This is a genomic window from Actinoplanes sp. NPDC089786 (genome assembly GCF_040684855.1).
In the GTDB taxonomy this organism is placed as follows: domain Bacteria; phylum Actinomycetota; class Actinomycetes; order Mycobacteriales; family Micromonosporaceae; genus Actinoplanes.
Map to the genome: position 1 here is coordinate 609590 of NZ_JBFBGU010000001.1, position 55749 is coordinate 665338.

Genomic DNA, 55749 nt, shown 5'->3' on the forward strand with positions numbered 1-55749 from the left:
CCTGTGGTGCCGGCTCGGCCTGTGGTGCCGGCTCGGCCTGTGGTGCCGGCTCGGCCTGTGGTGCCGGCTCGGCCTGTGGTGCCGGCTCGGCCTGTGGTGCCGGCTCGGCCTGTGGTGCCGGCTCGGCCTGTGGCGCCGGCTCGGCCTGTGGCGCCGGCGTGTCCTGCGACGCCCGCTCGGCTTGTGGCACCGACTCAACCTGTGGCGCGGTTTCAAGATCGTTTTGACTCGGCGCGGCCCCCGCCGCCACCCCCACCCCGTGCACTGGGTGGGTGGCAACGTAGCGGGCGGATGCGACGTTTTCCGGTGGTTGTCCACAGGGCGGCTCGGGTGTGGATAAGTCGGTGCTGCTCAGCGCCGCGAGCAGGGCCGTCAGCAACTCGCCCCGTCCGGCCCCGACGTCGACCACGTCAAACACCGCCGGATGCCCGAGCGCCGAGTCAACACGGTGCAGCAGCCGCGCCACCGCCCCCGCGAACAGCGGCGACGCATGCACGCTGGTCCGGAAATGACCACCCGGCCCGGGCGATTCCCGCACGAAGAAACCATCCGGCCCATAGAGGGCGGCTTCCATCGCCACGCGCCACCCGACCCCGTTCACCCCGTCACGGTAGGCCACCCGCCTCGCGCCTGGTGGAGTTGGCCACATCGGTTGTTTCCGGGCGGTGGAACGGGCGCATACTGGCAGCCGACCGGTACCCCTGTGATGAGGACTGGATCTATAGATGAAGACTGAACCGCTGGTCATCGGCGTGGTCGGCGCCGGGCGTGTCGGTGCCGTGCTGGGCGCGGCGTTGCGTGCGGCCGGGCACCAGGTGGCTGCCACCGCCGCCGTTTCCACCGCCTCCCGCGAGCGGGCCGAGCGCCTGCTTCCGGGCGTGCCGGTCCGGCCCGCTGACGAGGTCGCCCGAGCCGCTCGAGATCTCCTTCTGCTCGCCGTCCCGGATGATGCCCTCCGCGGCGTGGTGGCCGGCCTGGCCGAGACCGGCGCGCTGTCCGAGACCCGCATGGTCGCCCACACCTCCGGCGCTCACGGCGTGGCCGTCCTCGGTGATGTGACGGGCCTGGCCCTGCACCCGGCGATGACCTTCACCGGCGAGCCGGCCGACCTCGACCGCCTGCCGGGCATCGCCTGGGGCGTCACGGCCGACGACCGCGGCTTCGCGACCCGGCTGGTGGCCGATCTGGGCGGTGTCCCCGAGTGGATCGCCGAGGCGCAGCGGCCCCGTTATCACGCGGCGCTGGCCCACGGCGCCAACCACCTGGTGACGCTGGTCAACGAGGCCGCCGCGATCCTGCGGGCGGCCGGCGTGGAGCACCCCGAGGCGGTGCTGCGCCCGCTGCTCACCGCGGCCCTCGACAACGCCCTGCGGCTGGGCGACGCGGCGCTGACCGGCCCGGTGTCCCGTGGTGACGCGGGTACCGTCCGCCGCCACCTCGAGAACCTCCCGGCCGAGTCCTTGCCGACGTATCTCGCCCTGGCCCGCCGCACGGCCGACCGGGCCATCGCCTCCGGCCGCCTCCGCCCTCAGGACGCGGCCCATCTGCTGGACGTGCTGTCCCACGTGACGACGGAGGCGGCCCGATGACCGAGCTGGTGGAGACCAAGGCGGGGCTGGACAAGGCCCGCAAGGCGATGCCGGGCACGGTGGCCGTGGTGATGACCATGGGCGCCCTGCACGACGGCCACCGCGAGCTGATGCGCGCGGCCCGGAAGAACGCCGACCGGCTGATCGTGACGATCTTCGTGAACCCGCTGCAGTTCGGGCCGGACGAGGATTTCGGGCGCTATCCCCGTACCCTCGAAAAAGATCTTGAGGTTTGCGCCGCCGAAGGGGCCGACGTGGTGTTCGCGCCCAGCGTCGACGAGATGTACCCGGGCGGGCGGCCGGCGGTGCGGGTCGAGGCGGGCGCGCTGGGCGAGGTCTTCGAGGGCGCCAGCCGGCCCGGCCACTTCACCGGCGTGCTGACCGTGGTGTGCAAGCTGCTCCAGCTGACCCGCGCCGACCTGACGTTCTTCGGCGAGAAAGACTTCCAGCAGCTCGCGCTGGTCCGGCGGATGGTGCGTGACCTGGACATCCCGGTCGAGGTGCGCGGGGTGCCGACGGTGCGCGAGCCGGACGGCCTGGCCCGCTCCAGCCGCAACCGCTACCTGTCCGGGGCCGAGCGCGAGGCCGCCCTCACACTGTCCCGGGCGCTGCGGGCGGGCGCGGCTCAAGCCACGGCCGAGGGTGCGCTGTCGGCCGCTCGCAAGATCATCGACGGGGGTACGGGCGTCCGGCTCGACTACCTGGCCCTGACCGACCCGCTGCTCGGGCCCGCGCCGGCGACCGGACCCGCCCGCCTGCTCGTGGCCGCCCGGGTCGGCACCACCCGCCTCATCGACAACCTCTCGCTCGACCTGGAAGGCTCCTGATGCAGCGCACCATGCTCAAGTCCAAGATCCACCGCGCCACGGTCACCCAGGCCGACCTGCACTACGTCGGCTCGGTCACGGTCGACGAGGACCTGCTCGACGCGGCCGACATCCTGCCCGGCGAGAAGGTCGCGATCGTCGACGTGACGAACGGCGCCCGCCTGGAGACGTACACGATCCCCGGCGAACGCGGCACCGGCGTGCTGGGCATCAACGGCGCCGCCGCCCACCTGGTGAAGCCCGGCGACCTGGTGATCCTCATCGCCTACGGCCAGATGGACGATGCCGAGGCCCGCGCCTACCGGCCCCGGGTCGTGCACGTGGACGCGACCAATCGGATCCTCGACCGCGACAGCGACCCCACCAGCGCCGCTCCGGGCGTACCCGGCGTGTAAGGCCCTTAGCCCATCTCCTCGAACGTCTGCGCCAGCCGGCCGCGGGAGTCGATGGCGTCCAGCAGGTGCCCGCGCCACTCGTCGGCCGCGGTCGGGTAGTCCTCACGCCAGTGGCAGCCACGCGTCTCGAGGCGCGTGGTGGCCGCGGCGACCAGCGCCGACGCCACGGTCAGCAGGTTCGTCGACTCCCAGGCGGCGTTGTGCGGCCGGGAGCGCTCGCCGCCCAGCCGGGTCAGCTCGGCCGCCGTCGCCGCCAGCGAGTCGGCCGACCGCAGCACGCCGGCGCCCCGGGTCATGGCCCGTTGCAGGTCGGGCCGCGCCGTGGCCGGGATCACCCACGAATCCGCCTTCGCCGCCACCGGGTCGGCCTGAGCCGGCAGGTCACGCGCGATGTCCTCGGCGATCCGCCGCGCGAACACCAGCCCCTCCAGCAGCGAGTTGCTGGCCAGCCGGTTGGCGCCGTGCACGCCCGTGCAGGCCACCTCGCCGCACGCGTAGAGCCCGTCGATGCTCGACCGCCCGTGCAGATCGGTGCGTACGCCGCCCGACGCGTAGTGCGCGGCCGGCGCCACCGGGATCAGCTCGGTGGCCGGGTCGACGCCCGCCGACCGGGTGGACGCCACGATCGTCGGGAACCGCCGCTCCAGGAAGTCCTTGCCCAGGTGGCGGGCATCCAGGTAGACGTGGTCGGCCCCGGCCGCGCGCAGCACCCGGTGGATGCCCTTGGCCACCACGTCCCTGGGCGCCAGCTCGGCCAGCTCGTGCTGACCCACCATGAACCGCTTGCCGCTCTCGTCGACCAGGTGGGCCCCCTCGCCCCGCAGCGCCTCCGAGATCAGCGGCCGCTGCACCGAGGTGACGTTCGCGGTCATGAACGACGTCGGGTGGAACTGCACGAACTCCACATCCGTGACCGTGGCGCCGGCCCGCAGCGCCAGCGCCACCCCGTCGCCGGTGGACACCGACGGGTTGGTCGTCGACGAGTACACCTGGCCCATGCCGCCGGTCGCCAGCACGACCGCCCGGGCCAGGATCGCGCCCACGCCGTCGTCCGTGCCCTCGCCCAGCACGTGCAGGGTGATGCCACAGGCCCGCCCGTTCGGGGTGCGCAGCAGGTCGAGCACCAGAGCGTGCTCGACCAGCCGGATCCACGGATCCCGGTGCACCGCCTCGTGCAACGCCCGCTGCACCTCGGCCCCGGTGGCGTCGCCGCCCGCGTGCACGATGCGGTCGGCCCGGTGCCCGCCCTCCCGGGTCAGCATCAGCGACCCGTCCGGATGCCGGTCGAACGCGGCCCCGAGGCGCATCAGCTCGCGTACCCGAGCCGGCCCTTCCTCGACCAGGACCCGGACCGCACGGGGATCGCAGAGCCCGACCCCCGCGATCTCGGTGTCGAAGGCGTGCGCCTCCGGGGTGTCGAGCGGGTCGAGCACCGCCGCGATGCCGCCCTGGGCCCAGCGCGTGGACCCGTCATCGATGTTGACCTTGGTGACCACGGTGACGTGCAGCCCCTGCTCCCGCAGATGCAACGCGGCGGTCAGGCCGGCCACGCCGGAACCGACCACCACGACGTCGGTGGTTTCGGTCCAGCCCGGCTCGGCGGCGGCCAGACGACGGGGCAATGCGGGGAGATCCATCCGCTCAGTGTTCATCGACCGGACAACGGTTTCGACAGTCGGGCCGCGAATAGTGCGCTGAGTTACTTGTACTGAACCGGCAGACCCTTGGCGCCGGCCCCCTTGAGCGAGGCGGTCAGCTCGGCCCCCTCCAGCCACAGGTAGCAGCGCACCCCATGATCACCGAGCCGCCACACGTCCTCACCGCCCGGCAGCGACACCACGCCCGTCCGAAATTGCAGGTCAGCGTCGTCCGGTACCTTGGCGAAGGTCGCGATCAGCTTCCGGCATCCGGTGTGGAAGGCGGCCCACTGCTTGTCGGTCTTCGGGTAGGTCAGATTCCCCGCGTTCCAGACCCCCACGAACTCGGCGTTGTGCTTGGCGCCGCAACTAACTCCCGGCATCGTGCTGATCGCGTTCTTCGAGTCGAGCTGAATCGCGTAGCACCCCAGCCGCAGCGCCGACCCGCTCGCCGCCAGCGAGTCCTTGACCGTGCCGAGCCGCATGACCAGCCCGCCGTCATCCTCGATCGAGCTGATCTCGAGCACCTCGCACCGGAACCACCGCGCCCCACCGGTCCAGGCCGCCGGCGACGGGTGCGTGACCCCGATCCAGAACCGTCCCGTCCGCCAGGGCCCGCCCACGTATGCGGTGGTCCTGGCGTCGCAGATCTTGTACGTGGCCCGGGCGCCCGCAGAGCCGTCGGCCGGCGGGGTGTCCGCCTCGGCGGCCGGTGCGGCGTACTCGCCGACGTACACGGTCTCGGTCCGGTGCTTGAGGTCGCAGTCCACCTCTTCGTACGCGGCCCGCGTCCCCGTCGTCGAGAAGTTCCCCAGGTGACACGTGTCCGTCGTAGGCGTGAACCCGGTAGGCGCCTGGATCGCACCCCACCCGTCGGTCAGGTTCCCGTCCACGCCACCCGGTCTGCCGCAGCCGGCCAGCGCCAGACACAGCGCAGCGACCACCCACCCCCGGTACCGCACGGGCCCCCCGATCGATGTCCGTTTTGTCGATCATAGGCGGGTTGTCGGCGCAGCTCAGGCGCTTTCTGCAGATCCACATTCAAGATCAAGATGTCGTAGCCGGGTGGGGCGTACAGGCCGCAGCTCCCGCCGAGGCCGGGCGCGCGGCTCCAAGGCCGCGGGCGGCCAGAACAGAGCCGCGCACCCTTCATTCTGAGTGAGTGGTCCGGCCGGCAACCCACGGCCACGCCCGCCACGCGACCACCACCGACCCGACCGCCAGCAGGCTGATCACGCCTTGCGCAACCCGGGCCACCATCCCGCCGTCAACCAGCCGATAGGTCGCATACCAGTTGGCCGCCGCATCCGTCGCGAACACCAGAACGGCCAGCCAGAGCCCTGCCACCCGCCGCCCGACCAACAACCCGGCAACGAAAAAATCAACCACAGTGAGCAGCGTGAAGTACCCCGCCAACCACCCCGGCGCCCAGGCATAGGGCGGCCACCCACCACCGACCACCTGCGCCACATGCACCACGCCGCCATAACCCAGCACAAGCGCCTGACCCACCACAGCAACGCAAACTCCCCGTGGCACCCCATCCCAAAGCCGCCGCATCCCCACCCTCCCGCCGCGCCCCCGTGGCGTCGCCGTCCTCACGCCGCGCATCGCTCTTCTCCCGCGCCCCGGGCCTTGCGCCGCGCATCGCAGTTCGCCCGCGCCCCGGCTCCGCCGCGCAGTTCGCCTCTACCGCCGCCTCGCGCCGCGCATAGCAGGTCCCGCGCCGCGCCGGGGCCTTGCGCGTGTTCCGCAGTTCGTCCTCTGCAGCGTCGCTGTCTTCTCGCGTGAATCGCAGTCCCGGCTCCTCGGGGCGTCGCGCCGCGCATAGCAGGGCTCGTGCCGCCGCCGCGCACCTCGCCGAGGCACCGCACCTTCGCGCTGCCGCCGCTCACCTCGCGCCGAGGCGCCGCACCTCGCGCCGCGCGTCGCAATTCGTCTGCGCCGCGTTGCCTGTCGAACCAACCGCCACCCACCCCCCACCCCGGCACTGGGTGGGGTCGAATGTAGGCCGCGAATTCGACGTTCTTGTTGCAGTCCACAGGGACGGTTGTGTGTGGTTGGCCTCGGTGCGGCCGCCCGCCGCCGGTGGTTAAGTGGTGATCGTGAACAGGACGGGGCTCGACGCGGAAGCGGTGCAGCGGATTGTCCGGACGGCGTTGGCCGAAGACCTGGGCGATCCGCCGCGTGATGTGACCAGCGAGGCGACCATCCCGGCCGACCAGGTCGACACCGCCGATCTCGTCGCCCGGGCGCCCGGTGTCGTCGCCGGCCTGGTCGTGGCGGGGGAGGTCTTCGCCGTCACCTCGCAGGGTGCGGCCACCTTCGAGCAGCGGGTGGCCGACGGGGTGGCCGTCGTCCGGGGCGATGTGCTCGCCACGATCACCGGGCCCACGCGCGCCTTGCTCACCGCCGAGCGGACGGCGCTCAATCTGCTCTGCCGGATGTCCGGCGTCGCCACCCACACGCGGCGCTGGGCCGATGTGCTGGCCGGCACCAAGGCGACCGTTCTGGATACCCGGAAGACCACGCCGGGGCTGCGGGCCCTGGAGAAGTACGCGGTGCGGGCCGGCGGCGGCACGAACAAGCGGATGGGCCTCTACGACGTCGCCATGATCAAGGACAACCACAAGCTGGCGGCGGGCAGCATCACGGCGGCCTACCGGCGGGTTCGTGAGGCGTTCCCGGATGTGCCGGTGCAGGTCGAGGTGACCACGGTGGCCGAGGCGGTGGAGGCGGTGGAGGCCGGCGCCGACTTCCTGCTCTGCGACAACATGAGCCCTGAGCTGCTGACCGAGGTGGTGGCGCGGGTGGGTGACCGGGCCGAGCTGGAGGCCACCGGCAACCTCACGCTGGAGACGGCCGCGGAGTACGCCGCCACGGGCGTCGACTACCTCTCGGTGGGCGGGCTGACGCACTCCTCGCCGATCATGGACATCGCCATGGACCTGAGATCCCGATGATCGGAGCAAGGGCGCGCTGAGGAAGAGAGCGGAAGGAGCGAGGGGAGCGGTGAGCGACAAGGCGCGGCGGGGCGAGATGACCGCCACCGACATTGGGCAAGCCCGCCGCCGCGGTTGTGACCTACGCCCGGCGTACCCCCGAAGCGGTCTTTTCTGCCGCAGGCAGTGAACAATCGGGACCGTGCTGCTTTGTATCGACATCGGGAACACCAATACCGTGCTGGCCACCTTCGACGGCGACAAGCTGGTGCACGACTGGCGGATCAAGACCGACGCCCGGTCGACCGCGGACGAGCTCGGCCTGATGTTCCGCGGGCTGCTCGCGGGGGACGCGGTCGAGGTGACCGGCGTGGCCGCGTGCTCGACCGTGCCGGCGGCGCTGCGCAGCCTGCGGACGATGCTGGCGCGCTACTACGGCGAGCTGCCCAACGTGGTGGTCGAGCCGGGCGTGAAGACGGGCGTCCAGCTGGCCATCGACAACCCGAAGGAGGTGGGCGCCGACCGGGTGGTCAACACGCTCGCCGCGCATGCGCTCTACGGCGGGCCGTCGATCGTCGTGGACTTCGGCACCACCACCAACTTCGACGTGATCAGCGCGAAGGGCGAGTTCCTGGGCGGGGCGTTCGCGCCGGGCATCGAGATCTCGTTCGACGCGCTGGCCGCCCGGGCCGCCCAGCTGCGCAAGGTGGAGCCGGCCCAGCCGCGGTCGGTGATCGGCAAGAACACCGTCGAGTGCCTGCAGTCCGGCATGTATTTCGGGTTCGCCGGCCAGGTCGACCGGATCGTCGAGCGGATGACCGAGGAGCTGGGGGCGGTGCGCGCGGTGATCGCCACCGGTGGGCTGGCGCCGCTGGTGAAGGAGGAGTGCCGGACGATCACCGCGTACGAGCCGATGATCACGCTGATCGGGCTGCGGATGGTATATGAGCGGAACGTCTGAGGCGGGCTGAGTAGGCTATTCCGTCGTGACGCAGCAGAACATCCCAGATGCAGACCCGGCCGAGGATCTTCCCGAGCAGATGCGGGTCCGCCGGGCCAAGCGTGACCGGATGCTGGCCGAGGGGCTCACGCCGTACCCGGTCAACGTCGACCGCACCGCGACCATGGGTGAGGTCCGCGAGAAGTACGCCGACCTGGCCACGGACACCGCGAGCGGCGACAAGGCCTCGGTCGCGGGCCGGGTGATCTTCATCCGGAACAGCGGCAAGCTGTGCTTCGCGACGCTGCGTGACGGCGAGGGTGTCGAGCTTCAGGCCATGCTCTCCCGGGACAAGGTCGGCGAAGAGGCTCTGGCCCGCTGGAAGGCCGTGGTCGACCTGGGCGATCTGGTGTCGGTCACCGGTGAGATCATCACGAGCCGCCGCGGCGAGCTTTCCGTCCTGGCCGATTCCTGGGCGATGAGTGCGAAGGCGCTGCGTCCGCTTCCGGTCGCGCACAAGCCGCTTTCCGAGGAGACCCGGGTACGCCAGCGTTATGTCGATCTGATCGTCCGGCCGCAGGCCCGTGAGGTGGTACGAACTCGGGCGACCGTGGTCCGCAGTCTTCGGGAGTCGCTGTTCCGGCGCAATTATCTCGAAGTGGAGACGCCGATGTTGCAGTTGCTGCACGGGGGCGCCACTGCTCGCCCATTTGTGACGCACAGCAACGCCCTTGACATAGATCTGTATCTGCGCATCGCGCCGGAGCTTTTTCTGAAGCGCGCGGCGGTCGGCGGGATCGAGCGGGTCTTCGAGATCAACCGGAACTTCCGTAATGAAGGGATGGACAGCAGTCACTCCCCGGAGTTCGCGATGCTCGAGGCCTACCAGGCCTATGCCGACTACAACGAGATGGCCGAGCAGGTTCGCGATTGGATTCAGGAGGCCGCGGTCGCGGTGTCCGGCTCCACCACGGTGACCCACCACGACGGAACCGAGCTCGACCTGGGCGGCGACTGGCCGAAGGTCACGTTGTTCGGGTCGCTCTCCGCGGCGCTGGGGGAAGAGGTGACCATCGAGACCGATCTGGATCGGCTGCGGGCGTACGCCGAGAAGGTCGATCTGGCCGTTGACCCGAAGTGGAGCGCGGGCAAGCTGGCCGAGGAGCTGTTCGAGCATCTCGTTGTGCCGTCCCTGCGGGCGCCGACGTTCGTGCTCGACTACCCCGAGGAGACCACCCCGCTGACCCGCGCACACCGGGAGACGCCGGGTCTGACCGAGAAGTGGGACCTGTACGTCCTCGGTTTCGAGCTCGGCACCGCCTATTCCGAGCTGGTCGATCCGGTGGTGCAGCGCGATCGGCTGACCGCCCAGTCGCTGCTCGCGGCCGGCGGCGATCCCGAGGCGATGCGGCTCGACGAGGATTTCCTCCGCGCCATGGAGTACGGAATGCCCCCGTCCGGCGGCATGGGAATGGGAATCGACCGGCTGCTGATGGCGCTCACCGGCCTGGGCATTCGGGAAACCATCCTGTTTCCGTTGGTGCGGCCCGAGTGAAGGTCGCAGTGGAGAGTGGCGGAGATAAATCTGCCACCCTCCATTGACGCACTACGCACGCAACAAGTTATTGTTCTGCTGATAAAGCGCGGAGCACCGCGCGGTGCTCGGAAGGATAACGGCGCGTGGCCAAGCAGATCATTCACAAGCTGGTCGATGACCTCGACGGCGGCGACGCCGACGAGACCGTCAAGTTCGCCCTCGACGGCATTCAGTACGAGATCGACCTGTCCGGCAAGAACGCCGCGAAATTGCGCGACGTGTTCGCACCCTATGTCGGTTCCGGCAGCAAGATCGCGCGTGGCGGCGTCGTGGTCGGCGGGCGGGCCGCCCGGGGTCGTGGTGGCGCGACGGCCGACCGCGAGCAGAACAAGGCGATCCGGGAGTGGGCGAAGAAGAGCGGCAAGGACATCTCCGACCGGGGGCGTATCCCGCAGGAGATCGTGGACGAGTTCCACGCGAAGGGTCCGGGCCGGAGCTGACGCTCGGGAAGCGAGAGACCTGTGGACAACGAGGGTCCGTGGCGCCTGGCGCCGCGGACCCTCGCGCTTTTCGCCCCGCCTTCGGTCTGGGTGCGTACGGTTATCCACAGGGGTGGACAACGTTGTCCACAGGCTGTGGACAACTAGCGATCCTGTCCTAATTTCGCTGTGCGCGTAGTCCGCCGGGGTGGGGAACACCTGGTCAGCGTGCGAAGTTGGGGAGAACATCGTCGCCAGGAGTTCAGCTCGGGTCGGTGAGCCCCCAGCGGTGGCATCCGGCGGCGATAGAGTTACAGCACGGGCATCACCGATGCCCGTGCGCTGGCCCCGCCAGTTTCAAGATTGGCGCACGGCACGTGAGGAGCACGAGGGCATGTTCGAGCGGTTCACCGACCGAGCGCGACGGGTTGTCGTCCTGGCCCAAGAAGAGGCCCGGATGCTCAACCACAACTACATCGGGACAGAGCACATCCTGCTCGGCCTGATCCACGAGGGCGAGGGTGTCGCCGCCAAGGCTCTGGAGAGCCTGGGCATCTCCCTCGAAGGGGTCCGGCAGCAGGTCGAAGAGATCATCGGCCAGGGTCAGCAGGCGCCGAGCGGGCACATCCCGTTCACGCCGCGCGCCAAGAAGGTGCTGGAGCTCTCGCTGCGCGAGGCGCTTCAGCTGGGCCACAACTACATCGGTACGGAACACATCCTGCTCGGCCTGATCCGCGAGGGTGAGGGCGTCGCCGCCCAGGTGCTGGTCAAGCTCGGCGCCGACCTCAACCGGGTCCGCCAGCAGGTCATCCAGCTGCTCTCCGGCTACCAGGGCAAGGAGCCGGCCGCGGCCGGCGCCGCCGCCGGTGAGGCCGCGCCGTCCACGTCACTGGTCCTCGACCAGTTCGGACGCAACCTGACGCAGGCCGCCCGCGAGGGCAAGCTCGACCCGGTCATCGGGCGCGAGAAGGAAATCGAGCGGGTCATGCAGGTGCTTTCCCGCCGTACGAAGAACAACCCGGTGCTCATCGGCGAGCCGGGCGTCGGCAAGACCGCCGTGGTGGAGGGCCTGTCCCAGTCCATCGTCAAGGGCGAGGTGCCCGAGACGCTGAAGGACAAGCAGCTCTACACGCTCGACCTGGGCGCGCTGGTCGCCGGTTCCCGCTACCGCGGTGACTTCGAGGAGCGCCTGAAGAAGGTGCTCAAGGAGATCCGCACCCGGGGCGACATCATCCTGTTCATCGACGAGATCCACACCCTGGTCGGCGCCGGCGCCGCCGAGGGCGCGATCGACGCCGCGTCGATCCTCAAGCCGATGCTGGCTCGGGGCGAGCTCCAGACCATCGGCGCGACGACGCTCGACGAATACCGCAAGCACCTCGAGAAGGACGCCGCGCTCGAGCGCCGCTTCCAGCCGATCCAGGTGGGCGAGCCGTCGCTGGCTCACACCATCGAGATCCTCAAGGGCCTGCGCGACCGGTACGAAGCACACCACCGGATCAGCATCACCGACGCCGCCCTGGTGGCCGCGGCGACGCTGGCCGACCGCTACATCTCCGACCGCTTCCTGCCGGACAAGGCGATCGACCTGATCGACGAGGCCGGCGCCCGGATGCGTATCCGCCGGATGACCGCGCCGCCAGACCTGCGCGACTTCGACGAGCGCATCGCCCAGGTGCGGCGCGACAAGGAGTCCGCGATCGACGCGCAGGACTTCGAGCGGGCCGCCCAGCTGCGCGACAAGGAGAAGCAGCTCCTCGGCCAGAAGGCGCAGCGGGAGAAGGAGTGGAAGGCCGGCGACCTCGACGTCGTGTCCGAGGTCGACGACGAGCAGATCGCCGAGGTCCTGGGCAACTGGACCGGCATCCCGGTCTACAAGCTGACCGAGGAGGAGACCTCCCGGCTGCTCCGCATGGAAGATGAGCTGCACAAGCGGGTCATCGGCCAGGAAGACGCGGTCCAGGCGGTGTCCAAGGCGATCCGGCGCACCCGCGCCGGTCTGAAGGACCCGAAGCGCCCGTCCGGCTCGTTCATCTTCGCCGGCCCGTCCGGTGTCGGTAAGACCGAGCTGTCCAAGGCGCTGGCCGAGTTCCTCTTCGGCTCGGAAGACGCGCTGATCCAGCTCGACATGTCCGAGTTCCACGACCGCTACACGGTGTCCCGCCTGGTCGGCGCCCCTCCCGGCTACGTCGGCTACGACGAGGGTGGTCAGCTGACCGAGAAGGTGCGTCGCAAGCCGTTCTCGGTGGTCCTCTTCGACGAGATCGAGAAGGCCCACCCCGACGTCTTCAACACGCTCCTCCAGATCCTGGAGGACGGGCGCCTCACCGACGGACAGGGTCGCATCGTCGACTTCAAGAACACGGTGATCATCCTGACCACCAACCTCGGTACGCGTGACGTGGCCAAGGCCGTGTCGCTCGGCTTCCAGGCCTCCGAGGCCGAGGAGTCGAACTACGAGCGGATGAAGCAGAAGGTCAACGACGAGCTGAAGAACCACTTCCGCCCCGAGTTCCTCAACCGCATCGACGACACGATCGTCTTCCACCAGCTCCGCCAGAGCGAGATCCTGCAGATCGTCGACATCTTCGTCGCCCGGATCGAGACCCAGCTCAAGAACAAGGACATGGGTCTCGAGCTGACCGACACGGCGAAGAAGTACCTGGCGAACAAGGGGTTCGACCCGGTGCTGGGCGCCCGGCCGCTGCGCCGGACGATCCAGCGCGAGCTGGAAGACACGTTGTCCGAGCAGATCCTCTTCAACGAGCTGCGCCCCGGCCAGATCGTGGTCGTGGACTGCGAGGGCGACCCGGCGAACGTCGAGAAGAGCAAGCTGACGTTCACCGGCGCCGACCGTGGCTCCAACGTTCCGGACGCTGTTCCGGCCGACCTCGGGGCTGCGACGACCGAGGGCGAGTAGTTCTTCACCGGACGGCCCGGCGGGCGTTACCCGCCGGGCCGTTCCGTGTCTCCGGCCAGCGCGAACTCGCCGTCGGCGACCGGCTCGACCAGGCCGTCCTGGACCAGGCCGGCCAGGGCCCGGGCCCGTTGCACGTCGTCGCTCCAGACCACGTCGATGCGCTGGCGGGGGACCGGGCCGGTGGCGTGGCGGAGCACCTCGAGGATCAGGCCGCGTACCTGGCGGTCGGTGCCGGCGTACCGCTGCGGTTTGCGGCTCGGCCCGTCCGGGAGGTTCTGGCCGGAGGCGCGCCAGAGGCAGATGTCCTCGACCGGGCAGAGAAGGCATTTCGGCGCGCGAGCCGTGCAGATCAACGCGCCCAGCTCCATGAAGGCGATCGAGGCGCGCGCTGCTCGCGAAGCCGAGGAAGGCAGTAGATCCTCCACCGCGACGAGGTCGGCGGCGGTGGTGTTCGGGCCGGCGTCGGGCTGCCCTTCCACCACCCGGGTGACAACCCGGCGCACGTTCGTGTCCACGACCGGGTGACGTTGCCCGAAGGCGAAGGTGGCTACGGCCCTCGCGGTATAGGTGCCGATGCCCGGGAGGGCGAGCAGTTCGTCGAGATCGGACGGCACCTGCCCGCCGTGGTTGGCGACCATGGCCACGGCGCACGCGTGCAGGCGCATCGCCCGCCGCGGATACCCCAGCCGGCCCCACATGCGGATGGCCTCCGACGGCGGATCGGCGGCCAGCGCCGCGGGCGTCGGCCACCGGGTCATCCAGGAGCGCCACGCCGGCTCCACCCGTACCACCGGGGTCTGTTGCAGCATCACCTCGCTGACCAGCACACCCCACGGGCTGGAGTCGGGCTGCCGCCAGGGCAGATCACGGGCGTTGGCGTCATACCAGGCGATGGTCTTGTCAGCGAGCGTCATAGCGCCCCCTACTGTAGGGCTGTGCACGAGCTAGCCATCACCGTGATCGGCCCGGACCGCACCGGGATCGTCGCCGACGTCGCCGAGGCGCTCGCCGGCATCGGCGCCAACCTTGACGACTCCACCATGACCCGGCTGCGTGGGCATTTCGCCATGACGCTGATCTGCACCGGTCCGTCCGTCGACGAGGTGCGGGCGGCGCTCGAAACCCTCACCGCGGACGGGAAGCTGCTGGCCACCGTACGCGCCGTGCAACCCGAGACCGATGCCGCCGTCCGCGGCGAACCGTTCCTGGTCAGCGTGCACGGCGCCGACCGCCTCGGCATCGTCGCCGCGGTCACCCGGGTCGTCGCCGGGGTCGGCGGCAACATCACCGACCTGACCTCCCGGCTGACCGGCCCGCTGTACGTGATCGTCGCCGAGGTCGACCTCGACCCGGCCCACGCCGACGAGCTGGCCGAGCAGCTGGCGGTGGCGGCGGCCGAGCTGGGCGTGGATGTGACACTGCGGCGCGCCGAGTCGGAGATCCTGTGACCCCCGACCTCCTCGACTGGAAGCCGGAGATGCTCGGCGTCGAGGGCCGGGTACGCCCGGTGGTGACCGCCCCGGCCACCGTGCTCAGCGCGGTCGGCGACGATGTCGACCCGGCCGACCCCGAGGTCGTGCAGCTCGCCGCCGACCTGGTCGCCACGATGCGGGTGTCGCCCGGCTGCGTGGGGCTGGCCGCGCCGCAGCTCGGGGTGAGCGCGCAGATCTTCGTCGTGGACGTCACCGAACACCCGAAGACGGCGACCACACACGGCACCTTTGTGCTGTGCAACGCCAAGGTGGTGGAGGCCAGCCGGTGGCGGCCCGGTCGGGAGGGCTGCATGTCGGTGCCCGAGCTGACCGGCGACGTGAAGCGGGCCGGCCGGGTGGTCGTCGAGGCCGTCCTGCCCGGCTCGGGCGACCAGGTCAGCCTGACCACCGACGCGTTCGAGGCGCGCGCCCTGCAACACGAGATCGACCACTGCGGAGGGAAACTCTTCCTCGATCGGGTGGCCGGGGCACATGCCATCTACCAGCGCAAAGTCTGGCTATAAGCGAAGCACCGTCGCGTACCTCGGCGCGTCGCGCCGGCTGGCGTGCCTCGCGGGCGTACGGTGAGCCCATCATGCGATCGACGGTCGGTCCCCTCTCTCCCGCCGTTTACTGGCGGCGCCGGGCCGTGGTGCTGGGAGCACTGCTGCTCGTTGCTGTCCTGCTGTTCGTGTCCTGCGGCGGCAACGGCGATGACTCGAAGCGCGGCTCCGGCAAGGGCACGGCGGCCTCCCAGCCTCCGACTCCCAAGCCCGGCAATTCCGCGAGCGCCGAGCCCGAGCCGTCGTTCGGCAACGACCGGCCCGTCGACCCGAACCTGCCCGACCCCGACGACCTGACGCCCAGCGCCGGGGTCCCGAACCCGTCGAGCGGCACCGGGAACGGCACCAACAACAACGTGAACGTGCCGGCCGACGGCTCATGCGCCGACCAGGAGATCTCGGCGGTGGCGATCCCGGCCGCCGCCACGGTCAAGCGAGGCGCGGCCCTGGCCGTGAGCCTCAAGATCAAGAACATTTCCAACCGCGCCTGCACGCGCGACCTGGGCGCCGGCGTCCAGGAGCTGTACCTCGACCAGGCCGCCCGCAAGTTCTGGTCCTCGGACACGTGCAATCCCGACCGCAGCACGAACCCGACCAAGATGCAGCCCGGCGTCGAGTACAACTTCAACGTCACCTGGAACGGCCAGCAGGCCAACAAGTGCGCCGGCACCGTGCCGTCCGGCCCCGCCCTGGCCCCCGGCCAGTACCAGCTGCGCTACCGCCTGGACCGCAAACTGAGCGACCCCGTAGCGATCACCATCACCGCGTAGGCCGGTCGATCCGCCCATGACCTCGCAATTGTGGGACGGGCACGCCGCACACGGCTACGACGAGAGCACCGCCGCGATGCCCACCGGGGCCGCGGTAGATTTCCTGGCACCCCTGGCACCCCTGGCGCCCAACGGCCGCGCCCTGGCGTTCGCCATCGGCACCGGCCGCGTGGCCGTGCCGCTGAGCGACCGGGGCATCGAGGCCCCCTTCACCGCCGACAGCCGCGCCCACATCTCCATCTGGCAAAAACCCGAAACCCCATAACCCGACGAGTACGCCGAACACACACTCCCCAATGCCGAGGCGACCCAGGCGCGCAAAGAAGCCGTTGCGCCCCCATCCGGTCTGAGGCGTCTGGTCACCGGCCCCGCCTCCCACCGAACCCCAACGCCCCGTGCCTGACCCCACCCGGGCAGCCACCCGCAGCGGCATCAAAACCAGAGCCCGTCTCCAAGCGATGCATCAATGCGCTCAGAGCAAAGCGCCCCAGAGGCTAGGGGCGCGCCGAAGCGCGGGTGGCGGCAGCGAGGGTGAGTGGGCACCGACGAGCCCGGCCAACCCGCCTTGCGCACCGCAGAGGGTGGGCGGCCGCAGTGAGGGCGCGTGGGCAGCGGCGGGCCCGGCTACCCGCCTCAACCGACCGCAAGCGTGGGTGGCGGCAGTGGGGGTGCGTGGGCACCCGCGGGCCCGGCCACCCGCCTCGACCGGCCGAGCCTCAACCCCAGGTCAGACGTAGCGCTCGAGAATCGACGCCTCGGCCAGCCGCGAGAGCCCTTCCCGAACCCCCCGAGCCCGAGCATCCCCAACCCCCTCGACGGCCTGAAGGTCTTCGACCGTCGCCCCCAACAGCCGCTGCAAACTACCGAAATGCCCGACCAGCCGATCGACGATCGGGGTGGGCAGGCGCGGCACCTTGGCCAGCAGCCGGAACCCGCGCGGGCTGACCGCGGCGTCCAGGGCGTCTGTCGCCGCGGCGTAGCCGATCGCCTTGGCCACCGCGACCAGGTCGATCATTTCGGTGGCCGTGAGCAGGTCGAGTTCGACGAGGCCTTCATCCAGGGTGCGGGCCTTGCGGCCGGTCGGGAGGTAGTCGCGGATGACCAGGGTGCGGTCGGCGTCGACGCCGGCCATGAGTTCGTCGAGCTGGAGGGCCAGGAGGCGGCCGTCGGTGCCCAGTTCGACGACGTAGCCGGAGATCTCGTCGGCGATGCGGCGGACCATTTCCAGGCGCTGGACGACCGCCACGGCGTCGCGGACGGTCACCAGGTCTTCGATCTCCAGGGCGGAGAGGGTGCCGGACACCTCGTCGAGGCGCAGCTTGTAGCGCTCGAGGGTGGCCAGGGCCTGGTTGGCGCGGGAGAGGATGGCCGCCGAGTCGTCGAGGACGTGGCGCTGGCCGTTCACGTAGAGGCCGATGATGCGCATGGACTGGCTGACCGAGATGACCGGGAAGCCGGACTGTTTGGCGACCCGCTCGGCGGTGCGGTGGCGGGTGCCGGACTCTTCGGACGGGATCGACGGGTCGGGCATGAGGTGGACGGCGGCGCGGACGATGCGGGTGCCGTCGCTGGACAGGACGACCGCGCCGTCCATCTTGCACAGCTCGCGCAGGCGGGTCGCGGAGAACTCGACGTCGAGCGGGAAACCGCCGGTGCAGATGCTTTCGACGACGGCGTCATGTCCGAGAACGATCAGGGCGCCGGTACGCCCGCGGAGGATCCGTTCGAGCCCGTCGCGGAGGGCGGTGCCGGGCGCCATCAACGCGAGATTCGCTCGCAACGGGTCGGCGGTGACGCCGCCGCCGGTCAGACCGGGCGCCGACGTGGGAACGACCCCACGGGAAGTCGACCCGTTGACAGACACGGGCTTCGAAGGATCGCGGTCGAGCGGCACCGGTACATTCTACGGACTGTCAACCAGGTCAACGAGGCGCGGTGCGAGGAATGCTCCGTAGCGTGATGATCGGTGACCTTGCGTGATCACTTGGCCGAGAGGCTGGCCGCCGAACGCAACGCCGAGCGCAGGTCACCGACCTCGATGACCTCCATGCCGCGGGGCGACTCGCCGCCACAACCGGGCGGGACCAGCGCCGACTTGAAGCCGAGCCGCGCCGCCTCGGCCAGCCGCCGGCCGACCGCGCCCACGCGCCGGATCTCGCCGGTCAGCCCGACCTCACCGATCGCCAGCAGGTGAGGGGCCATGGCCAGGTCAAGGCCGCCGGAGGCGACCGCGAGCGCGATGGCCAGGTCGGCCGAGGGCTCGACCAGGCGGATGCCGCCGACGGTGGCCGCGAACACCTCGCGGTTGTAGAGCTTCAACTGCTTGGTGCGGCGTTCCAGGACGGCCAGCACCATGGCCAGCCGGGCGCTGTCCAGCCCGGACACGGTCCGGCGGGGCGAACCCTGCACCTCGGCGCCGATCAGTGCCTGCACCTCGGTGACCAGCGCGCGCCGGCCTTCCATGGCGACCGTCACACAGGTGCCGGGGACGGGTTCCTGATAGCGGGTCAGGAACAGCCCGGACGGGTCGGGCAGGCTGCTTATACCGCCCTCGTGCATCTCGAAGCAGCCGACCTCGTCGGCGGCGCCGTACCGGTTCTTCACCCCGCGCACCAGCCGTAGCGAGGAATGCTTGTCGCCCTCGAAGTGGAGCACCACGTCGACCAGGTGTTCCAGCACTCGGGGACCGGCCACCTGTCCGTCTTTGGTCACGTGGCCGACGAGCACGGTGGCGATGCCGCGTTCCTTGGCCACGGCCACGACGGCCGCGGTGACCGCTCGGACCTGGGTGACGCCGCCGGCCACGCCCTCGGTGCCGGGGGTGGAGATGGTCTGCACCGAGTCGAGCACCAGCAGGCCGGGCTTGACCGCGTCGAGGTGGCCGAGCACCGCGTCGAGTGCGCTCTCGGACGCCAGGTAGAGCCGCTCGTGCAGCGCGCCCATCCGCTCGGCGCGCAGCCGCACCTGGCTCACCGACTCTTCACCGCTGACCACGAGGGACGGTGTGCCCGCGCCGGCCGCCCACTGCTTGGCCACGTCGAGCAGAAGGGTGGACTTGCCGACCCCGGGCTCACCGGCCAGCAGCACCACCGCGCCGGGCACCAGGCCGCCGCCGAGCACCCGGTCGAGCTCGCTGACCCCGGACGGCACCGCCTTGGCCGGGGCGGCGCTGATCTCGGAGATCGGGCGGGCCGGCTCGGACGGCAACCGGGAGCTGACCACCCGCCCGGAGACCAGTGGACCGGTCACGGTGGACTCGATCACCGAGCCCCACTCGTTGCACTCGGGGCAGCGGCCGAGCCACTTGGGCGGCTGGTGCCCGCAGGCGTCACAGACGTAGGCCGGTCTGGGCGCCTTGGTGGCAGCGCGGGAAGTCGTCACCGGATCACGCTATCCGGCGGGTACGACAGAACTATTCGCCCTCGTGGTTCTCGCCGGGCGCGGCCGAGCCGCGCGGGGCCGGCGACTGCGGCACACCGACCGAGGCCTGGAGCTCCAGCGGCTCGGCGCCGTTGCTGAAATCGAAGACCAGGTTGATCGACTGACCGGGCAGCAGCCTGCCCGGGATGCCGGTCGCCACCAGCTGTTGCTGGTCACCCGGCAGGAAGGAGGCCGAGCCCATCGGCTCGATGGTGATCCGCGCCGGCTGCAACTGCGCCCCGTTGTCAGGTGGCGGAGGCGGGAGGGCAGGGGCGGAGGGGTCGCCCGAGGGCACGTTCTCGGGCGTCTCGGTGTCGGGGGTGGCCGGCGGCCGGCTGCCCGAGGGCTCCATCGCGGGGCTGGGCGGCGTGGCGGAAGCGGACCCGCCGCCGAGGAGGCCGATCTGCCCGGCCGCGACGACACCCTGGTTCGCCGGCGCGCCGGTCAGCGGCCGGCTGCCGATCGTCACCACGACCGGTTCGGTGGTCTGGTTGAACAGACCGACCTCGATCGGCACCCGGGCGCTCGCGTCGTACCCCTCGACGCCGTTGTACAGCACCTGGAGGTTGCGCACGACGACGCTGTTGTTCGAGTTGTTGGCGTTCACGCCCGAGTTGGACGGCTTCTTCAGCGCGGTCTCGGCGACCTGACCGGCACTGCACCCGGTCAGCGCGAGAGCGGTGACCGCGGCGGTACCCGCGACGAGCGCGGCGGCACGGCGACCAGTGAAGCGCATCGTTCAGCCTCCAACGAAAAGGACAGTGGCTCAGGTCAGCCTAGAGGCACGTGATCCGGGCCGTGCGGCGACCCAAGCAAACACGCCTTCAGACGGGTCATAGGGCGGCGGTGGGGCAGGCCTTAGGCCACCGGCCCGCTGAAGATCAGCAGGAGCACGTCGATCAGGGCCACCAGGATCACCGCCCGGAACATCGCGACCGCACGGCCATGAGCGCGCCTGGCCGCGTACCAACCAAGGGGCAGGACCACGACGGTGGCCGCGCCGGCGACCCAGCCGGACCACGACGGCGGCCCCGGCGGCCCGACGACCAGCGCGAGCGTCGCACCCAGCAGAAGCACCGCGGCGGCGATCTGCGAACCGGTGGCGCCGAGCCGGTGGGGCAGCCCGCGCACCCCGGTCGCCGCGTCGTCGGCCAGGTCGGGCAGCACGTTGGCGAAGTGCGCGCCCCCGCCGAGCAGGGCGCCCGCCGCGACCAGCCACACCGGCGGCGTGGGATGGCCGGGCAGCGCCACCACCACGAACGCCGGCAGCAGCCCGAAGGCCACCAGGTACGGCACGATCGAGAACGCGGTCGACTTCAGCGGCCAGTCGTAGAGCAGCGCGAACACCCCGACCAGCGTGATGCACAGCGTCGCCGCCCACCCGAACGGCAGCCCCAGCAGCGGGATCACCAGCGAGGAGAGCAGACCCGCGATCCCGACGGTACGGCGGGAGACCGCGCCCCGGGCCACCGGCTTGTCGGTCCGGCCGGCCGCGCGATCACGGTCGGCGTCCAGCCAGTCGTTGACCCAGCCCACCGAGAGCTGGGTCGCGCCGACCGCGGCGGCCACCCCGAGGATGGCCCAGCCCCGATGTCCCGCTCCGACGCCGAGCAGGGTCATGGCCAGCGTCACCGCCCCGCCCGGTTCGGGATGGGCGGATCGGAGCAGAGCGAGAGCGCGCGACATGAGAGCAGTGTGGTGGTTGTCCCGGTCCCGTGCCACGCTCGATCACATGCGGCCACGAAACGACCCCGGGCAGTACGACGAGCTGGCCGGCGAGTGGTGGCGGCCGGGCGGCACCTTCGAGTTGCTCCACTGGCTGGCGGCGTCGCGGGCCGCGCTCGTACCCCCGGCTCGAAGAAAGCAGGCCGTGCTGGTCGACGCCGGTTGCGGCGGTGGGCTGCTCGCGCCGCACGTCGCCCATCTCGGCTACCGGCACGTCGGCGTGGACGTGCGCCGGGCCGGCCTCGAGCAGTCGGTGACGCGCGGCCTGTCCCCGGTCGCCGGCGACGTCACGGCCCTGCCCCTGGCCACGTCCTGTGCCGACGTGGTGGTGGCCGGCGAGATCCTGGAACACGTCACCGACCTGCCCGGCACCGTCGCCGAGCTGTGCCGGGTGCTGCGCCCGGGCGGCCTGGTCGTGCTCGACACCGTGAACGACACCGCGGCCGGCCGGTTCATCACGGTCACCGCGGGCGAGGGGCTGGGCTTCGCCCCACGTGGCCTGCACGACCCGGCGCTGTTCGTCCGGCCCCGGCGGTTGATCGATGAGTTCCGTCACCATGGGGTTGATCTGCGCGTGCGGGGTATCCGTCCGACCATGACCGGGCTGATGCGCTGGCTGACGCGGCGGCCGCCGCCGGGTGGCGGGCCTCTGGGCCGCATCGTGCCCACCGTCACGACGGCGGTGCTCTATCAGGGGCGGGGACACAAATCATGATCGACGAGGCCCGGCGGCTGGCGCCCCGGTTCGCCGCCCGCGCCGCCGACCACGACCGGGACGGCAGCTTCCCGGCCGACGACTTCGCCGACCTGGGCCGGGCCGGCCTGTTCGGGCTGATGGTCCCGGCCCGGCTGGGCGGCGCCGGCGCCGGGTTCGCCGAGTACGCCGCGATCGCGTACGAGCTGGCCCGGGGCAACGGCGCCACCGCGTTGATCTTCAACATGCACGCCTCGGTCACCGGCGCCCTGGCCGGCGTCACCGACGAACTGGCCGACGCGCTCGGCCTCCCGCCGGAAGCCCTGGCCGCCCGGGACAGCTACCTGCGGGCGGCCGCCGAGGGCCGGTGGTACGCGGTCGCGATGAGCGAGCGCGGCGCCGGCTCCCGGCTGTCCCAGCTCACCACCAGCTACGAGAAGGCCGGCGACGGCTACCGCATCACCGGCAGCAAGACCTTCTGCTCCGGCGCCGGGCACGCCGGCGGCTACCTGGTCGCCGCCCGCAGCGCCGACGACCCGACGCAGGTCAGCCAGTTCGTCGTGCCGCCCGGCGACGGCGTACGGGTGGAGGAGACCTGGGACGCGCTGGGCATGCGCGCCACCGGATCGCACGACCTGCACCTGGACGTGACCGTGCCGGCCGGCGCGCTGCTCGGCGGCGTGGAGGGCCTGGCGCTGGTGGTGGCCCAGCTCGCCCCGCACTGGATGGTGGCCAGCTACGCGGCCGTCTACACCGGGGTGGCCCGGGCCGCCGTGGACGCCGCGGTCGACCACGTGAACCAGCGCAAGCTGGGGCATCTGCCGGCCGTACGCGCGCGGTTGGGCCGGGCCGACGCCCAGGTCGCCGCCGCCCACCTGGCCGTCATGGAGGCCGCCCGCCGGGTCGACGCCGAACCCGGCGACGCCGAGACCAACCGCTGGGTCTGGCGGGCCAAGCTGCTGGCCGGCACCACCGCGGCCGAGGTGGCGGCATCGATGCTCGAGGCGGCCGGCACCTCGGCGATGCGCCGCGGGCACCCGCTCGAACGGCTCTATCGCGACGCCCGGGCCGGCTCCCTGCAGCCGGCCACCTCGGACGTGTGCGCGGACTGGCTGGGCGTGGACGCGCTCGGCGGCGATCCTGACTCGGAGGGGTCGGCGCCACGCTGGTAGGAGGCCTTCTTGTCCACGATCGCCGGAATCGGCATCTCGCTCCCCCCGTCCGTCGACCAGGACGACCTGTGGTCCGGTTTCTTCGCCCGCCACTACGACTCCCGCCGCCGCGCGCTGGCCCAGCGGATCTTCCAGAATTCCGGGGTACGCAGCCGGCAGACCGCGGTCAGCCCGCTGGTCGAGGATGTCTCCGAGTGGTCCACCGGGCGCCGGATGGACCGCTACCGCGTCGAGGCGATGCCGATGGGCAAGGAGGCGATCGACCGCGCGCTGGCCGACGCCGGGGTCCGCGCCGACGAGATCGGCCTGTTCGCGGTCTGCTCCTGCACCGGCTACGCCACCCCCGGCCTGGACATCCTGCTCGCCCGCGACCTCGGCATGGCGCCGACCGTGCAGCGCCTCTTCATCGGCCACATGGGCTGTTACGCCGCGCTGCCCGCGATGGGCGCCGTCGCCGACTTCGTGGCCACCCACAATCGCCCCGCGCTGCTGCTCTGCATCGAGCTGACCAGCCTCCACCTGCAGCCCGCGGCCGCTCGCGTGGACATCCAGCAGATCGTGTCGCACGCGCTCTTCGCGGATGCGGCGGCCGCCGTCGTGCTCACTCCCGGCGACGACTCCGACGCGTACGCCTTCCGTCAGCTGTCCGCCCTGACCGACGTCACCGCGGTCGACCACATGACCTGGGACATCACCGACACCGGTTTCCGCATGGGCCTGTCTCCGCAGGTCCCGGCCGTGCTGGCCAAGCATGTTCAGGGCTTCGCGTCGACGCTCGGCGCCACGCCGGCCGACGGCTGGGCGGTGCACCCCGGCGGCCCCAAGATCCTGGATGTCATCGAGGAGCGGCTGGAGCTGCCGCCGGACGCGCTCGAGGCGTCGCGCAGCGTGCTGGCGGCGTACGGAAACTGCTCCTCGCCGACCGTGCTCATGGTCCTCGACGCGCTCCGCCGCCGTGACCAGCGACCCGCTCGCGTGGTCCTGATGGCCTTCGGGCCCGGACTCACTCTGTACGGCGCGGTTCTGGGACCTAATCTTGCGGGGTGACCGAGGAACGCACCCGAGGCGTGCTGCTGTACGCGCTGACCGCCGTGGTGCTTCTCGGCGGCGGGCTGTGGTTCGTGCGGGCGGCGCCGCGAACCGGCGAGGACCCGCGCATGCGCGTGTGGCAGGACAAGGTCGAGGAGGTCGTGCCCGACCGGCCGCTGGCGATCGCCGAGACGGTCCGCCTCGAGGGCAACAACGCCACCGAACGCACCAGCTCGGTCGACGGCGGCTCCTACAGCCTGACCATGGCGTGCGCGGGGACCGGGCAGGTGCGAGTGCGGGTGAGCACCAACCGGCGCGATTCGGGCCGGGCGGTGCCGTGCTCGGACATCCCGCGGATCGGCCGCCTCGACGTGGCGCTGGCCGACGAGTTCTACATCCAGGTCTCGGGCGAGGACGAGCAGGGCGGCGCCGTCTTCCGCTGGCGCCTGGAGCGCAACCTGGGCTATTAGCCTCTTCGCCGGCGTCTGGGGCGCAACCTGGGCGCAGCCTCTCGCCGGCGGCTGTCAGCCTCTCGCCGGCGGCTGTCAGCTCAGAGCCGGGCCAGGTCGGCTTTCAACACCTCGACCGATTTGGTACGCGCCTCGGTGCGGATGATCTCGCCGCCCCGGTTGACCAGCACCGCGGCCGCGGTGCCGTCGGGCGCCGTCAGCCGGAGGTGCCGGCGCAGCCCGTCGGTCGGGTCGCGCAGCTCACGCACCGTCTTGCCCTGCGCCTGCGGCGTCGCCCCGGTCGGCGGCGTGGTGCCCTGGCTGGGGCGGATGGCGCTCACCGTGACCACCGCGATCTCGGGACGCACCGCGGCGATGGTGTCGGTGACCAGGTCTGTGCAGTCGCAACCATCGGTCAGCAGGATCACCGCCGGTAGCTGACCACGGAGCGCGACCGTCTTGCCGTCGGGGCCGAGCAGCTCGAGGGCGGGCAGCGTGTCGCCGCGATCGTCGGTGCTGTTGGCCGTGCGCTGGGTGGCCGGCGACCGGCCGGGCCCGGGCCACGCCGACGCGAACAGGCTCGCCACCGTGACGAGCATGGCCATCGAGATGATCAGCACGGGCGCGCGAAGGCCGGCGTTGGCTATTCGGCGCAGCCGCCGCACCCCCGGCCGGACCTTGAACCGTTCCCAGCGGGAATAGGGCGCGGAGATCGCCAGCTCGGCCCGCACCGCCCTGACCTCGTCGGCAAGCTCGGAGAGATCGTCGGGGATGACGATGACGCCCCACTCTTCGGGGAGCTCGGGAAGGTCGTCCGGGGAGCCGCCGTCGCGCGCGAAATCGCCGCCGCTGTCATTGAAGCTGCCCATGGTTCACCCTCCCCCCAGATCGACCACATGCGCCGTTCGAGGACTTGTTGCTAGCCTCTCTCAAGCGGAGCCGGGACGCCAGTAGTGTGCGGTTCCGGACCCCAGCGATAAGCTTGACCTCGCAAAGCCACCGGTTCCGACATTTACGACTCCATCTATGGAGTCGTAACCCTCCCCTCACGCTGAGTGACGCAGGCAGCTCAACGCCCGCATGTCAAGCGGTAGAAAGGCCCGTCACAGGGCCTCTGAGCTGCACTAACAGTCACGGGCAGGGTGAGACATCGCCGCCTGGGCGTGTTACCCTAGACACAGCGAAAGGGGTTTCGAACCTATGGTTTTCAGTGTCGGCGAGACCGTTGTTTACCCCCACCACGGGGCCGCACTCATCGAGGCAATCGAGACTAGAACTATCAAGGGCGTGGAAAAGCTGTACCTCGTCCTTCGGGTTGCCCAGGGCGACCTGACGGTCCGCGTGCCCGCTGAGAATGCCGAGATCGTCGGCGTGCGTGAGGTGGTTGGCGAGGAAGGCCTGGGCAAGGTCTTCGACGTCCTCCGCGCACCGCACACCGAGGAGCCGACCAACTGGTCGCGGCGTTACAAGGCCAATCTCGAGAAGCTCGCCTCCGGCAACCCGCTCAAGGTGGCCGAAGTCGTTCGTGACCTCTGGCGTCGTGAGCGCGAGCGTGGCCTGTCGGCTGGGGAGAAGCGCATGCTCGCCAAGGCCCGCGACATCCTCGTCGGCGAGGTGGCCCTCGCCGAGAAGAGCACCAAGGACGAGGCGGAAGTTCTCCTCGACAAGGTCCTCACCGAGGCCTGATCCGCACACCGCCCACAAGCTCCACCTGAGAAGGACCGCGACGTGACCGCGCAGCTCAATGCTCGGGGTGACGTCGCGGTCCTCGTTCCCGCGGCGGGCGCCGGCGTTCGCCTTGGTCCGGGCGGGCCCAAGGCGCTGCGGTTGCTCGCCGGGGAACCTCTGCTGGTCCATGCGGTGCGCCGGGTCGCGGCCGCGCCGAGCGTACGCATGATCGTGGTCGCCGCCCCCGCGGCCGACGTCGACGCGGTGACGGAGTTGCTCGCTCCGATCGCGCCGGTGACGGTCGTGGCCGGCGGCGCCGAGCGCCAGGAATCGGTCGGGCGCGCGCTGGCCGCCGTGCCGGCGAGCGTCCCGATCGTCCTGGTCCACGACGCGGCGCGCGCCCTCACCCCGCCCGACCTGGTCGAGTCGGTGGCCGCCGCGGTGCGTTCCGGCCACCCCGCGGTCATCCCGGTGCTCGCGGTCGTCGACACCATCAAAGAAGTGTCGCCCGACGCCGTCGTCCTCGGCACGGTCGACCGCTCGGTGCTGCGCAGCGTGCAGACGCCACAGGGGTTCGCCCACGAGGTGCTGGCGGCGGCGCATGCGGCCGCCCGCGACCCGCTGACCGACGACGCCGGGCTGGCCGAGAAGGCCGGCATCCCGGTCGCCTGCATCCCGGGCTCGGAGCTGGCCCTCAAGGTCACCCGGCCGATCGACCTGATCATCGCCGAGGCGCTGCTGGCCCATAGGGTGTCGGGGTGATCTATCCCCGGGTGGGACTCGGCACCGACGTGCACGCCTTCCAGGCCGGCGAGGAGTGCTGGGTGGCCGGGCTGCACTGGCCCGGCGAGGTCGGCCTGGCCGGCCACTCCGACGGCGACGTGGCGGCGCACGCGGCCTGCGACGCGTTGTTCAGCGCGGCCGGGCTGGGCGACCTGGGCAGCAACTTCGGCATCTCCCGCCCCGAGTGGGCCGGCGCCGCGGGCGTCACGCTGCTCACCGAGGCGGCCCGGCGGCTGGTGGCGGCCGGCTTCACCGTGCTGAACATCTCGATCCAGGTGATCGGCAACCACCCCAAGATCGGCCCGCGCCGCGACGAGGCCCAACGGGTGCTCTCCGATGCGGCGGGCGCCCCGGTCACCGTGTCGGGCACGACCACCGACGGGCTCGGCCTGACCGGCCGCGGTGAAGGGCTCGCGGCGACCGCGGCGGCCCTGGTCCTCCCACCCGCCTCCTGACTCCCGGGCGGGTCGGTGGCATTCAGGTTGGTCGCATACCCTCGGGGCGTGACCGCCAGTCCGTCGGAGCCCGAGACCACGCCCGAGGAATATCGGCAGCGGGCGCTGCTCTTCGCTGATCTGGGGCGATACGACGATGCGGCGGCCGAGGTCGCGGCCGGGCTGATCGACGCGCCGGACGACGCCGACCTGCTGGCCACCCTGGCCCGGGTGCACCTGGTGGCCGACCAGCCGGCCGAGGCGCTGGTCGCGGCCGACCGGGCCGTGGCGGCGACCACCGAGACGTTGCCCGGCCTGGTGGTGCGGGCCATGGCGCTCACCGACAACCGGCGGTACGGCGAGGCCGCCCGCGTCGCGTCCGAGATCCTCACCCGCTGGCCGACCGACGCCTACGCCCAGCGCACCGGGGCGGCGCTGCTCAGCGAGTCACGCAACGGGCAGGACGCGCTCAACGCCGCCTGGAACGGGGTGCGGGCCGCCCCCACCGAGGCCGAGGCACATCTGGTGCTCGCGGTGGTGGCCGCCCGGCTCCGGCTCTTCGATCTGGCCCAGCGGGCGTACGCGGAAGCCCTCGATCTTGATGACGCGATCGGGGACGCCCAGCGCGACGTCGGGATCGTGCGGCTGGAACGCCGCCGGTGGGCGCAGGCACTGGAAGGGCTGGCCGACGAGGTCGCGATCGACCCGCCGGCGCCGTCGTCGTCACCGCCGGCCCCGACCGAGTTGCCGCGGCCCTACCCGGCGCCCGACCGCCCCGAGCCCGAGCCGACCGCATACGACCCCACGGCTGGCCTGAAGGGCGAGGCCTTCCAAGAGCCGGTGAGCCGGCCGAGCCGTCCGGTGCTCGACCCGTCCGCCGACTCACGCGACGCGGTGCGCCAGACCATCCTGTACGGCAGCAACGGCGTCCTGGTGTCGGCTCTGCTGACCGCGCTGATGGCCCAGGCCAGCCCCGGCGCGTCCCGGGTGTGGGCCGGCCTGATCAGCGTGATCCTGTTCGTCGCCCTGCTGGTCTGGCTGACCCGCCGCCTCACCGAGCCGGCCGCCGCCGCCCTGACCCGCCTGCGCCGCAACGAGCCGCCCCTGGCCGTCGCCGCCTACGCCGCCCTCGTGGCACCGTTGATCATCCTGGGGTACGCGCTGGTCGGCGGCCTGATTCCGCTGGTGGCCGCGATGGTCGTGGCGGCGGTCGCCGAAGCGATCACGCTGATCCGGCGCTGACGCTCGCCCGGTTCTCGACCCGCCTCTGACCGAGCCGGCCACGGTTGTGCTCGCCGTATGCGCCGCAACGAGGCCCTGCCGGCCGTCGCCCAGACATCACGCTGCCCGGTGCGCTGACGCTCGCATCGCTCGCTGACATCCCACGGGCCGGGCCCACCTGGGTGGTGGGTGGGTTGCGCTGCGCGACGAGCCGCCGCCTCCCCCACCCCGGCACTGGGTGGGCCGCAAATGTACCGCCCGTGACGGTCAATTCGGGTGGTTATCCACAGGCGCTGGAGCGCCCTCCGGGTAGAGGTCTGCACCGACGCTCGTCCAGCCGGCATCGCTCGCGCTGGTCACGGGCGGAGGACCAGGCGACCAGGCGGGTGCCGGCGCCGATGGCCTGAAGGTGTCTAGGGGAGCTTGGCGATCAGGATCTGGTCTCGGGTGAAGGTGGGGCCTCGGTCGATGGCCAGGTAGCCGGCCGCGAGCTGCCAGCCGCGCGGGGTCCAGGTGGTCGGGTCGTTCGGGAAGGCGAGAGCGAAATCACCACGGAGAGCGCCCGTGGTCAGGTCGCGGGCGAGCAGGTGGCGAGCAGGGGTGAGTTCGTAGGAGACGCCCGCGGCCGTGCCCAGCAGGATGTTGCCGGGTGGGGGCGGCGGATAGGAGATGGGGCGGCCGGCCCGCCAGACGTGGCCCGTGGCGTCGCGTGCGGCCAGGCAACCCACGTGGCACTCGACGCCGGTGAACGGGCCCGTCGCCACGGGAGTGCCGGTTGAGGCGGCGAGCAGGGTGGGGCCGCAGGCGATCTCGAAGGGGGTCGCGAACGCGGGGGCGGGGCACGATGCGGTCCAGGCGAGCGCGCCGGTGGTGAGGGACAAGGCCCGGACCTGGCCGTCGGCGCGGAACATGGCCACGTCGGTGGCGGCGAACATGTCCGGTGGCGACCACAGGACCGTCCGGGCGTCGGAGAAGGCGGGGGCCGACGGGACCGAGGCGCGCCACAGGTGCCGGCCGGTCCGCCCGTCGACCGCGATCACCACGCCGTCGGACCAGCGGCTCACCACGGTCGGGCCGGAGGTGACCACGCCGCTGACCGACGCCGGCCAGCGGCGGAGGGACCAGAACGGGGTGCGTGCGGTCTTGGCCGAGACCGGTCCGTCCGCGCGGACCTGCCGTCGCGACACGAAGACCCGGAACTGGCCGTCGAGCAGCAGCGGGACCACCGACATGCGCCCGGTCAGGCCGGGCTGGGCGGGGACGGCGGCCGGGACGGCGCCGGCGGAGGAGAGTTCGGCGGGACGCAGCACCCGCCACCCGATCAGTCCCGTGACCCCCACCAGCACCACGGCCACCAGCGACCGCGCCAGCGTCAAGCGGCGGCCGCCAGGTCGTCCAGGTCGCGGCGCAGCGCGCCCTCGAGCGTGCGGGCGGCCAGGCCGCCGAAGACCAGCGCCAGCAAGCGGCCGGCCGGCGCCGTCGGATTGCCGTCCTGCACCACGGTGACCATCGTGCCACCGCGGTGTTTGCCCTCCAGCACGGGGACGAACGTGTACGTCATGCGGTAGTCGGCGCCGATGCCGGGCGACTCGACCACGAACTCGCGTTGCGCGGCACACGAGCGTACGAAGAAATCTTCGGTGATCTCGCCACCGTCGGGCATTGTGCGGGTCTCACGCCAGACCGTGCCCTGCCCGAACGGCGCCGGGGTCTGCACCTCGACCGCGGTGACCGTGGACAGCCAGGCCGCGCGGCCGGGCAGATCCGTGAAGACGCGCCAGACCTCTGCTATTGGCGCCTCGATGAGGCGCGTCACCGCGACTGTCGACATTGCGTGACCTCCCGAGTACAAAATACGGGCAACCGCAAGGTATCGAACAGGGGTTACTGGTAGCCGCCGTTGATGAGGCCCAGCCGGACCAGTTCGGTCAGGGGCTCGACGATGGTGGCGACGCCGAAGCCGGCCCACAGCGGCCGGGTCTCGTCGCGGCGGGCGCGGGCCGGCTCGACCAGCGGCACGGGATGGGTCGCGCCCAGCGCCTCGGCCACCTCGGCGACCTCTTGACCGTCGCCGGCCAGCAGCACCGCCACCAGCACGTTGAGGAAGCCGTGGTGGGTGAAGCCGGTCTCCGGGTCGGTGTGCCGGAGGGCGTGGCGGATGCCGGTGGCCAGCTTGAACGGCAGGTCACGGTCGCGGCAGGCGCAGATCACCGCGGCCAGCTCGACCGGGGTGGGGAACAGCTCGGCGGCCAGCCCGCCGACCCGGAACTTCGGCGCGATCCGCAGGCCGTCGGCGCGCATCGCGGCCACCGCGTCCAGCGCCCCGAGCAGGCCCCAGCTCAGCGGGATCTCGGCGTACACCTCGAGGTCTTTGTCTCCGGCGGCCAAGGTGCGCAGCTCAGCCAGGCCGGGTTGGGGATCTTCGCCGCGCCGCGCGACCGCCGACTCGATCGAGCGAACCGTGGCGCCGCCGGCCCGCAGCTTGGCCACCGCGGTCGGCAGGGCGGTGACGGCGGCGTCGTTGACCACGCCGACCGGCAGGCCGGGTGGGTCAACGTCAAGATCCAGAAGCGATGAGGGTACGAGCAGAGAGCCGACCAGTTCGCCGTACCAGGCGGCGTGGTGTTCGCGGAACCCGGCGGTGGTGTCGGCGACGGTGGCCGGCCCGGGCTGGAGCAGTGCGGAGTCATCGACCAGCCCGGCCAACAGCGGAGGCACCATCGACGACACGAACCGAACCTAACGGACGCTGTGAGCCCTGTTCAACAGCGTCCGTCAGGACGGTTGACTGGTGCGAGATCAGTCGATCCGGAACTGCTCGCCGTAGACCGCGAACACCAGTGGCGTGTTCAGGTCGAAGTTGCCGTTGTTGAGGAAGACGCGCTGCGCGGTGTCCACCCGGGACGTGTCCGAGTGCGCCTCCTCCTTCTTCATCTCGGCCACCCGCGCGTCGAGGAACGCGTTCAGCCAGGTGGTCTCGTTGCCGCCCTGGGACGGCGGGGCGGCCCGGCGCAGCGCGTCCTGCCGGATCGACCGCATGCCCTCGTAACCGTGCATGACCGCGGCGTCGTAGTAGGCGAACTGGCCGAGGGCGCGGACGCCGTCGTTCTTGGCGTCGCGTACCGACGGGTTGAAGTAGACCCGGTCGCGTTCGGCTTCCTGCGCGGCCTGGAAGACGGAGTCGTTGGCGGCGCTGCGCCAGTCGGCCGGGTAGTTCGGGTCGAGCCCGGCGTGCGAGTCGGTGCCGTCCACCTGGCGCAGGGCCGGCAGGTACTTGGCCAGCACGTTGTTCGGCTTGGTGGACGTGTAGCGCTCGACCAGTTCGAGCATGTCGCCGGTGCCGGAGCAGAAGCCGATGATCCCGGCGGTGTAGCCGCGCCCGTCGCCGATGTCCTCGATGTACTTGAACTGGGCCCGCCAGTCGAGCGACGAGTTCTCGGCCGCGCTGACGAGCTTCATCGCGACCTCCTTCTTGGCCGGGTCGTCGAGCGGGCTGCCGGCCGGCGGCGGGTTCTGGCCGCCACCGGGCAGTGTCCACTGCTGGTTGGCGCTGGTGCCGCAGGTCCAGATCTGCAGGCGGGTGCCGTCGGCCGAGTTGCCGCCGGTGACGTCCAGGCACTTGCCGGAGCCGGTGTTGCGCAGCCGGCCGCTCTCGGCGGTCCACGCCTGCGCGGCGGTGCCGTTGCAGTCGTACAGCTGGATCTTGCTGCCGTTGGTCGTGCCCGCGGCCGTCACGTCGAGGCATTTGCCCAGCGCCCGGATGTCGCTGCCGACGGTCCAGGTCTGCGCGGTGGTGCCGTTGCACGTGTAGAGGTTGATCGCGGTGCCGTTGGCGCTGGAGGCGCCGGCCACGTCGACGCACTTGCCGGCGAGCCCGGTGATCGGCCCGGCGCCGGCCGCGCTGGCCGGGAGGACGCCGATGACGACGCCACCGGCACTGATGAGCACACCTGCTGCGGCCGCGAACGCGGCCCTGGGGATGGACATGAGCGCTCCTCATGTTGATGGGGAGGGTAACGCTATGTCAGTTAATCTGTTTTATCAATTCCCAGTTGTCAATGTCTTGGAAGAACCGACATCGCTTGACACTGATGCGTCCCGCGCCTACGTTCCGTGACAACTGTTCAGGTGTCTTCGCAGTGCACAGGGGAGCATTCGGTTGTCGCGACCAGCGGGTTCGTCGAAACTCCTGCGTGCCATGAATGAGAGCGCGGCCTTCGCGTATCTGCTGGACCCGGGCATGTTGACCCGGGCCGACCTGCGCAAGTTGACCGCGCTGTCCACCCCCACGATCTCCGAGGTGCTGCGCCGGCTGGTCGGCTCCGGACTGGTCTCGGTGGTCGGGCACAACAGCGGACGGCCGGGCCCGAACGCCGAGGTCTACTCGGCCAACCCGGACGCCGCGTGGACGGTCGCCATCTCTGTGCGTGACATCGGCGCCAGTGGCGCCCCGTCGCTGGCCGCCGCGGTGTGCGACCTGACCGGCGTGGTCCGGGGCCGGGTCGAGTCGCGGGTCGACTTCCTCGAGACCGACCCGGTCGACGCGCTGGCCGCCGTGGTGTCCCGGCTGCGGGCCGAGACCGGGGCGCCGGCCTCCTGGATCCGGCAGATCCAGCTCGGTGTGGCCGGCTCCTACGATCCGCGCACCGAGACCATCCACCACGTGGAGGTGCCCGGCTTCGGGCGCAGCGGGCTGGTGCCCGAGATCGCCGCCCGGTTCGGCACCCGGGTCGACGTGGACAACGACGTGAACCTGGCCGCGGTGGCCGAGCGCCGGCGCGGGGTCGGGCAGGGCGCGGACGGTTTCGCGCTGCTCTGGCTCGGCCAGGACGGCCTCGGTCTCGCGATCGACATCGGGGGCGCGCTCATGCGGGGCGCGCGCGGCGGCGCCGGTGAGATCGGCTACATGCCGCTGTACGCGCCGGACTCGGCGCACAGCAAGATCGCCCTGCAGGACCTGGTCGGCGGCGCCGCGGTGCTCGACCTGGCCCGCGAGCACGGCATCCCCGGCGCGACCCCGCCCGAGGTGGTGTCCTACGCCGCCGCGCGGCGGGCCGACCACCCCCAGTTCTTCAGCCAGCTCGCCGACCGGGTGTCGGTCGGGCTCGCCGCGGTGATCGCGGTGCTGGACCCGCCGCTGGTGGTGCTGGCCGGCGAGGTGGCGCAGGCCGGCGGCGAGGCGCTGTGCGACGCGGTCGCCGGCGCGATGCAGCGCAACGAGCCGCTGCAGGCGCAGATCGCGGTGACCACCATCGACGACGACGCCGTCCTGCTCGGCGCCCTCGACGCGGGCCTCCACTCGATCCGTGAGGCGCTGCTTTCCGCCATATCCGACGCTTGAGCCGCCCTTCTCAGCGTGTCACGGTTTCTGCGCCCAAACCAAGATCGATTTGGGTACGCCCACACCAGAGCTCTGTCCCCGCTCCGCGGGCTGAGCGATCCGTCCCGGCCGTGCCGCGAGCGCCGGTCGTGACCGATCCGTCCAGGTCGAAGCCGCAGCCGCCGCATAGGCTTCTGAGCATGTCGGTTGACGTGGTTCTGGACGGGATCGTGCTCGGGGAGTCGGTTCGGTGGCACGGCGGCAGAGTGTGGTTCGCCGACTGGGTAGCCGGTGAGGTTGTTGAGGTTGTCGACGGGAAACCGCGGGTCGCCGCCCGGGTCGAGGGCCTGCCGTTCTGCTTCGACTGGCTGCCGGACGGGCGCATGGTCAGCACCAACGGCCCGCACCAGCGCCTGCTCGCGATCGCGCCGGACGGCGAGCAGACCACCCACGCCGACCTGACCGGGGCGGTCGCGCCGCACGCCTGGAACGACATCGCGGTCGACCCGCGCGGCCATGTCTTCGTCAACAACATCGGGTACGACTTTCCCGGCGGCGAGCCGGCGCCCGGCCTGATCGCGGTGATCACGCCGGCCGGTGAGGTCCGCCGGGTGGCCGGTGACCTGCTCTTCCCCAACGGCATGGCGGTCAGCCCGGACGGCGGCACGCTGGTCGTCGCCGAGTCGCACGGCGAGCGCCTGACCGCCTTCGACATCACCACCGAGGGCAACCTGACCGACCGCCGGGTCTGGGCCGAGCTGCCCGGCGACGCCCCGGACGGCCTCTGCTTCGACGCCGAGGGCGCCATCTGGTACGCCTCGGTGCCCGGCCGGCACTGCCGCCGCGTCCTCGAGGGCGGCGAGATCGCCCAGACGGTCACCTTCGACCGTGGCGCTTTCGACTGCGTGCTCAGCCCGGACGGCGTTCTCCACACCGTGACCGCTGACTTCTCCGACCCCGAGGCCATGTTCCGCGGCGCCCGGACCGGCCGGCTCACGGCCACGAAGGTCGGGTAGCGAGGCGCAGCCGCCGGCGCAATCAGCTGGTCAGGGCGGCCTCGGCGGCCGTGAGGAAGGCGTCGTTCTCCTCGGGGGTGCCGATGGTGACCCGGACGCCGTCGCCCTGGAAGGCCCGCACGATCACGCCGCGGCTCTCGCAGGCGGCGGCGAACGCGGCCGCACCCGAGCCCAGCGGCAGCCAGATGAAGTTCGACTGCGACGACGGCACGTCCACGCCGAGCTTGCGGGTCGCCTCGGTGACCCGGTCGCGCTCGGCGATCACCAGCGCACAGCGGCGGCGTACCTCGTCCTCCTGGTCCAGCGCGGCCATCGCCGCGGCCTGCGCCACCAGGCTGGTCGAGAACGGCGTCACCACCTTGCGGACGGCCGCGGCGACCTCGGGCTGGGCCACCAGGAAGCCGATCCGCAGCCCGGCCAGACCCCAGGCCTTCGAGAGGGTACGCAGCACGACCACGTTCGGCCGATCGGCGTAGGTGGTCAGCGCGTCCGGCACCTGCTCGTCGGTGACGAACTCGCGGTACGCCTCGTCGAGCACCACGACCACGTCCGACGGCACGTCGTCGAGGAAGCGGTCGAGCTCGGGCTTGCGTACCGAGGTGCCGGTCGGGTTGTTCGGGTTGCACACGATCACCACCCGGGTGCGGTCGGTGATCGCCGCGCTCAACCCGGCCAGGTCGTGGCCGTGGTCGGCGGTGTTCGGCACCCGGATCGAGGTGGCGCCCGCGGTGGCCGTGATGATCGGGTACGCCTCGAACGAGCGCCAGGCGTACACCACCTCGTCGCCGGGCAGGCTGGTCGCCTTGATCAGGTGTTCGGCCAGCGCCACCGAGCCGCAGCCGGTGACCACCCGGTCGGCGGCCACGGCGTACCGCTGGGCCAGCCGGTCGCGCAGGTCGACCACGCCCATGTCGGGGTAGCGGTGCGAGCCGAGCATGCTCTCGGCCACCGCCTCGACCACGCCGGGCAGCGGCCCGAACGGCACCTCGTTGCTGGCCAGCTTGATCGCCTCGGCGATGCCCAGCTCGCGCGCCAGGTCGGCGACGCTGCGGCCGGGCACGTAGCTGGGCAGCGCGTCGAGGTCGGCACGGGTGAGCCGGGTCATCGCGGTTGTCCTTCCGAGGAACCGCCGCCCTGACCGGACGACGAGGTGGTGGCCGAGGCGGTCGGCCGGTGGTCGGGCGGGAGCGCGACGACGACCGTACGCGCGGTCTTGTCGTGCAAGGCCTGCCGGAGCTGCAGGTCGAACAGCGGCGACAGCGAGTCGACCAGCTGGACCAGCAGCCCGAGGCCGGCGCAGCCCCAGAACGGCGTGAACAGCCCGAGCCGGGCCCAGCGCCGGAACGCCCGCCCGAAGCCGAGCGGCTCGGTGTTCTCGACCGCCATCACCTTGATGCCGACCAGCCGTTTGCCGAGCGTCTGGCCGCGGGAGCCGATGGCCGGCGCCTCGTAGAGCAGCCAGAGCAGCGTGGCGATGATCAGCATGGCCCAGAGCAGGGCCTCGGACCGGGCGGTGGGATCGGGTTGCTCGCCGAACGGGTCGGCCATCGCGGCCCGGTACATCGGCACGAACTCGAGGAAGAACTGGTAGGCGAACCAGCCGTTGACCAGGACGTTCAGCAGGAAGACGGCGAACACGTCGACGAGCCGGGCGACCAGCCGCCGGCCCATCCCGGCGAGCGCGAACCCGTGTGGCCGGGCCTGGACGACCCAGCCCGAGCCGGGCGGCGGCGCCCACCCGGGGGGCGGCGCCCACCCGGGCGGCGGGGGCGGGTAGCCCGGCGGCGGCGTCCAGGTCTGCGGGAAGTCGGGCATCTTGTTCGGGTCGGGGGCGGCCGGCGCGCCCGCCGGGGCCTTCGCGCCTGGCGCGCCGGGAGCGAGCGCCGTGACCGGTGGGGCCGGTTCCGGCTCGGGCGGCGGCGGGCCCTCCGGCGGCGTGGCGTCGGCCGGGATGGCCTTGCCGACCCAGCCCTCACCGTCCCAGTAGCGCTGGGTCTCGGGGTCGGCCGGATCCTTGTACCAGCCGGCGGGCAGCGAACTCATGGGCCAACCTTTACCACGACGGTCTGCGCGAACTTGTCGTGCAGGGTCTGCAGGTACGGCTTGTCCCACAGCTGCCACAGTCCGTCGAGATAGCTGAAGAACGGGATGATGACCCCGCCGAGGATCTCGACCACGTAGCGCTTGGCGGCCATCCCGCGGGTCAGCCGCGCGTTCGGGTCGATCGGCACCACGCGCAGCTTCATCAGCTTCTTGCCGACGGTCTGGCCGGATCGGTGCATGTATTCGACGTGGTAGAACCAGTACGCCACCAGCACGAACAGGATCAGGCCGAGTTCCAGCAGGAGCAGTGGGCCGACGAGGTCGCCGACGAAGTCGGGTTCGTCGGCGTATGTCGACTGGATGGTGTCCATCCAGCTCATCATGATCCAGATCCAGAACGGCGCCGAGACCACGAGGATGACCGCGTAGGCCAGCGCGCCGTCGATGAGGTAGGCGAGCAGTCGCGTGCCGAAGTCGGCCAGCGGCTGCCCGCCCGGGCTCATCGGTTGCGGCAGCGGGCGGTAGGCCGGCTGCTGCGGGCCCTGGTAGGGCGGGTAGGGCTGGTAAGTCACCGGCACAGTGTTACAGGTTTCCGCGCAGCTCTTGTTCCCGCTCGATGGCCTCGAACAGCGCCTTGAAGTTGCCCTTGCCGAAACCGAGCGAGCCGTGCCGCTCGATCAGCTCGAAGAACACCGTCGGACGGTCCTGCACCGGCTTGGTGAAGATCTGCAACAGGTAGCCGTCCTCGTCCCGGTCGACCAGGATCGAGCGCTTCTTCAGCTCCTCGATCGGCACCCGGACCTCGCCGATCCGGGCGCGCAGCTCGGGGTCGTCGTAGTACGAGTCGGGCGTGTCCAGGAACTCCAGCCCGGCCGCGCGCATCGCGTCGACGCTGCGCAGGATGTCGTTGGTGGCCACCGCCACGTGCTGGGCGCCCGGGCCGCCGTAGAACTCGAGGTACTCGTCGATCTGTGACTTGCGCTGCGAGACGGCCGGCTCGTTCAGCGGGAACTTGACCTTGCGGGTGCCGTCCGCGACCACCTTGCTCATCAGGGCGGAGTAGTCGGTGGCGATGTCGTCGCCGATGAACTCGGCCATGTTGGTGAAGCCCATGACGCGGCGGTAGAACTCGACCCACTCGTCCATCCGGCCCAGCTCGACGTTGCCGACCACGTGGTCGACGGCCTGGAAGTAGCGCTTGGGCTGGAGACCGGCCTCGATCGCGGCGCTGCGGTCGACGATCGGGCCGCGGGTCACGAAGCCGGGCAGGAACGGGCCGTCGTACCCGGACCGGTCGATCAGGGTGTGCACGGTGTCGCCGTAGGTGGCGATCGCGGCGATCCGGACCGTGCCGTGCTCGTCCTTGACGTCGTAAGGCTCGGTGACGCCACGGGCGCCGGCCGCGGTCGCGTGGGCATACGCCTTGTCGACGTCGGGCACGGCGAGCGCGATGTCCTTGATGCCGTCGCTGTGCGCGGCGACGTGATCGGCGCCGGCCGCGCCCGCGTGCACCGTGCCGGTGATCAGGAACCGGGCCGAGCCGCTGGTCAGCACGTACTCGGCGTGGTCGCGGTAGCCGTTCTCGGGGCCGCGGTAGGCCACGCAGGTCATGCCGAACGCGGTCGAGTAGTAGTGGGCCGCCTGCTTGGCGTTGCCCACGAGGAACTGGAGGTGGTCGACGCCCTGGACGGGGAAGACGTCGGCGGTCGGGGTCGCGCTTTCCATCATCTGCGTCATGTCGTGATGGTCGTCTCGCCGCCCGCAGTTGAGCAATAGTTGTAGTTTCTGCTGGTCAACCTGCGCAATTCGTAGAGTGGGTGAGGATCGTGACTGGTCAGGATGTGCAGCTCGACGACGTTGATGCCCGGCTCCTGACGCTGCTGCGGGACGAGCCGCGGATCGGCGTCCTCGAGCTGTCGCGGCGGCTCTCGGTCGCTCGCGGCACAGTCCAGGCCCGGTTGGACAAGCTGATCGCGCGGGGCGCGATCCGCGGCTTCGGTCCGGACGTCGCGCCCGCGTCGATCGGTTTCGGGGTGACCAGTTTCGTCACCCTCGAGATCAGTCAGCGGTACGGGCACAGCGCGGTCGCCGGCCACCTGTCGGACATCCCGGAGGTGCTGGAAGTGCACACCATCACCGGCAGCGGGGACATGTTGTGTCGCGTGGTGGCCCGGTCCAACACCGACCTCCAGCGGGTGATCGACCGGATCCTGAACTACGAGGGCATCCTGCGGGCGGCCACCATCATCGCGCTGGCGGAGCTCATTCCGTACCGGATCATGCCGTTGGTTTTGGAGGCCGCGCAGCGCCCTCAACCAGAAAGAGCGGCCGCGCAGCGCCCTCAACCAGAAAGAGCGGCCGCGCAGCGCCCTCAACCAGAAAGAGCGGCCGCGCAGCGCCCTCAACCAGAAGAGCGGCCGCGCAGCGCCCTCAACCAGAAAGAGCGGCCGCGAAGCGGTAGCTATCGGGACGACACGGGCCTTTCCGGCCTCACGGACGAGACTCGTCGATCTCGTTAGCGTGTGCTGTGGCTTCCGGCGGCACCCCGAGGGGGTACATCGCGATCTTCATCGTCGTCGGCCTCGTCGTGCTCGCCCTCACCCGGGTCTTCAACCCCTGGCCACAGGTCTGGGACTGGGTGACCGCGGCCGGCCCGGTCGCCGAAGGCTCCTCGTCGTGGCAGGTCAAGCTCAGCGGCTCGCCGGCCGGCGTGACCATCGCCGGCGACGCCGCCATCGTCGAATACCGCACCCGGGTCGAGGCGTACGGGCTCGGCGCCGGCGTGAAGCTGTGGCAGTCCGACGCGGACTGGGCGTCGGTGGCGGGCAACGGCTCGGACGCCGTGGTCGTCACCGGCAAGCTGCTCACCAAGGGCTACCAGGTGCTCGACCCGCGCAGCGGAGCCGTCCGGCGCAGCGACAACGCGGCCACCGCGGTGTGGGCCTACCGGGACGCGATCATCGACCTGCGCTGCGTCAAGGGCGGCGAGTGCGAGTTGTCGGCCTGGGACCCGCGCGGATCCCGTCCGCTGTGGACGGTCGGCACCGGCGGCATCGGCTTTGTGCTGGACGCGGCCAACCCCGACCTGCCGGACACCCACCCGCTGACCGCGTCGCAAGTGGACGACCAGGCGGCCGGCCGGCCCTACCTGCCCGGGCTGATGGGCCTGGCCGACGGCGGCCGGGTGCGCATCGTGGACACCGCCACCGGCAAGGTCGTGCAGACCGTGACACCCAAGCCCACCGAACGGGTCACCGTCGTCGGCGGGCGGGTGCTCACCGTCACCGGCGAGGCCGGCGACGGCACCTGCTACTACAGCGTGATCGCCACCGATCCGCCGTCCGGCGTGGTGTGGCGCCGGGACGGGCTCAACCTGCGGACCGCGGGCAACGGCGGGTCCTGCAAGCAGGACCGCGACCCGGCCGGCGGCGACGACGTGGTCCTCGGCGTCGACCCGGTCGGCCGTGAGGAGCTGATCGCGGCGCACGACGGGCGGCGGCTCTGGTACGGCGCCAAGGACCAGGACGTGCTGGCGGTCGACGACGCGCACGCGATCGTCCGGAGCGCCGACCGGAAGACGCTCAGCGGGCGGTCGTTCAGCACCGGCGACGTCACCTGGCGGCGCGGCGTCAACAACGGGGCGTCGGCGGCGCTCACCCCGTACGCGGCGATCGTGGTGAACACCTCGCCGCGACGCATCACCGCGCTGTCGCCGACCGGCGGGCGGGTGCTGGTCGACGCCCGTACCGAAGCCTCGGTCTTCGCCACCGGCGCGGAGGGTCTGATCGTGGTCGACGGGCGTGACATGGCCTACCTTCCGTATCGGTGATCGATTCGATATCCCGGGTCGTGCGCAGCTTCCGTACACACTGATTTAGGCTTGCCGCTCATGAACAGCTCCGGCTCCTTCACCTACGCGCCCTTGCTGCCGGTCGGTGCCGACACCACCGACTACCGACTGGTCAGCGACGAGGGTGTGGACGTTGTCGAGGGGCCCGGAAAGCGGCGTTTCCTGACCGTCGAGCCCGAGGTGTTGTCCCTGCTCACGGCCGAGGCGATGCATGACATCGCGCACTTCCTGCGGCCTGCCCACCTGGCCCAGCTCGCCTCGATCATCGACGACCCGAAAGCGTCGCCCAACGACCGCTTCGTGGCCCTCGACCTGCTGCGCAACGCCAACATCGCGGCCGGCGGGGTGCTGCCGATGTGCCAGGACACCGGCACCGCGATCGTGATGGGCAAGCGCGGGCGGCACGTCCTCACCGACGGTCGTGACGAGGAGGCCATCGCGGCCGGGGTGTACGAGGCGTACACCCGGTTGAACCTTCGCTACTCGCAGCTCGCGCCACTGACCATGTGGGACGAGCGGAACACCGGCTCCAACCTGCCGGCCCAGATCGAGCTGTACGCCGAGGACCCGGGCGGGCAGCCCGACGCGTACAAGTTCCTGTTCATGGCCAAGGGCGGCGGCTCGGCCAACAAGTCGTACCTCTACCAGGAGACCAAGGCGCTGCTGAACCCGGCGCGGATGATGGCCTTCCTGGACGAGAAGCTGCGGCTGATCGGCACCGCCGCCTGCCCGCCGTACCACCTGGCCGTCGTGATCGGCGGCACCAGCGGCGAGTACGCGCTGAAGACGGCCAAGCTGGCCAGCGCGAAGTACCTGGACAACCTGCCCCGGCACGGCACCATGGCGGCGCACGGATTCCGCGACGTCGAGCTCGAGGCGGCGGTGCTCGAACTGACCCGCGACTTCGGCATCGGGGCCCAGTTCGGCGGCCGGTACTTCTGCCACGACGTACGCGTGATCCGCCTCCCCCGGCACGGCGCGTCCTGCCCGGTCGCGATCGCCGTCTCCTGCTCGGCCGACCGGCAGGCCCTCGCCAAGATCACCCCGTCCGGCGTCTGGCTGGAGCGGCTCGAGACCGACCCGGCGCGCTTCCTGCCTGACATCGTCCCCGACAGCGAAGAGGTCGTCCGCGTCGACCTCAACCAGCCGATGGACGAGATCCGGGCGCTGCTGTCCAAGTACCCGGTGAAGACCCGGCTGTCGCTGTCCGGCCCGCTGGTGGTGGCCCGCGACATCGCCCACGCCAAGATCGCCGAGCGGCTCGACGCGGGCGAACCGATGCCGCAGTACCTGCGCGACCACGCGGTCTACTACGCCGGCCCGGCCAAGACCCCCGAGGGGTACGCCTCCGGCTCGTTCGGGCCGACCACGGCCGGGCGGATGGACTCCTACGTGGAGAAGTTCCAGGCGGCCGGCGGCTCGATGGTGATGCTGGCCAAGGGCAACCGGTCCACCCAGGTGACCCGGTCCTGCCAGACCCACGGCGGCTTCTACCTGGGCTCGATCGGCGGGCCGGCCGCGCGCCTGGCCCAGGACTGCATCCGGCACGTCGAGGTGCTGGAATATCCCGAGCTGGGCATGGAAGCGGTCTGGAAGATCGAGGTGGAAGACTTCCCCGCCTTCATCGTCGTCGACGACAAGGGCAACGACTTCTTCGCCGACGTCACTCGCCCGAAGACCGTCCTCCAGGTCGGCGCCCGCCCCTGACGCTCACGGAGCGTGGTTGAAAACCACCTGTGTAATTTAAAGTTTCTGAGGAAAAACTTTCATTCGGCCGCGTGTCATGTACGCGGACTTGAAAAGCGGCCCTAGGTTTTCAAGTTTTACGTGATTTACTTTAATTCATGGATGCCGCTATGTTCCGATCGTCACCCGTCGGGTCTCTTGTCCGAATCACCGGATGGGACTCGCGGTTCCGTGAGGACTACGAGTGCTCGGCGTTCATCCCCGACCCGCTGCCGACCAAACTCGACCTGGCCCAGGAGACCTACCTGGCGGTCACCGACGCGGCGGTCGCTGTCGCTCGTCTCGACCAGGCGGCGTTCCGGTTACCCAACCCTGGGCTCCTGGCGCGTCCGGCGATCCGGCAGGAAGCGGTCAGCACGTCGGCGCTCGAAGGCACGTACGCGGCGCTCGATGACGTGCTCGAAGCCGACTTTCTCCAACGGAATCAGCTCACCGCGTCGGTCGCCGAGGTTCACAACTACGTCGAGGCCGCGGAGCTCGCGTTCGAGTGGATCAAGGACAAGCCGATCACGGTCGGGATGTTGGAGCAGCTGCAGAAGATCCTGGTACGAGGTACCCGGGGGGATTCGCAAGACGCCGGTCGCATCCGAACCACCCAGGTGTTCATCGGCGGCGGCGGCGGACGGGTCGACGAGGCCCGCTTTGTCCCTTCGCCTCCGGGCGACCAGCTGCGCGCCGGAATCGACGCCTGGGCGGCCTGGCTCAGCGCCGAGGACACCCTCCACCTGGTCATCAAGATGGCTCTGGGCCACTACCAGTTCGAGACCCTGCACCCGTTCAACGATGGCAATGGCCGTCTTGGCCGGCTCGTCTGCGTGTTGCAGCTCGCTCATCGAGGCGAGCTTCGCGTGCCGGTGCTGAATCTCTCGCCTTGGCTCGAGAGCAGAAGGCGCCAGTACCAGGATCATTTGCTGGCGGTCAGCGCCACCGGCGACTTCGAACCGTGGATCCGCTTCTTCGCCGAGGCGGTACGGGCGCAGGCTGTTCGGGGGGTGGAGAAGATCGACGCCTTGCATGACTGGCGGGACGGGGCGCTCACACGGTTGATCGAGGCCGACGTCCGAGGTGTGGCCGTGCGGATCGTCGAGGATCTGTTCGGGTACCCCATGATCACGGCGACGCCGACCGCCGAAAGGTACGGGGTCTCGTACCAGGCCGCGAACACGGCGATCAGACGTCTTGTCCAACTGGGAATTCTCGAGGAGCGGACGGGCCGACGGCACGGGCGCGTGTTCGCGGCGCGTGAGGTGCTCAACGTCATCAACGACGCTTGACGCGGGTCTTGGTTTGAGCCGGACGGATCCGTCACGACCGGCGGACGCGGCACGGCCTGGGCGGATCGGTCAGGCCGCGGTGTGGGGACAGGGCCTGACGTGGGCGTACCCAAGAATTGATCTTGGTATTAGGCGCAATACCCGGTGACCGGGTTCATCCAGTCGAGCATCTTGGTCTCGATCTTGGCGTTCAGGTCTTTGGTGGTCTTGATCGAGTCGAAGAAGGCCTTGTCGGTCGCGCTGCCGGTGACCTTGGTCGCGCTCTGCTCGCCGGCGGCCTTGAGGTTGGGGTCCTGTGCCGCGGCGACCTCCTTCTTGATCTGCGCGCCGACCTTCTTGAGCTCCTCGCCGGCCGCCTTCTGGGCCGCCGTCGCCCCGGGGGCCTGCTTGGCCTCCTTGTTGGCGATCATCTTGCCCAGCTGGGTGGAGAAGCCGGCGAAACCGTCCGAGTAGATGGCCGCGACCTTGTCGCAGACCTGCTTGGTGTTCGCCGACCAGTCGGGCGCCTGGTAGGTCGACTCGGCCGTCGGGGGCGGCGCCGGGGTGTTCTGAGCAGCGGTCGAGGCGTTGTTCTTCGCGTCGCTGCCACAGGCGGTCAGCGCCACCAGAGCACCTCCCGTAACGATGGCCAACAGAGCGCGTCGCATCACGAAGATCCTGTTCAGTAGGCGGTCCAAACGCTCGCCCACGGTACGTTCCGTCGTCCCGCGCGTCCACTGCGGTGTACGAATGACGGGTGACGACTGACGAGAGCGGATACCGCATCGAAAAGGACACGATGGGCGAGGTCCGGGTCCCGGCCGACGCCCTCTGGCGGGCACAGACCCAGCGCGCGGTGGAGAACTTCCCGATCTCCGGGCGTGGCCTGGAGCCGGCCCACATCAAGGCGCTGGCCCAGATCAAGGGGGCCGCGGCCCAGGTCAACGCCACCCTCGGGGTGCTCGACGACGAGCTGGCCAAGGCGATCACGACGGCCGCGGCGCAGGTGTCGGCGGGCGGCTACGACGACCAGTTTCCGATCGACGTCTTCCAGACCGGCTCGGGCACGTCGTCGAACATGAACGCCAACGAGGTGATCGCCTCGCTGGCCGCGCGTGAGCTGGGCCACCCGGTTCACCCGAACGACCACGTCAACGCCTCCCAGTCGAGCAACGACGTCTTCCCCTCGTCGATCCACCTGGCCGCCACCGAGGCGATCACGGCCACCCTGATCCCGGCCCTCGACCACCTGGCCGCCGCGCTCAAGGCCAGGTCCGACGCCTGGGCCGAGGTGGTCAAGAGCGGGCGTACGCACCTGATGGACGCCACCCCGGTCACCCTGGGCCAGGAGTTCTCCGGCTACACCGCCCAGGTGCAGTACGGCATCGACCGGCTCACCGACACCCTGCCCCGGCTGGCCGAGCTGCCGCTGGGCGGAACGGCCGTGGGCACCGGCGTGAACACGCCGCCCGGGTTCGCGCCCGCGGTGATCGCCACGCTCAAGGAGATGACCGGCCTGCCGCTGACCGAGGCCCGCAACCACTTCGAGGCCCAGGGTGCCCGGGACGCGCTGGTCGAGGCGTCCGGCCAGCTCCGGGTGGTCGCGGTCGGCCTCTACAAGATCGTCAACGACATCCGCTGGATGGGCTCGGGGCCGCGGGCGGGGCTGCGCGAGCTGCGGCTGCCCGACCTGCAGCCGGGCTCGTCGATCATGCCGGGCAAGGTGAACCCGGTGGTGCCCGAGTCGGTCCGCCAGGTGTGCGCCCAGGTCATCGGCAACGACGCGGCGGTGGCGTTCGCCGGCACGCAGGGTGACTTCGAGCTCAACGTGATGCTGCCGGTGATGGCCCGCAACCTGCTGGAGTCGATCCGGCTGCTGGCCTCGGCGGCCCGCATGCTCGCCGACCGCTGCATCGACGGCCTGGAGGTCAACGAGGAGATCACCCGGGGGTACGCCGAGGGCTCGCCGTCGATCGTCACACCCCTCAACCGCTACCTCGGGTACGACGAGGCCGCCGCGATCGCGAAGGAGGCCCTGGCTTCCGGTTCCTCCATCCGCGAGGTGGTCGTCGCTCGTGGCCATGTCTCATCCGGCGCCCTGACCGAAGATCAACTGGACTCGCTGCTTGACGTGCTCCGCATGACCCGTCCTTGATCGTCGGCCGTTGTCCACAGGCGGAGCGTTTCCGATTGGACCACCTCGGTACCCTTGACAGGTGACGCTCCGCCTCCATGACACCGCGACCCGATCCGTCCGGGAGTTCGTCCCGAAGACAGCCGGTCAGGTCGGGATCTACCTGTGCGGTCTCACGGTCCAGTCGGTGCCTCACATCGGCCACCTGCGGTCCGCGGTCAACTACGACGTGTTACGGCGCTGGCTGCTGCACACCGGCAACGAGGTCACCTTCGTCCGCAACATCACCGACGTCGACGACAAGATCCTCGACAAGGCGGCCGCCCAGAAGCGTCCGTTCTGGTCGATCGCGTACGAGAACAAGCTGGTCCTCGACCACGACTACGCCGCGCTCAACGTGCTGCCGCCGACCTACGAGCCGCTGGCCACCGGGCATGTGCCCGAGATGCACGAGCTGATCACCGACCTGATCGAGCGCAAGCACGCCTATCCGTCCGACAACGGCTGCGGCGACGTCTACTTCGACGTGCCGTCCTTCGCGGGCTACGGCGCCCTGTCCGGTCAGAAGCCGGACGACATGCGTCCCCCGGCCGACGGCGGCGAGAAGGACAAGCACGACTACCGCGACTTCGCGCTGTGGAAGGCGGCGAAGCCCGGTGAGCCGGCCGACGCCACCTGGGCGTCGCCGTGGGGGCGCGGCCGCCCCGGCTGGCACATCGAGTGCTCGGCGATGGCCCGGCGCTACCTCGGCGACGAGTTCGACATCCACGGCGGCGGGCTCGACCTGACGTTCCCCCACCACGAGAACGAGATCGCCCAGTCGCACGCGGCCGGGCTGCCGTTCGCCCGTTACTGGGTGCATCACGCGCTGCTCAACCTCGGCGAGGCCAAGATGAGCAAGTCGCTGGGCAACGTGATCGACTTCCAGTCGGTCGTCGCGCAGGGCATCCGGCCGGTGGAGTTGCGCTACTACCTCGGCACGCCCCACTACCGCTCGCGCATCGACTACTCCGACGAGGCGCTGCACGAGGGGGCCACGGCCTACCGCCGGATCGAGGGCTTCGTGCAGCGCGCCGTCGAGATCGTCGGGCCGGGCCGGCCGAAGGACGTGCCGCCCGACTTCGCCGCGGCGATGAACGACGACCTCAACACGTCGGCCGCGCTGGCCGTCGTGCACGACACCATCCGAGAGGGCAACACCGCCCTGGCCGCCGGCGACGAGACCGGCGTCCGCGCCGCGCTCACCGCCGTGCGGGCCATGCTCGGGGTGCTCGGCCTCGACCCGCTCGACCCGGCGTGGGGCGGTGGCGACCGCGGCAACGACCTCAAGCCGGTGGTGGACGCCCTCGTGCACCTCGCCCTCGAACAACGTGCCCAGGCTCGGGCGCGCAAGGACTGGGCCGCCGCCGACGCGGTCCGTGACCAGTTGAAGCATGCGGGCATCCAGGTGGAAGACACCCCGGCCGGGCCCCGCTGGACCGTGGGAGAGCAACACTGATGCCGGGAAACTCCACCAACCGCAGCCGTCGCGTCACCTCGAAGAAGGGGGCGCAGGCCGGCTCGGGCGGCAAGAACCGCAGCGGCCTCAAGGGCCGCGGCCGCACCCTGCCGGCCGACGAGCGGCCCTGGCACAAGGGCTACTCCGGCACCGAGGACCTGCCCGCGAAGACCGCGCGCAAGCAGGACAAGGAACGCCGCGCGGCGACCGCCGAAGGACGCGCGCCCAAGATCGGCGTCCCCGGCAGCAAGGACACCACCTGGGGCAAGGGCGGCGGCCGGGGTTCCAGCGCCGGCCGTCCGGCTCCCCAGCGCGGCAAGGCCAACCCGCGTGGCGGCCCCCGGGTCGCGCCGGGCCGCCGGTCCAACCCCACCAAGGAGGGGCCCGAGCTGCTGCTCGGCCGCAACCCGGTGGTCGAGGCGCTGCGCGCGGCGATCCCCGCGACCGCCCTCTACGTGGCCCAGGGCATCGACATCGACGACCGGGTCAACGAGATCGTCCGAACCTCGGGCGACCGGGGCATCCCGATCCTCGAGGTCAGCCGCAACGAGCTCGACCGGATGACCGGTGGCGTGCTCCACCAGGGCATCGGGCTTCAGGTGCCGCCGTTCGCGTACGAGCAGCTCGACGACCTGATCGCCGCGGCGCTGGAACAGACGGCGCCGCTGCTGGTCGCCCTCGACGGCGTGACCGACCCGCGCAACCTGGGCGCGGTCATCCGTTCGGTGGCGGCGTTCGGCGGGCACGGCGTGTTCATGACCGAGCGCCGCGCCGCGGGCATCACTCCGACCGCGTGGCGGACCAGCGCCGGGGCGGCCGCCCGGGTGCCGGTCTCCCAGGTGGTCAACCTGACCCGGGCGGTCAAGGCGTGCCAGCAGGCCGGCTTCACCGCGATCGGGCTCGACGCCGACGGCGAGACCGACCTCTACCAGCTCGAGGTCGCGGTCGGGCCGCTGCTCGTGGTGGTCGGCTCCGAGGGCCGCGGCCTGTCCCGCCTGGTCGGCGAGACCTGTGACCTGCGGGTGAGCATCCCGATGGCGTCCACGGTGGAGTCGTTGAACGCGTCGGTGGCCGCCGCGGTCACGCTGGCCGAGGTGAATCGGCGGCGTACGTACGGCGCTTAGTCCCGGGGACGGACGGCGCCTAGTTCCGGGTGAGGAGCGGCAGGCGGACGGCCGGCGGGAGCGGCGCCGCGGTGGGCTTCGCGGCGAACGACTGGATCATCAGCGCCGCGAAGCGCCGGGAGGCGGCGATCCGCAGCCCGGGCGACTCGGCGTGGATGCCGTCGTTCGCCATCATCGCGAGCACCACGTCCTCGAGGACGACGTCCGTGCGCAGGCCGCCCGCCTCCTTCGCGCGCCGGATCAGCTGGAGCAGCGTCCGCATCGACCGGTCGCGGGCCTCGGCGAAGTCGAACAGCCGCGGGAACTGCGAGATCATCGCGCGGGCGAAACCCCGGTCGAGGGCGTGCACGGCGAGCAGGTTCTCGATCACCTGGCAGAAGCCCAGCCACGGGTCGGGGTGGGCGAGACCCTCGTCGATGATGTTGACGCAGACGGCCATCTGGTCGGTGAACGCGGCCGACAGCAGGGCCTCCTTGGTCGGGAAGCGCCGGTAGACGGTCGCCACCCCGACCTCGGCGCGCCGGGCGATCTCTCGCACCGGCACGTCCAGCCCGTCCACGGCGAACGCCTCGCGGGCGACCGCGAGAATGCGGTCGCGGTTGTCACGTGCGTCCGAGCGCAGCTTCTGAACCAGTTCCTCCGTCACCGTTCTCACTTTAGCTAAGCGGATCGGGTGTTCCGTTACGGTCCGGCGCATGAGAGCTGTTCAATTCGCCGCATATGGCCCGCCCGACGTCCTTTCCGTGGCCGAGGTGCCCGCCCCGCAGGCCGGCCCCGGCACCGTCCGCATCGCCGTACGCGCCTCCGGGGTCACGCCCGGCGAGACCTACATCCGCTCCGGCCGTCTCCGCGACACCGTGCCGGCGACCTTCCCGGTCCGCACCGGCGTCGACGCGGCCGGTGTGGTCGACGAGATCGGCGACGGTGTCACCGGCGTCGGCATCGGGGACGAGGTGTTCGGGCTGGCGTCGTTCTTCGACGGGGCCAACGCCGACCATGCCGTCCTCTACGCCTGGGCGCCCAAGCCGGATGCGTGGAGCTGGGAGGAGGCCGGCGGGGCGGCCGGCAACGTGGAGACCTCGACCCGGGTGCTCGACCTGCTCGGGGTCACGGCCGGTCAGACCCTGCTGATCCAGGGGGCGGCCGGCGGGGTCGGCACGGTCGCGGTTCAGCTGGCGGCGGCGCGGGGAGCTCGGGTGATCGGCACGGCCGGCCCGCACAACCACGATCTGCTGCGGTCGCTCGGTGGGGTGCCGACGACGTACGGGCCGGGGCTGGCCGACCGGGTCCGGGCGCTGGCGCCGGACGGGGTGGACGCGGTGTTCGACTGCGCCGGCGGGGATCTGCCGACGCTGATCGCGCTGGCCGGGGCGCCGTCCCGGGTGGTGACCATCGCCGACTTCGACGCGGCCGCGCACGGGGTGCATCTGTCGCACGGCGCGCCGGCCGACGAGACCGGCACCGCGTTGGGGGCCGCCGACCGGCCGGCGTTGCACGGCTTGGCGCTGGCGGTGGCGTTGGCCGGGGAGGGGCGGCTCCGGGTGCCGGTGGCGGCGGCGTTCCCGCTGGAGGCGGCCGCGGCGGCCCACGCCTTGCTCGAGACGCGCCACGCGCGGGGCAAGGTCGTGCTGCTCAACTAGGCAGGCGACCAGGACTTGAGCGTGCCTCACGTTTCGCTGGTGGTGGGCCGGGCGGCCGAGTGTGCCGGTAGTGCGGGGGCCGTAACATGGCGGTCCGGGTGTCCGATGGCGGAGGGGCAGCACGATGACCGGTCCCGGGGGCGGCTTTGTGCTGGCCGTCGACCTTGGCACGTCGCACACCGTCGCCATGCTGCGCTGGCCCGACGGGCGGACCCGGCCGCTGCTCTTCGACGGCCAGCCGCTGCTGCCCTCGGCGGTGCACCTCGACGGCGAGCGCCGGCTGCATGTCGGGCGAGACGCTTTGCGACTGGGGTACGCCGACCCGGCGCGAATCGAGCCCAACCCCAAGCGGCGCATCGACGACGACGGGGTGCTGCTCGGCGACGTGACCGTGCCGGTGGCCGACCTGCTGGCGGCGTTGCTGGGCGCGGTGGCCCGGGAGGCCGTCGCCACGGCCGGCTTCCTGCCACCGGCCGTGCTCACCTACCCCGCCGCCTGGGGACGTTTGCGTCGCGCCGTGCTGCAGGAGGCGCTCGGGCGGGCCGGGTGGCCGGCCGAGACCGAGCTGGTGCCCGAGCCGGTGGCGGCGGCACGCTACTTCGCCGACGTGCTGCGCCGGCCGGTGCCGGTGGGCGCGGCGCTGGCGGTGTTCGACTTCGGCGGTGGCACGCTCGATGTGGCCGTCGTACGCAACGAAGGCCTCGGCCCGGACGGCCGGCCCCGCTTCGAGGTGGCGGCGTCCGGGGGCGCCGACGATCTCGGCGGGCTCGACCTGGACGCGGCGCTGGTCGACCACCTGGGCAAGTCGCTCGCGGGCGGTGAGCCCGAGGCGTGGGGCGCGCTGACCGATCCGCGCACGCTCGCGCAGTGGCGGGCTCGGCGGCAGTTCTGGGAAGACGTACGCGGGGCCAAAGAGATGTTGTCGCGCTCCGCCCTGGCGCCGGTGCCCGTGCCCGGGGTGGAGCAGGCCGTGCACCTCACGCGGGATGAGCTGGAGGCCGCGGCCGGGCCGCTGATCCGGCGTGGGGTGACCGAGGCCGGGGCGGTGATCCGGGCGGCGGGGCTCACGCCCGGGGAGTTGGCCGGGCTGTTCCTGGTCGGCGGGTCGTCGCGGGTGCCGTTGGTGGCGCGGCTGCTGCACGCCGACCTGGGGGTGGCGCCGACCGTTCTCGAACAGCCGGAACTACCGGTCGCCGAGGGGGCGATCGCGGCGGCGGCCGCCGCCCGGGCCGGCGCGGCGGCGGCGGAGAGCGCGTCGGGCACGCAGCCCTGGACGCCGGACGATCTCACCGGAGATCGGTCGGGAACGGACGAATCCGGCGGGACTCGGATGGACCAGGGCGGTGAGTGGGGGGCGGCGGCTCCGGTTCCGGATGATGCTTTGCGGTATCAGCGTGGGGTGGCCGAGGCGGCTACGCCAACGCCTACGCCTGCGACCATTCCTACCCAGCCCACGGGTCCGGCCGGTGGCGAGCCGCCGCAGGAGTATGCGGAACCCGTCGACCCCTGGGCGACCGGGGAGGCCGCGGCTTTCGGGCCGGGTGGAGCGCCTGCCTACGGCGGCGACTTCGGCGGCGACGCCGGCGGAAACGGTGGGCGCGGCCACGGCGGGCCCGGTGGCGCGGGTGGCGGGCCCGGCGGCGGGGGCGGTCATGGACCCGGCGGCGGGCGCGATGGAGCAAGCGGCGGTGGAGGCGGGCACGGTGGGCCCGGAGGCGGGGGCGCGGCGGGTGGACCGCGCACCATGGCCGGGGCGCCGAATGAGCCGTGGCTGGCGTCGGCCGAGCAGGCCGGTGGAACGGAGCGCTCACCTGCGTACCGGAGGAAGTGGGTCTTGATCGGCGCTTCCGCCCTGGTTGTGGTGGTGGGGGTGGGGGCGGCGCTCGCGTGGGCGTTCTGGCCGGGGTATCGGGCGATCGACTTCCAGCCGCTGGGTAGGACGCCGGCCGTGACGCTGGACGCGGCGACGGTGTTCAGCAGCAATCTGACCGACTCGGTGATCGTGGGGAACCGGGTCTACTACGCGACCGAGAACGACGACGGGACGCTCGGCGTCGTGGCGGCCGAGGCGGACACCGGCAAGCAGCTGTGGGCCGGCACCGAGGCGGGGGTGGCCACCGGCTGGGAGCAGATCGTCGGGCTGCCGGACGGCGTCGCGGCGATCACCGAGGTGGACTCCGGCTCGGATCAGCGGCGGTTGGTGGTGCTGGACGGCGGCTCCGGGAAGGTGCGCTGGCAGCACACGATGGCCCGCGCGGACAGTGTGCGGTTCAGCGGGCCGAACGCCGTCTTCACCGACAGCGCCGGCAAGCGGCTGGTCGCCATGCGCCGCAGCGACGGCGGCAAATCCTGGGAGCTGCCCGACCCGGCCAGTGACTCGTCGACCGTGCCGGTCCTCTACAGCAGCCTCACCCCGGACGACCTGTCCGGACCGGCGCGTCCGTCCGGGTCGGCGTTCGCGGCCGACCTCGACGACGACACCCGGCTGCTCCAGGTGTTCGCCGACCGGTCGGCCCGGGTGGTCGACGCCGAGGACGGCGGGGTGGTGGTCGCGCCGAAGGCCGGCATCGCCGACACCGACGGCCTGATCTCGGTGACCAACAACCGGGTGGTGGCCGTCGAGACGACCGGCACCACCCAGCGGGTGCTGGCCTTCGACCTGTCCACGCTGGACAGTCCCAAGGTGCTTGGCCAGGCCGCGGCCGGCGCCAAGATCACCGCGCTGGCGTCGTGCGGCGCCGAGCAGGTCTGCTGGATCGAGTCGCTCGCCTACGACGGCAAGGAGAACAAGGTCGCGGGGGTACGGGTGGCCGACGGCGCCAAGACCTGGCGGGTGACCCTGCCCGGCGCCGAGTCGATCGTCCCGGTCGGCGACAACGCGCTGGTCACGCAGAAGGATTCGTCGGCCACCAAGGTGACGTTCATCGACGCCGCGGCCGGGAAGGTGCGGTGGAGCGCGGACGGTGCGGCCGGCCGGCTGGACGGCGGCAACGTGCTGCTGTTCTCCCGCACGCTGTCCACCACGCCCGAGGACCCGTCGCTCGCGGGGCGGCACCTCGGCGACGATCCCGTGCAACTGGGGCCGATGAGCGGCGTACGCACCGCCTCGTGCTCCTGGAACACCGAGGTCATCGCCTGCGTCGCCGACAAGAACCTGACCTGGCAGCGCTTCGCCGGATAGCGAACGGCCCCGGCGCGAACGCCGGGGCCGTCGTGAAGCAGAAGCGGAAACTAGATGCGCTCGCCGCTCGTCGCGTTGAACGCGTGCACCTGGTTGATCTGCGGCTTGATGTACACCGTCTCGCCCATGCTCGGCATGGTCCGCCGGTCGGTGCGGACCACGAAGCGCTCCGAGCCCTCGTCCATGGCCGCGTGGCCGTAGACGTTGGCGTCCGAGCCGAGGTCTTCGACCAGGTCGACGACGATCGGCAGACCGCCACCGGACTCGGCGACGATGTCGGTCGCCTCCGGCCGGAAGCCGAGGGTCACCTTGCCGCCGCCGCTCTGCGCCGCCGCGACCTGCTCGCGGGTGAGCGGGAGGGCCAGCGGGCCGAACGAGGCGCCCGCCTCGGTCAGCGCCACGGTCTTGATGTTCATCGCCGGCGAGCCGATGAAGCCGGCCACGAAGACGTTGCCGGGGGTGTCGTACAGGGCGCGCGGGGTGTCGCACTGCTGCAGGACGCCGTCCAGCATGACCGCCACCCGGTGGCCCATCGTCATGGCCTCGACCTGGTCGTGGGTCACGTAGACGGTGGTGATGCCGAGCTTGGCCTGCAGCGTGGCGATCTGCGAGCGGGTCTGGACGCGGAGCTTGGCGTCGAGGTTCGACAGCGGCTCGTCCATGAGGAACACCTGCGGCTCACGCACGATCGCGCGGCCCATGGCGACCCGCTGACGCTGACCACCGGAGAGCGCCTTCGGCTTGCGGGCCAGGTACTCGTCCAGCTGCAGCAGCGCCGCGGCCTCTTTCACCCGGCGGTCGATCTCGGGCTTGGGGGTCTTGCGCAGCTTCAGGGCGAACGCCATGTTCTCGTACACCGACATGTGCGGGTAGAGGGCGTAGTTCTGGAAGACCATCGCGATGTCGCGGGACTTCGGGGGCAGGTTGGTGACGTCCTTGCCCTGGATGAGGATGCGGCCGCGGTCGACATCTTCGAGGCCGGCGAGCATGCGCAGGCTGGTCGACTTGCCACAACCGGAGGGGCCGACCAGGACGAGGAACTCGCCGTCACCGATCTCCAGGCTGAGCTCGTTGACCGCGGGGCGCTCGGAGCCCGGGTAGATCCGGGAGGCTTTCTCGTACGTGACAGTAGCCATGAAGTAACGACTTCCTTTCCACCGGCAGGAACGTGCCGGACGATCCGAGTGGATGGAACACCGTCACGTTAAATGTTTTTAACCTTCTTGCCAAGGTCCGGACGGGCTGACCTGCGGTTTCGAGGCCGTCACGCAGAGCCGCTATGCTGTTCGCGCGCGCCCCTGTAGCTCAGTTGGCCAGAGCAACCGCCTTGTAAGCGGTAGGTCGCCGGTTCGAATCCGGCCGGGGGCTCTATGCGGGCGCGACTGGTGCTGGTGGTCGGCTACGACGGAGCCGAGTTGCTGGACATCGCCTGCGTCACGTCCAGCCTGGCGATGGCCAATCTGATCGGGGCGCAACCGGCTTATCGGGTCATTCTGGCCACCCCCGGTGGTCGTGCCATTCGCTGTGATTCGGGGTTGAGCCTCGCGGCACAGGCCACCCTGGAGCGTCACACCGAGCCGGTGGACACGCTGATCGTCTCGGGCGGGCTCGGTCATCTGGCCGCGGCGGCCGGTCCGGTGCTGGTCGGACACGTACGCCGGATCGCCCGTACCGCCCGCCGGGTGGCCTCGGTCTGCACCGGCGCGACCGTTCTGGCCGAGGCCGGCCTCCTGGACGGTCGCCGCGCCACCACCCACTGGCGGTTCGCCGAGGAGTTCGCCCGCAGCTACCCGGCCGTCGAGGTGGATCCCGAGCCGATCTACATCCGTTCGGGCGACGTGGCCACCTCGGGCGGTGTGACCAGCGCGCTCGACCTCACGCTGTCGTTCATCGAGGAAGATCACGGGATGACGCTGGCCCGCGGCGTCGCCCTGGGCACGGTCACCTATCTGCAGCGGTCCGGCGAGCAGGCCCAGCAGAGCATGTTCCTCAGCCGTTGCTCGACCGACGACCTGGTCGTCCGCCGGGTCCGCAACCATGTGGCCGGCCACCTCGCCGACGACCTCAGCGCGCCGGCGCTGGCCGCCCTGGCCGGGGTCAGTGAACGGCACCTGTCCCGGCTCTTCGGCGCGCACCTCGGCCGGACGCCCGCGCAGTTCGTCCGGCGCGCGCGGACCGAGGCGGCCGCACACCTGCTCACCTCGACCGATCTTCCGGTGGCGGCGGTGGCGCGGCGGTGCGGGTTCCACACCGGCGAGTCGCTGCGGCAGGCATTCCT

General features: G+C 71.2%; 51 protein-coding genes, 1 tRNA gene and 2 pseudogenes (1 of these 54 running past the window's edge). 33 read left to right on the forward strand and 21 right to left on the reverse strand.

From position 1 onward, the window contains the following. Positions 1-574: pseudogene (locus AB0O15_RS02895) on the reverse strand (hypothetical protein); the annotation flags it as partial. A gap of 151 nt (positions 575-725) precedes the next feature. Between AB0O15_RS02895 and AB0O15_RS02900 the strand changes: the two are divergent. The 3 genes from AB0O15_RS02900 to panD are packed head-to-tail and all read left to right on the forward strand — an operon-like array spanning position 726 to position 2811. Next, a complete protein-coding gene (locus AB0O15_RS02900) occupies positions 726-1589 on the forward strand; it encodes a Rossmann-like and DUF2520 domain-containing protein (protein WP_364313179.1) in 864 nt (287 codons plus the stop codon). After that, on the forward strand, positions 1586-2416 hold the full coding sequence (gene panC / locus AB0O15_RS02905) for a pantoate--beta-alanine ligase (protein ID WP_364313182.1): 831 nt from the start codon (positions 1586-1588) through the stop codon (positions 2414-2416). Before AB0O15_RS02900 ends, panC begins: the two co-directional genes overlap by 4 nt. Then, positions 2416-2811 carry an aspartate 1-decarboxylase gene (gene panD, locus AB0O15_RS02910; RefSeq protein WP_364313185.1) on the forward strand — a complete coding sequence of 132 codons (396 nt, stop codon included), beginning with the start codon at positions 2416-2418 and terminating at the stop codon, positions 2809-2811. The genes panC and panD overlap by 1 nt, the downstream gene beginning before the upstream one ends. Before the next feature lie 5 nt (positions 2812-2816). Here panD and AB0O15_RS02915 read toward each other — a convergent pair whose 3' ends face one another. The 3 genes from AB0O15_RS02915 to AB0O15_RS02925 all read right to left on the reverse strand — a co-directional run bounded on the left by AB0O15_RS02915 (position 2817) and on the right by AB0O15_RS02925 (position 5960). Further along, on the reverse strand, positions 2817-4463 hold the full coding sequence (locus AB0O15_RS02915) for an L-aspartate oxidase (RefSeq protein ID WP_364313188.1): 1647 nt from the start codon (positions 4461-4463) through the stop codon (positions 2817-2819). 47 nt (positions 4464-4510) lie between these two features. Further along, positions 4511-5392, reverse strand: coding sequence for a septum formation family protein (locus tag AB0O15_RS02920; RefSeq protein ID WP_364313191.1), 882 nt, complete (start codon positions 5390-5392; stop codon positions 4511-4513). A gap of 205 nt (positions 5393-5597) precedes the next feature. Continuing rightward, the gene (locus AB0O15_RS02925; protein ID WP_364313194.1) at positions 5598-5960 is read right to left on the reverse strand and encodes a hypothetical protein; all 363 of its coding nucleotides are present in this window, start codon (positions 5958-5960) and stop codon (positions 5598-5600) included. A 593-nt stretch (positions 5961-6553) separates the two neighbouring features. Between AB0O15_RS02925 and nadC the strand changes: the two genes are divergently transcribed. From nadC to AB0O15_RS02950, 5 genes are all read left to right on the forward strand, one after another. Beyond that, a complete protein-coding gene (nadC, locus tag AB0O15_RS02930) occupies positions 6554-7411 on the forward strand; it encodes a carboxylating nicotinate-nucleotide diphosphorylase (RefSeq protein ID WP_364313197.1) in 858 nt (285 codons plus the stop codon). Between the two features lie 181 nt (positions 7412-7592). After that, complete coding sequence (locus AB0O15_RS02935; protein ID WP_364313200.1) at positions 7593-8351, forward strand: type III pantothenate kinase; 759 nt, start codon at positions 7593-7595, stop codon at positions 8349-8351. A 25-nt stretch (positions 8352-8376) separates the two neighbouring features. Then, positions 8377-9885 carry a lysine--tRNA ligase gene (gene lysS, locus AB0O15_RS02940; protein ID WP_364313203.1) on the forward strand — a complete coding sequence of 503 codons (1509 nt, stop codon included), beginning with the start codon at positions 8377-8379 and terminating at the stop codon, positions 9883-9885. 125 nt (positions 9886-10010) lie between these two features. Next, entirely contained in the window at positions 10011-10367 is a 357-nt protein-coding gene (locus AB0O15_RS02945; protein WP_364313206.1) for an Lsr2 family protein, read from the forward strand. A gap of 373 nt (positions 10368-10740) precedes the next feature. Beyond that, positions 10741-13266 carry an ATP-dependent Clp protease ATP-binding subunit gene (locus tag AB0O15_RS02950; protein ID WP_364313208.1) on the forward strand — a complete coding sequence of 842 codons (2526 nt, stop codon included), beginning with the start codon at positions 10741-10743 and terminating at the stop codon, positions 13264-13266. Between the two features lie 26 nt (positions 13267-13292). Here the strand turns inward: AB0O15_RS02950 and AB0O15_RS02955 are convergent, their stop codons facing one another. Continuing rightward, positions 13293-14180 carry an A/G-specific adenine glycosylase gene (locus tag AB0O15_RS02955; protein WP_364313211.1) on the reverse strand — a complete coding sequence of 296 codons (888 nt, stop codon included), beginning with the start codon at positions 14178-14180 and terminating at the stop codon, positions 13293-13295. A 21-nt stretch (positions 14181-14201) separates the two neighbouring features. Between AB0O15_RS02955 and AB0O15_RS02960 the strand changes: the two genes are divergently transcribed. From AB0O15_RS02960 to AB0O15_RS02975, 4 genes are all read left to right on the forward strand, one after another. After that, a complete protein-coding gene (locus AB0O15_RS02960) occupies positions 14202-14714 on the forward strand; it encodes an ACT domain-containing protein (RefSeq protein ID WP_364313214.1) in 513 nt (170 codons plus the stop codon). A 29-nt stretch (positions 14715-14743) separates the two neighbouring features. Then, on the forward strand, positions 14744-15262 hold the full coding sequence (locus AB0O15_RS02965; RefSeq protein ID WP_364316992.1) for a peptide deformylase: 519 nt from the start codon (positions 14744-14746) through the stop codon (positions 15260-15262). A 71-nt stretch (positions 15263-15333) separates the two neighbouring features. Further along, positions 15334-16071, forward strand: coding sequence for an adhesin (locus tag AB0O15_RS02970; protein WP_364313217.1), 738 nt, complete (start codon positions 15334-15336; stop codon positions 16069-16071). 16 nt (positions 16072-16087) lie between these two features. Further along, positions 16088-16336, forward strand: coding sequence for a hypothetical protein (locus AB0O15_RS02975; RefSeq protein ID WP_364313220.1), 249 nt, complete (start codon positions 16088-16090; stop codon positions 16334-16336). Positions 16337-16798: 462 nt separating this feature from the next. On the opposite strand, the gene disA is transcribed toward AB0O15_RS02975, so the two are convergent. The 4 genes from disA to AB0O15_RS02995 all read right to left on the reverse strand — a co-directional run bounded on the left by disA (position 16799) and on the right by AB0O15_RS02995 (position 21177). Continuing rightward, positions 16799-17881 carry a DNA integrity scanning diadenylate cyclase DisA gene (gene disA / locus AB0O15_RS02980; protein WP_364316994.1) on the reverse strand — a complete coding sequence of 361 codons (1083 nt, stop codon included), beginning with the start codon at positions 17879-17881 and terminating at the stop codon, positions 16799-16801. Between the two features lie 170 nt (positions 17882-18051). Continuing rightward, a complete protein-coding gene (gene radA / locus AB0O15_RS02985; protein ID WP_364313223.1) occupies positions 18052-19452 on the reverse strand; it encodes a DNA repair protein RadA in 1401 nt (466 codons plus the stop codon). A 31-nt stretch (positions 19453-19483) separates the two neighbouring features. Further along, positions 19484-20227 carry a hypothetical protein gene (locus tag AB0O15_RS02990; protein ID WP_364313225.1) on the reverse strand — a complete coding sequence of 248 codons (744 nt, stop codon included), beginning with the start codon at positions 20225-20227 and terminating at the stop codon, positions 19484-19486. Positions 20228-20349: 122 nt separating this feature from the next. Then, positions 20350-21177: a UbiA family prenyltransferase gene (locus AB0O15_RS02995; protein ID WP_364313227.1), complete on the reverse strand. Its 828-nt coding sequence runs from the start codon at positions 21175-21177 to the stop codon at positions 20350-20352. Positions 21178-21223: 46 nt separating this feature from the next. On the opposite strand from AB0O15_RS02995, the gene AB0O15_RS03000 reads away from it, so the two are divergent. From AB0O15_RS03000 to AB0O15_RS03015, 4 genes are read left to right on the forward strand one after another with little or no spacing between them, the layout of a single operon-like run. Continuing rightward, a complete protein-coding gene (locus AB0O15_RS03000; RefSeq protein ID WP_364313229.1) occupies positions 21224-21931 on the forward strand; it encodes a methyltransferase domain-containing protein in 708 nt (235 codons plus the stop codon). Beyond that, the gene (locus AB0O15_RS03005; RefSeq protein WP_364313232.1) at positions 21928-23082 is read left to right on the forward strand and encodes an acyl-CoA dehydrogenase family protein; all 1155 of its coding nucleotides are present in this window, start codon (positions 21928-21930) and stop codon (positions 23080-23082) included. The genes AB0O15_RS03000 and AB0O15_RS03005 overlap by 4 nt, the downstream gene beginning before the upstream one ends. 9 nt (positions 23083-23091) lie before the next feature. Continuing rightward, positions 23092-24129 carry a type III polyketide synthase gene (locus AB0O15_RS03010; RefSeq protein ID WP_364313235.1) on the forward strand — a complete coding sequence of 346 codons (1038 nt, stop codon included), beginning with the start codon at positions 23092-23094 and terminating at the stop codon, positions 24127-24129. Continuing rightward, positions 24126-24581 (forward strand): DUF6023 family protein, encoded by a 456-nt coding sequence (locus AB0O15_RS03015; protein ID WP_364313238.1) that lies wholly within the window; start codon positions 24126-24128, stop codon positions 24579-24581. Before AB0O15_RS03010 ends, AB0O15_RS03015 begins: the two co-directional genes overlap by 4 nt. Positions 24582-24661: 80 nt before the next feature. On the opposite strand, the gene AB0O15_RS03020 is transcribed toward AB0O15_RS03015, so the two are convergent. Next, positions 24662-25429 (reverse strand): hypothetical protein, encoded by a 768-nt coding sequence (locus AB0O15_RS03020; RefSeq protein ID WP_364313241.1) that lies wholly within the window; start codon positions 25427-25429, stop codon positions 24662-24664. A gap of 331 nt (positions 25430-25760) precedes the next feature. Between AB0O15_RS03020 and AB0O15_RS03025 the strand changes: the two genes are divergently transcribed. The 4 genes from AB0O15_RS03025 to AB0O15_RS03040 are packed head-to-tail and all read left to right on the forward strand — an operon-like array spanning position 25761 to position 28687. Beyond that, entirely contained in the window at positions 25761-26246 is a 486-nt protein-coding gene (locus AB0O15_RS03025) for a CarD family transcriptional regulator (RefSeq protein WP_184988251.1), read from the forward strand. A gap of 42 nt (positions 26247-26288) precedes the next feature. Further along, positions 26289-26990 (forward strand): 2-C-methyl-D-erythritol 4-phosphate cytidylyltransferase, encoded by a 702-nt coding sequence (gene ispD, locus AB0O15_RS03030; protein WP_364313245.1) that lies wholly within the window; start codon positions 26289-26291, stop codon positions 26988-26990. After that, a complete protein-coding gene (ispF, locus tag AB0O15_RS03035) occupies positions 26987-27466 on the forward strand; it encodes a 2-C-methyl-D-erythritol 2,4-cyclodiphosphate synthase (protein ID WP_364313248.1) in 480 nt (159 codons plus the stop codon). The genes ispD and ispF overlap by 4 nt, the downstream gene beginning before the upstream one ends. A gap of 48 nt (positions 27467-27514) precedes the next feature. Beyond that, entirely contained in the window at positions 27515-28687 is a 1173-nt protein-coding gene (locus AB0O15_RS03040; protein ID WP_364313250.1) for a hypothetical protein, read from the forward strand. 392 nt (positions 28688-29079) lie between these two features. Here the strand turns inward: AB0O15_RS03040 and AB0O15_RS03045 are convergent, their stop codons facing one another. The 4 genes from AB0O15_RS03045 to AB0O15_RS03060 all read right to left on the reverse strand — a co-directional run bounded on the left by AB0O15_RS03045 (position 29080) and on the right by AB0O15_RS03060 (position 32653). Beyond that, positions 29080-30042: a PQQ-binding-like beta-propeller repeat protein gene (locus AB0O15_RS03045; RefSeq protein WP_364313253.1), complete on the reverse strand. Its 963-nt coding sequence runs from the start codon at positions 30040-30042 to the stop codon at positions 29080-29082. Further along, complete coding sequence (locus AB0O15_RS03050; protein WP_364313256.1) at positions 30039-30497, reverse strand: SRPBCC family protein; 459 nt, start codon at positions 30495-30497, stop codon at positions 30039-30041. The genes AB0O15_RS03045 and AB0O15_RS03050 overlap by 4 nt, the downstream gene beginning before the upstream one ends. A 53-nt stretch (positions 30498-30550) precedes the next feature. Then, positions 30551-31396: a hypothetical protein gene (locus AB0O15_RS03055; protein ID WP_364313259.1), complete on the reverse strand. Its 846-nt coding sequence runs from the start codon at positions 31394-31396 to the stop codon at positions 30551-30553. A 69-nt stretch (positions 31397-31465) separates the two neighbouring features. After that, complete coding sequence (locus AB0O15_RS03060; protein ID WP_364313261.1) at positions 31466-32653, reverse strand: chitosanase; 1188 nt, start codon at positions 32651-32653, stop codon at positions 31466-31468. A gap of 211 nt (positions 32654-32864) precedes the next feature. Between AB0O15_RS03060 and AB0O15_RS03065 the strand changes: the two genes are divergently transcribed. Together AB0O15_RS03065 and AB0O15_RS03070 are read left to right on the forward strand one after the other, a co-directional pair. After that, the gene (locus AB0O15_RS03065; RefSeq protein WP_364313264.1) at positions 32865-34007 is read left to right on the forward strand and encodes an ROK family transcriptional regulator; all 1143 of its coding nucleotides are present in this window, start codon (positions 32865-32867) and stop codon (positions 34005-34007) included. Between the two features lie 179 nt (positions 34008-34186). Next, positions 34187-35002, forward strand: coding sequence for an SMP-30/gluconolactonase/LRE family protein (locus AB0O15_RS03070; RefSeq protein WP_364313266.1), 816 nt, complete (start codon positions 34187-34189; stop codon positions 35000-35002). A gap of 22 nt (positions 35003-35024) precedes the next feature. Here AB0O15_RS03070 and hisC read toward each other — a convergent pair whose 3' ends face one another. The 4 genes from hisC to hppD are packed head-to-tail and all read right to left on the reverse strand — an operon-like array spanning position 35025 to position 38782. After that, positions 35025-36107: a histidinol-phosphate transaminase gene (gene hisC / locus AB0O15_RS03075; protein WP_364313268.1), complete on the reverse strand. Its 1083-nt coding sequence runs from the start codon at positions 36105-36107 to the stop codon at positions 35025-35027. Then, positions 36104-37045, reverse strand: a complete 942-nt coding sequence (locus AB0O15_RS03080) for an RDD family protein (RefSeq protein WP_364313269.1) — start codon at positions 37043-37045, stop codon at positions 36104-36106. The genes hisC and AB0O15_RS03080 overlap by 4 nt, the downstream gene beginning before the upstream one ends. Next, positions 37042-37617, reverse strand: coding sequence for an RDD family protein (locus tag AB0O15_RS03085; protein WP_364313272.1), 576 nt, complete (start codon positions 37615-37617; stop codon positions 37042-37044). Before AB0O15_RS03085 ends, AB0O15_RS03080 begins: the two co-directional genes overlap by 4 nt. A gap of 10 nt (positions 37618-37627) precedes the next feature. Then, positions 37628-38782 carry a 4-hydroxyphenylpyruvate dioxygenase gene (gene hppD / locus AB0O15_RS03090; RefSeq protein ID WP_364313274.1) on the reverse strand — a complete coding sequence of 385 codons (1155 nt, stop codon included), beginning with the start codon at positions 38780-38782 and terminating at the stop codon, positions 37628-37630. A gap of 86 nt (positions 38783-38868) precedes the next feature. Here hppD and AB0O15_RS03095 point away from each other — a divergent pair. From AB0O15_RS03095 to AB0O15_RS03110, 4 genes and pseudogenes are all read left to right on the forward strand, one after another. Further along, a pseudogene (locus AB0O15_RS03095) lies at positions 38869-39336 on the forward strand (Lrp/AsnC family transcriptional regulator); the annotation flags it as partial. A 236-nt stretch (positions 39337-39572) separates the two neighbouring features. After that, positions 39573-40874, forward strand: a complete 1302-nt coding sequence (locus tag AB0O15_RS03100) for a hypothetical protein (protein ID WP_364313276.1) — start codon at positions 39573-39575, stop codon at positions 40872-40874. A gap of 60 nt (positions 40875-40934) precedes the next feature. After that, complete coding sequence (locus AB0O15_RS03105) at positions 40935-42602, forward strand: fumarate hydratase (protein ID WP_364313279.1); 1668 nt, start codon at positions 40935-40937, stop codon at positions 42600-42602. A gap of 149 nt (positions 42603-42751) precedes the next feature. Then, positions 42752-43915: a Fic/DOC family N-terminal domain-containing protein gene (locus tag AB0O15_RS03110; protein ID WP_364316996.1), complete on the forward strand. Its 1164-nt coding sequence runs from the start codon at positions 42752-42754 to the stop codon at positions 43913-43915. A 128-nt stretch (positions 43916-44043) separates the two neighbouring features. Here the strand turns inward: AB0O15_RS03110 and AB0O15_RS03115 are convergent, their stop codons facing one another. After that, the gene (locus AB0O15_RS03115; protein WP_364313282.1) at positions 44044-44520 is read right to left on the reverse strand and encodes a hypothetical protein; all 477 of its coding nucleotides are present in this window, start codon (positions 44518-44520) and stop codon (positions 44044-44046) included. Between the two features lie 131 nt (positions 44521-44651). Between AB0O15_RS03115 and AB0O15_RS03120 the strand changes: the two genes are divergently transcribed. From AB0O15_RS03120 to rlmB, 3 genes are all read left to right on the forward strand, one after another. After that, positions 44652-46049, forward strand: a complete 1398-nt coding sequence (locus tag AB0O15_RS03120) for a class II fumarate hydratase (RefSeq protein WP_364313284.1) — start codon at positions 44652-44654, stop codon at positions 46047-46049. Positions 46050-46110: 61 nt separating this feature from the next. Beyond that, a complete protein-coding gene (gene cysS / locus AB0O15_RS03125; RefSeq protein WP_364313286.1) occupies positions 46111-47526 on the forward strand; it encodes a cysteine--tRNA ligase in 1416 nt (471 codons plus the stop codon). Next, positions 47526-48650: a 23S rRNA (guanosine(2251)-2'-O)-methyltransferase RlmB gene (gene rlmB / locus AB0O15_RS03130; RefSeq protein ID WP_364313289.1), complete on the forward strand. Its 1125-nt coding sequence runs from the start codon at positions 47526-47528 to the stop codon at positions 48648-48650. Before cysS ends, rlmB begins: the two co-directional genes overlap by 1 nt. A 19-nt stretch (positions 48651-48669) precedes the next feature. On the opposite strand, the gene AB0O15_RS03135 is transcribed toward rlmB, so the two are convergent. Continuing rightward, positions 48670-49296 carry a helix-turn-helix domain-containing protein gene (locus AB0O15_RS03135; RefSeq protein ID WP_364313291.1) on the reverse strand — a complete coding sequence of 209 codons (627 nt, stop codon included), beginning with the start codon at positions 49294-49296 and terminating at the stop codon, positions 48670-48672. Positions 49297-49345: 49 nt separating this feature from the next. On the opposite strand from AB0O15_RS03135, the gene AB0O15_RS03140 reads away from it, so the two are divergent. Further along, positions 49346-50290: an NADP-dependent oxidoreductase gene (locus AB0O15_RS03140; protein WP_364313293.1), complete on the forward strand. Its 945-nt coding sequence runs from the start codon at positions 49346-49348 to the stop codon at positions 50288-50290. A gap of 124 nt (positions 50291-50414) precedes the next feature. Next, entirely contained in the window at positions 50415-53471 is a 3057-nt protein-coding gene (locus tag AB0O15_RS03145) for an Hsp70 family protein (protein WP_364313296.1), read from the forward strand. 50 nt (positions 53472-53521) lie between these two features. On the opposite strand, the gene ugpC is transcribed toward AB0O15_RS03145, so the two are convergent. Beyond that, entirely contained in the window at positions 53522-54607 is a 1086-nt protein-coding gene (gene ugpC / locus AB0O15_RS03150; protein WP_364313298.1) for a sn-glycerol-3-phosphate ABC transporter ATP-binding protein UgpC, read from the reverse strand. A gap of 158 nt (positions 54608-54765) precedes the next feature. On the opposite strand from ugpC, the gene AB0O15_RS03155 reads away from it, so the two are divergent. Further along, a tRNA-Thr gene (locus AB0O15_RS03155) sits at positions 54766-54839 on the forward strand. A gap of 2 nt (positions 54840-54841) precedes the next feature. Further along, positions 54842-55749, forward strand: the 5' portion of a protein-coding gene (locus AB0O15_RS03160) for a helix-turn-helix domain-containing protein (protein WP_364313301.1). 94 nt of this gene lie beyond the right edge of the window; only the first 908 of its 1002 coding nucleotides appear in the window; its start codon is at positions 54842-54844; the stop codon falls past the right edge of the window.

Bases quoted from the DNA above. Each gene is read 5' to 3' on its own strand.
- AB0O15_RS03080 (WP_364313269.1), bottom strand. From the start codon at position 37,045: ATGAGTTCGCTGCCCGCCGGCTGGTACAAGGATCCGGCCGACCCCGAG.
- AB0O15_RS03110 (WP_364316996.1), top strand. From the start codon at position 42,752: ATGTTCCGATCGTCACCCGTCGGGTCTCTTGTCCGAATCACCGGATGG.
- hisC (WP_364313268.1), bottom strand. From the start codon at position 36,107: ATGACCCGGCTCACCCGTGCCGACCTCGACGCGCTGCCCAGCTACGTG.
- AB0O15_RS02915 (WP_364313188.1), bottom strand. From the start codon at position 4,463: ATGAACACTGAGCGGATGGATCTCCCCGCATTGCCCCGTCGTCTGGCC.
- AB0O15_RS02950 (WP_364313208.1), top strand. From the start codon at position 10,741: ATGTTCGAGCGGTTCACCGACCGAGCGCGACGGGTTGTCGTCCTGGCC.
- AB0O15_RS03105 (WP_364313279.1), top strand. From the start codon at position 40,935: ATGAACAGCTCCGGCTCCTTCACCTACGCGCCCTTGCTGCCGGTCGGT.
- AB0O15_RS02955 (WP_364313211.1), bottom strand. From the start codon at position 14,180: ATGACGCTCGCTGACAAGACCATCGCCTGGTATGACGCCAACGCCCGT.
- AB0O15_RS02990 (WP_364313225.1), bottom strand. From the start codon at position 20,227: ATGCGCTTCACTGGTCGCCGTGCCGCCGCGCTCGTCGCGGGTACCGCC.
- AB0O15_RS03025 (WP_184988251.1), top strand. From the start codon at position 25,761: ATGGTTTTCAGTGTCGGCGAGACCGTTGTTTACCCCCACCACGGGGCC.
- AB0O15_RS03145 (WP_364313296.1), top strand. From the start codon at position 50,415: ATGACCGGTCCCGGGGGCGGCTTTGTGCTGGCCGTCGACCTTGGCACG.
- AB0O15_RS03070 (WP_364313266.1), top strand. From the start codon at position 34,187: ATGTCGGTTGACGTGGTTCTGGACGGGATCGTGCTCGGGGAGTCGGTT.
- rlmB (WP_364313289.1), top strand. From the start codon at position 47,526: ATGCCGGGAAACTCCACCAACCGCAGCCGTCGCGTCACCTCGAAGAAG.
- AB0O15_RS03060 (WP_364313261.1), bottom strand. From the start codon at position 32,653: ATGTCCATCCCCAGGGCCGCGTTCGCGGCCGCAGCAGGTGTGCTCATC.
- AB0O15_RS03050 (WP_364313256.1), bottom strand. From the start codon at position 30,497: ATGTCGACAGTCGCGGTGACGCGCCTCATCGAGGCGCCAATAGCAGAG.
- AB0O15_RS02975 (WP_364313220.1), top strand. From the start codon at position 16,088: ATGACCTCGCAATTGTGGGACGGGCACGCCGCACACGGCTACGACGAG.
- panD (WP_364313185.1), top strand. From the start codon at position 2,416: ATGCAGCGCACCATGCTCAAGTCCAAGATCCACCGCGCCACGGTCACC.
- hppD (WP_364313274.1), bottom strand. From the start codon at position 38,782: ATGACGCAGATGATGGAAAGCGCGACCCCGACCGCCGACGTCTTCCCC.
- AB0O15_RS03140 (WP_364313293.1), top strand. From the start codon at position 49,346: ATGAGAGCTGTTCAATTCGCCGCATATGGCCCGCCCGACGTCCTTTCC.
- ugpC (WP_364313298.1), bottom strand. From the start codon at position 54,607: ATGGCTACTGTCACGTACGAGAAAGCCTCCCGGATCTACCCGGGCTCC.
- AB0O15_RS03005 (WP_364313232.1), top strand. From the start codon at position 21,928: ATGATCGACGAGGCCCGGCGGCTGGCGCCCCGGTTCGCCGCCCGCGCC.
- panC (WP_364313182.1), top strand. From the start codon at position 1,586: ATGACCGAGCTGGTGGAGACCAAGGCGGGGCTGGACAAGGCCCGCAAG.
- AB0O15_RS02995 (WP_364313227.1), bottom strand. From the start codon at position 21,177: ATGTCGCGCGCTCTCGCTCTGCTCCGATCCGCCCATCCCGAACCGGGC.
- AB0O15_RS02965 (WP_364316992.1), top strand. From the start codon at position 14,744: ATGCTCGGCGTCGAGGGCCGGGTACGCCCGGTGGTGACCGCCCCGGCC.
- AB0O15_RS03065 (WP_364313264.1), top strand. From the start codon at position 32,865: ATGAATGAGAGCGCGGCCTTCGCGTATCTGCTGGACCCGGGCATGTTG.
- AB0O15_RS03020 (WP_364313241.1), bottom strand. From the start codon at position 25,429: ATGGGCAGCTTCAATGACAGCGGCGGCGATTTCGCGCGCGACGGCGGC.
- AB0O15_RS03000 (WP_364313229.1), top strand. From the start codon at position 21,224: ATGCGGCCACGAAACGACCCCGGGCAGTACGACGAGCTGGCCGGCGAG.
- AB0O15_RS02900 (WP_364313179.1), top strand. From the start codon at position 726: ATGAAGACTGAACCGCTGGTCATCGGCGTGGTCGGCGCCGGGCGTGTC.
- AB0O15_RS02970 (WP_364313217.1), top strand. From the start codon at position 15,334: ATGCGATCGACGGTCGGTCCCCTCTCTCCCGCCGTTTACTGGCGGCGC.